At 61.3% G+C, this 40,810-nt stretch carries 36 protein-coding genes; 13 read left to right on the forward strand and 23 right to left on the reverse strand.

Annotation, left to right across the window (positions count from 1 at the left end; all coding sequences use genetic code 11):
- From JNL55_RS31940 to JNL55_RS31965, 6 genes are all read right to left on the reverse strand, one after another.
- Positions 1–507, reverse strand: a 507-nt coding sequence (locus tag JNL55_RS31940; protein WP_293864202.1) for a response regulator transcription factor, incomplete at its 3' end; no start/stop codon positions are given.
- A gap of 3 nt (positions 508–510) precedes the next feature.
- On the reverse strand, positions 511–807 hold the full coding sequence (locus JNL55_RS31945) for a PepSY domain-containing protein (RefSeq protein WP_293864205.1): 297 nt from the start codon (positions 805–807) through the stop codon (positions 511–513).
- Positions 808–909: 102 nt separating this feature from the next.
- A complete protein-coding gene (locus JNL55_RS31950) occupies positions 910–1,467 on the reverse strand; it encodes a glycine zipper 2TM domain-containing protein (protein WP_293864208.1) in 558 nt (185 codons plus the stop codon).
- Positions 1,468–1,601: 134 nt separating this feature from the next.
- The gene (mazG, locus tag JNL55_RS31955; RefSeq protein ID WP_293864211.1) at positions 1,602–2,462 is read right to left on the reverse strand and encodes a nucleoside triphosphate pyrophosphohydrolase; all 861 of its coding nucleotides are present in this window, start codon (positions 2,460–2,462) and stop codon (positions 1,602–1,604) included.
- 6 nt (positions 2,463–2,468) lie between these two features.
- Positions 2,469–3,104, reverse strand: a complete 636-nt coding sequence (locus tag JNL55_RS31960) for an NUDIX hydrolase (RefSeq protein WP_293864214.1) — start codon at positions 3,102–3,104, stop codon at positions 2,469–2,471.
- A 1-nt stretch (position 3,105) separates the two neighbouring features.
- Positions 3,106–4,509 carry a class II fumarate hydratase gene (locus JNL55_RS31965; RefSeq protein ID WP_293864217.1) on the reverse strand — a complete coding sequence of 468 codons (1,404 nt, stop codon included), beginning with the start codon at positions 4,507–4,509 and terminating at the stop codon, positions 3,106–3,108.
- Between the two features lie 60 nt (positions 4,510–4,569).
- On the opposite strand from JNL55_RS31965, the gene purB reads away from it, so the two are divergent.
- From purB to JNL55_RS31990, 5 genes are all read left to right on the forward strand, one after another.
- Entirely contained in the window at positions 4,570–5,937 is a 1,368-nt protein-coding gene (gene purB / locus JNL55_RS31970; RefSeq protein ID WP_293864220.1) for an adenylosuccinate lyase, read from the forward strand.
- A 139-nt stretch (positions 5,938–6,076) separates the two neighbouring features.
- Positions 6,077–6,592, forward strand: a complete 516-nt coding sequence (locus JNL55_RS31975; protein WP_293864223.1) for an NUDIX hydrolase — start codon at positions 6,077–6,079, stop codon at positions 6,590–6,592.
- Between the two features lie 26 nt (positions 6,593–6,618).
- Positions 6,619–7,704: a tRNA 2-thiouridine(34) synthase MnmA gene (gene mnmA, locus JNL55_RS31980; RefSeq protein WP_293864226.1), complete on the forward strand. Its 1,086-nt coding sequence runs from the start codon at positions 6,619–6,621 to the stop codon at positions 7,702–7,704.
- A gap of 181 nt (positions 7,705–7,885) precedes the next feature.
- Positions 7,886–10,579, forward strand: coding sequence for an aconitate hydratase AcnA (gene acnA / locus JNL55_RS31985; RefSeq protein WP_293864229.1), 2,694 nt, complete (start codon positions 7,886–7,888; stop codon positions 10,577–10,579).
- Between the two features lie 8 nt (positions 10,580–10,587).
- The gene (locus JNL55_RS31990) at positions 10,588–11,364 is read left to right on the forward strand and encodes an enoyl-CoA hydratase-related protein (protein WP_293864232.1); all 777 of its coding nucleotides are present in this window, start codon (positions 10,588–10,590) and stop codon (positions 11,362–11,364) included.
- A 99-nt stretch (positions 11,365–11,463) separates the two neighbouring features.
- Here JNL55_RS31990 and JNL55_RS31995 read toward each other — a convergent pair whose 3' ends face one another.
- Positions 11,464–11,784: a hypothetical protein gene (locus JNL55_RS31995; protein WP_293864235.1), complete on the reverse strand. Its 321-nt coding sequence runs from the start codon at positions 11,782–11,784 to the stop codon at positions 11,464–11,466.
- A 53-nt stretch (positions 11,785–11,837) separates the two neighbouring features.
- Between JNL55_RS31995 and JNL55_RS32000 the strand changes: the two genes are divergently transcribed.
- From JNL55_RS32000 to JNL55_RS32010, 3 genes are all read left to right on the forward strand, one after another.
- Positions 11,838–12,710, forward strand: coding sequence for a GFA family protein (locus JNL55_RS32000; protein WP_293864238.1), 873 nt, complete (start codon positions 11,838–11,840; stop codon positions 12,708–12,710).
- A 113-nt stretch (positions 12,711–12,823) separates the two neighbouring features.
- Complete coding sequence (gene msrP / locus JNL55_RS32005) at positions 12,824–13,789, forward strand: protein-methionine-sulfoxide reductase catalytic subunit MsrP (RefSeq protein WP_293864241.1); 966 nt, start codon at positions 12,824–12,826, stop codon at positions 13,787–13,789.
- A gap of 17 nt (positions 13,790–13,806) precedes the next feature.
- Complete coding sequence (locus JNL55_RS32010; protein WP_293864244.1) at positions 13,807–14,436, forward strand: sulfite oxidase heme-binding subunit YedZ; 630 nt, start codon at positions 13,807–13,809, stop codon at positions 14,434–14,436.
- Here the strand turns inward: JNL55_RS32010 and JNL55_RS32015 are convergent.
- The 8 genes from JNL55_RS32015 to JNL55_RS32050 form a co-directional block, all read right to left on the reverse strand.
- On the reverse strand, positions 14,394–16,085 hold the full coding sequence (locus JNL55_RS32015; RefSeq protein WP_293864247.1) for a serine hydrolase domain-containing protein: 1,692 nt from the start codon (positions 16,083–16,085) through the stop codon (positions 14,394–14,396). The genes JNL55_RS32010 and JNL55_RS32015 overlap by 43 nt on opposite strands.
- Positions 16,082–17,626: a serine hydrolase domain-containing protein gene (locus tag JNL55_RS32020; RefSeq protein WP_293864250.1), complete on the reverse strand. Its 1,545-nt coding sequence runs from the start codon at positions 17,624–17,626 to the stop codon at positions 16,082–16,084. The genes JNL55_RS32015 and JNL55_RS32020 overlap by 4 nt, the downstream gene beginning before the upstream one ends.
- Positions 17,627–17,728: 102 nt before the next feature.
- On the reverse strand, positions 17,729–20,170 hold the full coding sequence (locus JNL55_RS32025) for a TonB-dependent siderophore receptor (RefSeq protein WP_293864253.1): 2,442 nt from the start codon (positions 20,168–20,170) through the stop codon (positions 17,729–17,731).
- Positions 20,171–20,238: 68 nt separating this feature from the next.
- Positions 20,239–21,270, reverse strand: coding sequence for a FecR domain-containing protein (locus tag JNL55_RS32030; RefSeq protein WP_293864256.1), 1,032 nt, complete (start codon positions 21,268–21,270; stop codon positions 20,239–20,241).
- Positions 21,267–21,797: an RNA polymerase sigma factor gene (locus JNL55_RS32035; protein ID WP_293864259.1), complete on the reverse strand. Its 531-nt coding sequence runs from the start codon at positions 21,795–21,797 to the stop codon at positions 21,267–21,269. The genes JNL55_RS32030 and JNL55_RS32035 overlap by 4 nt, the downstream gene beginning before the upstream one ends.
- A 37-nt stretch (positions 21,798–21,834) precedes the next feature.
- Positions 21,835–22,704: a tryptophan 2,3-dioxygenase gene (kynA, locus tag JNL55_RS32040; protein WP_293864262.1), complete on the reverse strand. Its 870-nt coding sequence runs from the start codon at positions 22,702–22,704 to the stop codon at positions 21,835–21,837.
- Between the two features lie 13 nt (positions 22,705–22,717).
- Positions 22,718–23,449: a M48 family metallopeptidase gene (locus JNL55_RS32045; RefSeq protein ID WP_293864266.1), complete on the reverse strand. Its 732-nt coding sequence runs from the start codon at positions 23,447–23,449 to the stop codon at positions 22,718–22,720.
- A 28-nt stretch (positions 23,450–23,477) separates the two neighbouring features.
- Positions 23,478–24,248, reverse strand: coding sequence for a tetratricopeptide repeat protein (locus JNL55_RS32050; protein ID WP_293864269.1), 771 nt, complete (start codon positions 24,246–24,248; stop codon positions 23,478–23,480).
- A 27-nt stretch (positions 24,249–24,275) separates the two neighbouring features.
- Between JNL55_RS32050 and JNL55_RS32055 the strand changes: the two genes are divergently transcribed.
- Positions 24,276–25,106 carry a TatD family hydrolase gene (locus JNL55_RS32055; RefSeq protein ID WP_293864272.1) on the forward strand — a complete coding sequence of 277 codons (831 nt, stop codon included), beginning with the start codon at positions 24,276–24,278 and terminating at the stop codon, positions 25,104–25,106.
- Between the two features lie 50 nt (positions 25,107–25,156).
- Positions 25,157–26,584 carry a M20 family metallopeptidase gene (locus tag JNL55_RS32060; protein WP_293864275.1) on the forward strand — a complete coding sequence of 476 codons (1,428 nt, stop codon included), beginning with the start codon at positions 25,157–25,159 and terminating at the stop codon, positions 26,582–26,584.
- A 66-nt stretch (positions 26,585–26,650) separates the two neighbouring features.
- Here the strand turns inward: JNL55_RS32060 and JNL55_RS32065 are convergent, their stop codons facing one another.
- From JNL55_RS32065 to JNL55_RS32085, 5 genes are all read right to left on the reverse strand, one after another.
- A complete protein-coding gene (locus JNL55_RS32065; RefSeq protein WP_293864278.1) occupies positions 26,651–27,232 on the reverse strand; it encodes an NERD domain-containing protein in 582 nt (193 codons plus the stop codon).
- A 5-nt stretch (positions 27,233–27,237) separates the two neighbouring features.
- Positions 27,238–28,539, reverse strand: coding sequence for a threonine synthase (thrC, locus tag JNL55_RS32070; RefSeq protein ID WP_293864281.1), 1,302 nt, complete (start codon positions 28,537–28,539; stop codon positions 27,238–27,240).
- Positions 28,540–28,596: 57 nt separating this feature from the next.
- Positions 28,597–29,529, reverse strand: coding sequence for a homoserine kinase (locus tag JNL55_RS32075; RefSeq protein ID WP_293864284.1), 933 nt, complete (start codon positions 29,527–29,529; stop codon positions 28,597–28,599).
- A complete protein-coding gene (gene thrA / locus JNL55_RS32080) occupies positions 29,526–32,009 on the reverse strand; it encodes a bifunctional aspartate kinase/homoserine dehydrogenase I (RefSeq protein ID WP_293864287.1) in 2,484 nt (827 codons plus the stop codon). The genes JNL55_RS32075 and thrA overlap by 4 nt, the downstream gene beginning before the upstream one ends.
- A 212-nt stretch (positions 32,010–32,221) precedes the next feature.
- A complete protein-coding gene (locus JNL55_RS32085; RefSeq protein ID WP_293864289.1) occupies positions 32,222–33,535 on the reverse strand; it encodes an AAA family ATPase in 1,314 nt (437 codons plus the stop codon).
- Between the two features lie 245 nt (positions 33,536–33,780).
- Here JNL55_RS32085 and JNL55_RS32090 point away from each other — a divergent pair, with 245 nt between their 5' ends.
- On the forward strand, positions 33,781–34,722 hold the full coding sequence (locus tag JNL55_RS32090) for a 2-hydroxyacid dehydrogenase (protein WP_293864292.1): 942 nt from the start codon (positions 33,781–33,783) through the stop codon (positions 34,720–34,722).
- A gap of 68 nt (positions 34,723–34,790) precedes the next feature.
- Here the strand turns inward: JNL55_RS32090 and JNL55_RS32095 are convergent, their stop codons facing one another.
- The 3 genes from JNL55_RS32095 to JNL55_RS32105 all read right to left on the reverse strand — a co-directional run bounded on the left by JNL55_RS32095 (position 34,791) and on the right by JNL55_RS32105 (position 36,962).
- On the reverse strand, positions 34,791–35,057 hold the full coding sequence (locus tag JNL55_RS32095; protein ID WP_293864295.1) for a hypothetical protein: 267 nt from the start codon (positions 35,055–35,057) through the stop codon (positions 34,791–34,793).
- A 160-nt stretch (positions 35,058–35,217) separates the two neighbouring features.
- The gene (locus JNL55_RS32100; protein WP_293864298.1) at positions 35,218–36,024 is read right to left on the reverse strand and encodes a metallophosphoesterase family protein; all 807 of its coding nucleotides are present in this window, start codon (positions 36,022–36,024) and stop codon (positions 35,218–35,220) included.
- Positions 36,021–36,962: a diacylglycerol/lipid kinase family protein gene (locus JNL55_RS32105; RefSeq protein WP_293864301.1), complete on the reverse strand. Its 942-nt coding sequence runs from the start codon at positions 36,960–36,962 to the stop codon at positions 36,021–36,023. Before JNL55_RS32105 ends, JNL55_RS32100 begins: the two co-directional genes overlap by 4 nt.
- Before the next feature lie 65 nt (positions 36,963–37,027).
- Between JNL55_RS32105 and ligD the strand changes: the two genes are divergently transcribed.
- Both ligD and JNL55_RS32115 read left to right on the forward strand, forming a co-directional pair.
- On the forward strand, positions 37,028–39,775 hold the full coding sequence (ligD, locus tag JNL55_RS32110) for a DNA ligase D (RefSeq protein WP_293864304.1): 2,748 nt from the start codon (positions 37,028–37,030) through the stop codon (positions 39,773–39,775).
- Positions 39,776–39,815: 40 nt separating this feature from the next.
- The gene (locus JNL55_RS32115) at positions 39,816–40,688 is read left to right on the forward strand and encodes a Ku protein (protein WP_293864307.1); all 873 of its coding nucleotides are present in this window, start codon (positions 39,816–39,818) and stop codon (positions 40,686–40,688) included.
- The last annotated feature ends 122 nt before the right edge of the window (positions 40,689–40,810 follow it).

The raw sequence follows: 40,810 nt of genomic DNA on the forward strand, positions 1-40,810 counted from the left end.
GATCACTTCGCCGGCGCGATGGATCAGGTGGTCCAGGATGCGGTACTCGAAGCTGGTCAGATCGACCTTGCGGCCGTTGACCATGACTTCCTGAGTCCGCGGATCCAGCGACACTGGCCCACAACGCAGTACCGGCTGTGCCCAACCGCCCGAGCGTCGCATCAGCGCCTGCACGCGCGCCAACAGCTCCTCGAAATGAAACGGCTTGGCGACGTAGTCGTCGGCACCGGCCTGCAAGCCTTCCACCTTGTCCTGCCAGCGATCGCGCGCCGTCAGGATCAGGATGGGGAAGGTCTTGCCCTCGGCCCGCAGGGTCTTGATCAGCTCCAGGCCCGGCAGCTTGGGCAGACCCAAGTCGATGATGGCCAGGTCCAGAGCGTATTCCCGCCCGCAGTAGAGTCCTTCCTCGCCATCGGCTGCGGCATCGACGGTGAAACCGTGCTGCTGCAGTTGTTCGACGATGGATTCACGCAGGGTCTGTTCGTCTTCAACAATTAGGACGCGCATGGATCAGTTCATTGCTCCCGATTCTGCGTCCACGCTCACGTTCCATACCTTGCCGTCGGCGCCGAGCAAACGGATGCGATGCACCCGTTTGTCGCCATTGCGGACGGTTTCCGCCCGGACGGCTTTGGCTCGATAACGCCGTTGCGCCATTTCCACGGCCTCATCGAGCGACATGCCCGAGGGTTCGATGTGGTATTCGCGACGCTGCCGGCGATCGATCAGCTCCTGGGCATTGGCGCTCGGTACCACCGCCGCGAGCAGCGATAACAGAACCAACGCTAGGGGCCAGGAAGTGCGCATGGGGTCTAAGTGTACGCACGGCGGGACGCATGTTCACGCCCCGCCGCACAACCTTTGGAGAAACTCCTAACGAAGATGGCAATCGTTTGACCGGTTCCCACCTCATTCGGCCACGGCGACGGCCACCTTGACTCGAATGCGTTCACCGGGGTCATACGGCAGGCGGGTCGTATATTCACGACCGTTGTACTCGTAGGTCACCCGGTACCCGTCAACACGCTCTTCGTACCGTTTCTCGTATCGGGTTTCGCAACGCTGAACTATTTCTTCACGGACCGAAGCTGAACGGCGGGCGGCGGCGTCGTAGCCCACCGCAGCGCCGATGGTGGCGCCGGCGACGGTGGCCGCATCCCGACCCCGGCCGCTGCCGATCTGGTGACCGATCACGCCGCCGATGATGCCGCCGATCAAGGTCCGGCCACCGACCTCGGGGTCGGAAATGTGCGGCCGATCTTCCACATAGCGCACGTCGTCGTAGCACTCGCGGCTCGGCGTTTCGACGCGCACCTGGCGCACGATCGGCTCCACGTGGGTGACCGGGGCGTATTCGTATTCGGACGAGGCACGGCGTTCATAGCGGGCATAGGACGGCGGCGAGGCCATCGCCACACCAGCCAACAACACACCCGTTACAGCCATTGAAACCCGAACGGCACTCATCTTGATCTCTCCATCGCCCGGCATGGGATTACCGAGCGTGGGAGTCAAATTAGGGCTAAGGCCATGAATACTTCCTGAACTGGGTCGGGGAACTTGTTACGGACTGTGTGAAGTACGCAACAGCTTGATCCAGGTCAGGATTGGCGACGTTCCTGGGCCTTGCCCTCGTCCCACAGGGCATCCATTTCCGCCAGGGTGGCCTGCTGGGGGCTCTTGCCCTGGGCGGCCAAGCCGCGTTCGACATAACGAAAGCGCCGCTCGAAGCTGGCATTGGTTCGCTTCAGCGCCTGCTCCGGATCAATTTTCAGATACCGGCAGACGTTCACCACACAGAACAGCACATCGCCAATCTCGGCAGCGAGCCGTTCGTGCTGACGGGTCTCGTGCTGGCTTCGGTCCGCACCGGCGGTGCCGGCATCGGCTTGCAGGCAAACGTGTTGCCGGACCTCGGCTTTGAACTCGGCGATCTCCTCGTCGAGCTTCTCGATGGCACCATGCACCTCCGACCACTCGAACCCGACCTGCGCGGCACGCTTGCCTAGTTTGTTGGCTCGAGTCAGCGACGGCAAAGCGACGGGCACATCATCGAGCACGCTCGCCTGTTCACCACTCGGCTTCTTCTGCGCACGCTCGCGACGCTTTTGTTCTTCCCACGCGACTGTCTGAGCTTCAGCGTCCGCAATCGAAACATCGCCGAACACATGCGGATGCCGACGTTCCATCTTGTCGCAGATGGCATTGGCCACGTCGTCGAAGTTGAAGGTGCCCTGCTCTTTCGCCATTTGCGAATGAAACACGACTTGAAACAACAGATCGCCGAGCTCATCGCGCAACGAAGCCGAATCTTCGCGCTCGATGGCGTCGGCGACTTCGTAGGCTTCTTCCACCGTATACGGCGCGATAGTCTTGAAGTTCTGTTGCAAATCCCACGGACAGCCGTTCTGCGGATCGCGCAAGCGCGCCATGATGTCGAGTAAACGTTGAATGCCGGACATGCTCGGTTACTCGGTTTGTAACAAACGATAAAGAGACATCAACATGCCGGCGGTCGCGCCCCAGATGTTGTAGTCCAGGTAAGGAATATCGAACACCTGCACGGTCACGGCGCCCAACTCCCGCGTGCGCGAGCGATGATTCACGGGATCCAGAATATGCGCCAACGGCACTTCGAACGCCGACTCGACTTCGCGCCGATCCAATCGCAACTCGAATCCCGGCTGCACGAAGGCCACCACCGGCGTCACCCAGTATCCCGACAACACCAGTTGCGGCTCCAGATAACCGACAAAGCGAATGTGTTCGCGTGACACACCGATCTCTTCCTCGGTCTCACGCAGCGCCGCTTCCGCCGGATTCAGATCGCTGGGCTCGATGCGTCCGCCCGGGAAACTGATCTGACCGGCATGATTTTTCAGTGTCGACGCTCGCTGCGTCAGTAACACCGTCAAGCCGGATTCGCGATCCACGATGGGCACGAGTACCGCAGCCGGAATCGGTGTGGGCGGAAAGTACGCGCGAATCGACTCGATGTCGTTCGCGGAAAACCCTGCGGGCACCGCCTGACTGGGATCGAGGGCTGCGCGCGAGTCCTTCAGCCGCTCTTCGATGAGCCGCTTGAGGGCAATGCGATCTTTCAACTTAGCCCCCGCCGCCTTCGACCTTGCCGCCCGGCTTGGTCAGCGCTCGCGGGTCCAGATACTTGCTCAGCTCTGCATCCGACAGCTGCGTGTGTTCCGCTGCCACTTCTTTCACCGAGCGACCGGTGGCATAGGCTTCCTTCGCAATCTTGGCGCCGGCTTCGTATCCGATCACGGGATTGAGTGCCGTCACCAGGATGGGATTACGATTCAGCGCTTCGCCGATGCGCGCGTCGTTGACCTTGAATCCCGCCAGCGCCGAATCGCCGAGCACCCGGGCGGCATTGGAGAGCAGATCGATACTCTGCAACAGGTTGTACGCGATCACCGGCAGCATCACGTTGAGCTGGAAGTTGCCTGACTGGCCGGCGATGGCGATGGTTGCGTCGTTACCCATCACTTGCGCAGCCACCATGCTCACGGCTTCGGGAATCACCGGATTCACCTTGCCCGGCATGATGCTGCTGCCCGGCTGCAAGGCCGGCAATGAAATCTCGCCGAGCCCAGCCAACGGGCCGCTGTTCATCCACCGCAGATCGTTGGCGATTTTCATCATCGACACGGCGAGCGTACGTAACTGCCCAGACAGCTCCACCGCCGAGTCCTGCGACGACATCGCTTCGAAATAGTTGCTGCTCGGCTTCAACTCCAAGCCGCTCTTCACCGACAGGTAGCGCGAGGCTCGCATAGCGAAGCGAGGATGCGCATTCACTCCAGTGCCTACAGCTGTGCCGCCGAGTGCAATGTCTTGCAAGCGCACGCGCGACTCCATGATTCGAGCGCTGCCGTGTTCGATCTGCGTGCGCCAGCCACTCATCTCCTGACCGAACGTCACCGGCATGGCATCCATCAAATGGGTGCGACCGGTCTTGACGATGTCGCCGATCTCGCCGATGCGACGACTGATGATGGCGCTCAAATACGCCAGCGACGGCAACAGGTGTTGTTCGACGCCGAGCAGAGCGCTCACCTGGATTGCGGTCGGAATCACGTCATTGGAGCTCTGGCTCATGTTGACGTGATCGTTGGGATGGATGGGGATGCCGGCGAACTGCGAGGCCAGCCGCGCAATCACCTCGTTAGCATTCATGTTGCTGCTGGTGCCGGAGCCGGTCTGGAACACGTCCACCGGGAAGTGCCGGTCATGACGCCCGTCGGCCACTTCCAGCGCCGCTTTTTGGATGGCGGCGGCGTGCTTGGCATCCATGCCGCCCAGCTCGACGTTGGCGGTCGCCGCCGCCCACTTGATCAGGCCCAAGGCGCGAATGAAGTCGCGCGGCATGCGCAAACCGCTGATCGGAAAGTTGTCCACAGCCCGCTGCGTCTGTGCACCCCACAGCGCATCGCCCGGGACTTGCAGCTCACCCAAGCTATCCCGCTCGCTGCGAAAGTCGTCGTTCGCCACTCCTACCTCTCTAACACGTCGTTGCGGCCGAGTCGCCGATCGGTGCGGTATGATTCTACGATGAACCACAGTCCCTTGAACGCAATCTCCCCCATCGATGGCCGTTACGCTGACAAGGCCGCCGAGTTACGGCCGTTATTCAGCGAGCGTGGCCTGATCCGTCAACGCGTCCGTGTCGAAGCGCTCTGGCTCAAAGCGCTGGCTGCCGAGCCCGGCATCGAAGAGCTGCGCGGTCTGCCGGCCGAAGCGCTCAGCGTGCTCGATGCATTGGCTGCCGACCTGACCGACGATGAAGCCGCCGAGGTCAAGAAGACCGAACGCGAAACCAACCATGACGTGAAGGCGGTCGAGTACTTCGTCAAGAGTCGCATCGATGCGGTGCCGGCCTGGCGCACGCGTCGGGAGTTCGTGCACTTCGCCTGTACGTCCGAAGATATCAACAATCTCAGCTATGCGTTGATGCTCCAGGAAGCGCGCGATCTGGTGCTGTTGCCGCGGATCGATGCCCTCATCGAACGGCTGCGAGGCCTGGCCCATCTGCATGCAGCGACGCCGATGATGTCGCGCACGCATGGTCAGCCGGCCACGCCGACGACCTTGGGCAAGGAAATGGCCAACTTCACCTATCGCCTGCGCGAACAACGCACGCGACTCGCGGCCGTTTCCATCAGCGGCAAAATCAATGGCGCGGTCGGTAACTTCAACGCGCATGTCGTGGCTTACCCGAACGTCGATTGGCCGCGCCTCGGCCAACAGTTCGTCGAGTCGTTGGGGCTGAGCTGGAATCCATACACCACCCAGATCGAGCCGCACGATTGGATGGCGGAATATTTCGATGCGTTAGCCCGCTTGAACACGGTGCTGGTGGCCATGTGTCGCGACATGTGGGGCTACATTTCGCTGGGCTATTTCCGCCAGCGCGTGGTGGCCGGCGAAACCGGTTCCTCCACCATGCCGCACAAAGTGAATCCCATCGACTTCGAGAATGGCGAAGGCAATCTGACCTTGTCCAATTCGATGCTTCGTTACCTCTCGGACAAGCTGCCGGTGTCGCGTTGGCAACGAGATCTCACCGACTCGACGGTGTTACGAAACGTCGGCGTGGCTGTCAGCCATGCATTGATCGCGTGGCGCTCCATCGAGCGCGGTTTGGAACGAGTCGATGTCGACGCGGCCCGCCTGGCCGAGGATTTGGATGCGAACTGGGAGCTGCTGGCCGAGCCCATCCAGACCGTCATGCGCCGTTACGGGGTCGAGAACGCCTATGAACAGCTCAAGTCGTTGACGCGCGGCCAGCGGGTCAATGCCGCGTCGCTGCGACAGTTTGTCTCCGGCCTGGCCGTGCCCGAATCTGCCAAGCAGGCACTCCTGGAACTCTCGCCGGCGCGTTACGTTGGCTATGCAGAACAGTTGGCAAACAAGGTTTAGTAGACGGCTGCGAGCAACGGGTTGTAAGAAATTGCAGACGAATGGCCAATAGCCAAGCTAACAATTGGCATTGGTATCATTGTCCAATTTCTTGAAAATCATCACAAAACGTTCTTTTTGGCTGGCTATACTTGCCCTCATGAGCTTGCGCCCCGACCTTACCGTTGCTGCCGTCGTCGAACGCGACGGCCAGTTCCTGCTGGTGGAGGAACGGGTTGGCAATCGCATGGTGTTCAACCAGCCCAGCGGCCATGTCGAACGCGGCGAACAGTTTCTGGACGCCGTGGTTCGCGAGGCGTTGGAAGAAACCGCCTGGACCTTCCGGCCGCGGGCCCTGATCGGCATCTATCTGTGGGAGCACCCGGAAAAGCAGCGTAGCTTTCTGCGGGTGGCCTACGCCGGCGACGTGATCGATCACGACCCGGCCCGCCCGCTCGACCGCGGCATCGAACGCACCGTGTGGCTGGATCGGGATCAAATCGTGGCTCGGACCGCGCGCCTGCGCAGCCCGATGGTGCTCCGATGCATCGACGATTATCTGGAAGGCACGCGGCTACCCCTTGATGTCGCCAAGCGCGTCCTCAAAGATGCCGGACTGTCACCGGAAGCGCGGGCTCGCACGCTCGAGCATCCGGCGATCAATCGTCTGATCTAAACCGGTTCGATCCCCATTCGCTCAGCATGGCTGCTCTAGTCATCGTCGGTATGTCCGGCGGCGTCGACTCGTCCGTCACCGCTCATCTGTTGCAACAGCAGGGCTACGACGTCCAGGGCTTGTTCATGAGCAACTGGGACGAAGACGAAGACGGCTACTGCACCGCTGCCGAGGATTATCAGGACGCCCGCCACGTCTGCGAGCAGCTCGGCATCCCGCTGCACAAAGTGAGTTTCGCCGGCGAGTATCGCGAGCGCGTCTTCAGTTATTTCCTCGATGAATATCGCCACGGCCGCACGCCCAATCCCGACGTGCTGTGTAATCGCGAAATCAAATTCGGCGTTTGTTACGACTACGCGCGCCGCCTCGGTGCCGATTGGGTAGCGACTGGCCATTACGCACGCGTCGAACACGATGCGCTCGGGGCACGCGCCAAGTTGTTACGCGGCCTCGATCCCAACAAGGATCAAAGTTATTTCCTGCACGCGATGCCGGGCGACGCGTTGGCACGCACGCTGTTCCCCATCGGCGATCTACAAAAGAGCGAAGTGCGGCGCCTGGCTCGCGAGCTGACCTTGCCGGTGTTCGACAAGAAGGACAGCACCGGCATTTGTTTCATTGGCGAAAGACCTTTCGCGCAATTCCTGGAAACTTACCTGCCGGCGCAGCCCGGGCACATCGAATCCCTCGAAGGCCGGCGACTGGGCCAGCACCGCGGACTGATGTATTACACGCTCGGCCAGCGCCAGGGCTTGGGGATCGGCGGTCGCAATGACGCCGGCGAGGCACCTTGGTATGTGGCCGACAAGGACCTCGCACGCAACGTGCTGGTCGTGGTTCAGGGCCACGATCATCCAGCCATGCACAGAACCGAGGCCTGGGCTTCACAGCTCACCTGGGTGGCGGGCGTAGCGCCGGCTGGCGAGTTCGAATGCACCGCCAAGGTGCGCTATCGCCAGGCGGACCAGGCTTGCAGCGTCACAGTGCTGGCGGACGGCCGCTGTCAGGTGCGCTTCCAACAGCCGCAGCGTGCGGTCACTCCCGGTCAATACGTGGTGTTTTATGCCGGCGATGTGTGCCTGGGCGGCGGCGTGGTCGACAGAACTGCATAGGAATCCCGTTCGGGAGTCCCCATAAACACTCTGCGACCGCTATAATCCCGCCGATTTGTTCCGGGGGTCTGCGAGGGCACCGGAGCAATGAAAGCAAAGGGGCCGCCTACGTCGAGGTGGCGCCCCTGGCGCTGCCAGCGCTCGAGCCAGCCGCGCCACTCCCTATCCTCGCGGAGGACGCATGAAAGACTCGTTTAAGGCGCGCACCACGCTAGCCAGCGGCAATCAACACTTTGAAATCGCCAGCCTGGCGGCCCTGAAAGACCGCAACGTCGCGCGCCTGCCCTATTCGCTGAAAATCCTGTTGGAAAATCTGCTGCGCTTCGAGGACGGCGTCAACGTGACCCGTAACGACGTCGATGCGTTGCTCAACTGGGATCCGAAGGCGGCGCCTTCCTACGAAATCTCTTTCACGCCCAGCCGCGTGATCATGCAGGACTTCACCGGCGTGCCGGTGGTCGTCGACCTCGCCGCCATGCGCGAAGCGATGATCAAGCTCGGCGGCAATCCCGATGAAATCAATCCGCTGTCGCCCGCCGAATTGGTCATCGACCACTCGGTGCAAGTCGACGCGTACGGCACGCCCGGTGCGCAGGCCGAAAACAATCGCATCGACTTCAGCCGCAACACCGAGCGCTACGCGTTCCTGCGCTGGGGCCAGAACGCGTTCCAGAATTTCAAAGTGGTGCCGCCCAACACCGGCATCGTGCACCAGGTGAACGTCGAGCATCTGGCGCGCGTGGTATTCGATGCAGACAAGGACGGCGTGCGCTGGGCCTATCCGGACACGCTGGTGGGCACCGACTCGCACACCACCATGGTCAACGGCCTGGGCGTGCTGGGTTGGGGCGTCGGCGGTATCGAAGCTGAAGCCGCCATGCTCGGTCAGCCGGTCACCATGCTGATCCCGCACGTCATCGGTTTCAAACTGGTCGGCAACCTGCCGGCCGGCACCACCGCCACCGACTTGGTGCTGACCATCACCGAGATGCTGCGTAAGAAGGGTGTGGTCGACAAGTTCGTCGAGTTCTTCGGCGACGGTCTCGCCAACCTGCCGCTGGCCGATCGTTCCACCATTGCCAACATGGCGCCGGAATTCGGCAGCACCTGCGGCATCTTCCCGGTGGACGAAGAAACATTGCGTTATCTCGAACTCACCGGCCGCAATCCCGAACATATCGCGATGGTGAAGGCTTATGCCCAGCACCAGGGCATGTGGCGTAACAACGGCGATCCGCAAGCCGATTACACCGACGTGCTCGAATTGGATCTGGGCACCGTCGAGCCGTCGCTGGCCGGTCCGAAGCGTCCGCAGGATCGCGTGCCGCTGCGTACTGCCAAACAGGTTTATCAGGCCGCTCACAAGAAGATGGCTGAAGAGCGCACTGCCAAGAACCCGAGCGCCTCGGGCGTGGGCAAGGCAGCTGTCGACGGCAAGTCGTTCGAAGTTGCCGACGGCGCGGTGTTGATCGCCGCCATCACCAGCTGCACCAACACGTCGAATCCGGCCGTGCTGATCGCTGCTGGCCTGCTGGCTCGCAATGCTCGCAAGCGCGGCTTGAGTTCGAAGCCCTGGGTGAAGACTTCGCTGGCCCCCGGCTCGCGCGTCGTCACCGACTATTTGAACAAGGCTGGCCTGAGCGACGATCTGGACGCGCTGGGCTTCTACACCGTCGGCTACGGCTGCACGACTTGTATCGGTAACTCCGGTCCGCTGAAACAAGAAATCAGCGACGCCGCCAAGGCTGGCGACGTGATCGCCGCTTCGGTGCTGTCCGGCAATCGTAACTTCGAAGGCCGCGTGCATCCGGAAGTGAAGATGAACTTCCTCGCCTCGCCGCCGCTGGTGGTCGCGTACGCGCTCGCCGGCTCCATGACCGTCGACCTGGTCACCGAGCCGCTGGGTACGGGCAGCGACGGCCAGCCGGTGTATCTGAAGGACATCTGGCCGACGCCGGCCGAGATCCAGGCGTTCATCGCCAAGTCGGTGGACTCGGCGATGTTCAAGAAGGGCTACGCCAGCGTGTTCGCCGGCGACGAGAACTGGAATGCCATCAGCCTGCCGAGCGGCAAGATCTACGCGTGGGACGACAAGTCGACCTATGTGAAGAATCCGCCGTACTTCGTCGGCATGACCATGAAGCCGGGTGCAGTCACCGATGTGCGTGGCGCGCGCGCGCTGGCCGTCCTGGGCGACTCCGTCACCACGGATCACATCTCCCCTGCCGGCGATATTTCCAAGACCAGCCCCGCGGCGAAGTACTTGGTGTCGCTCGGCGTGCAGCCGAAGGACTTCAACTCCTACGGCGCGCGTCGTGGCAATCATGAAGTGATGATGCGCGGTACGTTTGCAAACATTCGTCTGCGTAACCTGTTGGCGCCGGGCACCGAGGGTGGCGTGACTGTGCACGTGCCGAGCGGCGATCCGCTGAGCATTTATGACGCCGCCATGCGCTACAAGCAGGAAGGCACCCCGCTGGTGATTCTGGCCGGTAAGGAATACGGCACCGGCTCGTCGCGTGACTGGGCGGCCAAGGGCACCATGCTGTTGGGCGTGAAGGCCGTGATCGCCGAGAGCTTCGAGCGTATTCACCGCTCGAACCTGATCGGCATGGGCGTGCTGCCGCTGATGTTCAAGGACGGTCAGAACGCGCAGTCGCTGGGCCTCACCGGTAAGGAGAGCTTCGAGATCATCGGCCTGAACGCCGGTGCCGCGAAGGTCGTCACCGTGGTTGCCACTCCGCCGACTGGCGCTCCGATCAAGTTCGAAGCGCGTGTGCGTATCGACACGCCGAAGGAACGCGAGTACTTCCAGCACGGCGGCATCCTGCACTACGTGCTGCGTCAGCTGGCGTCGTCGAGCAAGGCTGCGTAAGGAAGCTCATGAGCGAGCACGTACGGCTGGCTGTTGAGGATGGCGTTCTCCGGATCACGTTCGCGCGACCGGACAAAAAGAATGCAATCACACAGCCGATGTACGGCACGCTCGCTGAGGCACTGACTCGCGCCGAGACCGATCCCTCGGTGCGAGTCGTGCTGTTCGAAGCGGAAGGCGATGCGTTTAGCGCAGGCAACGACCTCAGCGATTTCGCCGCGGTCGCGGCCGGCACGCTGGATCGCCATAACATGAAGACACCGCTGTTCCTGAATGCGCTCGCTCGGGCTCATAAGCCGATCGTGGCTGCGGTTACTGGATTGGCCGTGGGTGTCGGCGTCACCATGCTGTTGCATTGTGATTTGGTGTTCGTCGCCGACGATGCCAAGTTGTCGGTGCCGTTCGTGAATCTGGCGCTGGTGCCGGAAGCGGCGTCGAGTGCTCTGTTACAAGCGCGCATCGGTTACGCACGCGCGTATGCAATGTTTGCTTTGGGCGAACCCATCGACGGCCGCACCGCTGCGTCCTTCGGTATCGCCAATGCGTCGTTACCTGTTGGCGAAGTTCGTGCGAAAGCCCTCGCTGCGGCCAAACAGTTGGCGACCAGACCGACTGGTGCGCTACAGGCGACCAAACAGTTGATGCGCGATGGCACGGCAATCGCCGCGCTGATTGCCAAGGAAAGTCAGATCTTCGGCGATCGCTTGAAGTCGCCAGAAACCGCCGAGGCCCTGCAAGCGTTCGCCGAACGGCGAGCGCCGGATTTCAGCAAGTTCTCGGGCTGAGAGCAGTGGAAAGGGGACAGATTTATTTTCCCCTCCAGCGGATACGGAAATGACTAGCGACCGAGCGAGGAAAATAAATCTGTCCCCTTTTCACCGCCGTCAATAACTCGGCTTGGGCTTCTTCTTGAACGGCTTCTGCGGCGTCGGCTGACGCTGTAACCGAATCGGCAGCTGCGGCGCTTCCGGTTCATCTTCCACCGACCATTGCTCCTTGAACATCTGCAGGGCCTCGCTCTGCACCGACGCGTGCCGATTCGACAGCATCAACGACGACGGCGAACAGACACGCGCCCGGATCAAGCCCAAGTCGGCAGCGGCATCGAACAAACTCGGATACCAACTGCGCCAGGCAGGCAGCAATTCCTCGACCTGCTCTCGCAGGCTGCGGCGGTCAGATTTTTCAGGTACGGTGGCGGTCACAGCGCTCTGTTTTACCACAAAGTTTTTCAGCAGGACCATCGTAGAGGCCCGTCATGACGCACGCGTCGACCCAGCTGCACGGAAGTTGTCTATGCGGCGCGGTCAGTTATCAAGTCGGCGGCCCGTTCAACATGATGGTGCATTGCCATTGCTCCATGTGCCGCAAGCATCATGGCTCGGCTTTCGCCACCTTTGTCGGGGCGCCGTTGCTGAGCTTCAAGTGGCTGAGCGGCGTGGACCAGATCGAGAGTTTCGCGTCCTCGGAAAAAGGCCGACGGAATTTTTGTCGTCATTGCGGTTCGGTCACGCCGACCTTGCTGCCCGAGATGGATCTGGCGCTGGTACCCGCCGGCAATCTGGATGGCGACTCTGGCCTGCGTCCGCAGGCTCACGTGTTCGTGGGTTCCAAGGCACCTTGGTACACGATCACCGATGACTTACCTCAGCACGAAGAGTTTCCGCCAGAGCTCGGTGTCGGCGGCATCACGCGCCCTGTCGTAGAGCCGCGTGAGGGTGTGCTCTTTGGCAGCTGCCTTTGCAACAGCAATACGTTCGAGATCACCGGTCAGCCGATCCGTAGCGCAAATTGTCATTGCTCGCGCTGTCGTCGCGGACGAAGCGCCGCTCATGCGTCGAATATGTTCTACAAGCTCGACGATTTCCGCTTCACGCGCCAGGACGCGCCCATCGTCGACTATCGCGTCCCCGAAGCGCGCTTCTTCGGCGTCGCCTTCTGCACCAAGTGTGGCAGCGCCATGCCTCGTGTGTCCAAGGAGCGTGGCGCGGTGGTCGTGCCGTTCGGGTCGTTGGATACCGATCCAGGATTCAAGCCGGCCATGCACATCTTTGTCGGCAATAAAGCCTGCTGGTTCGAGATCACCGACAGCACGCCCCAACACCAGGCCGGCCCGCCCGGTTTGGGCTAGTCACGGCACGCGCGGGCATCCGATGTAATGGCTGAGGCGAAACTCCGGTCATGTACCAGGAGTCATAGTGATAGTGGACAAAGGCTGGTCACCCGCCAGCCGCGAGGACGCTCATGCTGATCCGACGTTTCCGCCCTGGCGATAGTGCTGCGATTCGGCCTTCGGAGATCACCTCCGAGCACGCCTATTTGAATCGCCGCAAGCTGCTGCAAGCCGCGCTGGCGGCAGGCGTCGCTGGCCTGGGCGCTGGCTGGATGAGCGATGCCGGCGCGGTGACGGATCTGAAGGTGGAACGTAACGCCAAGTACAGCGTCAGCGATCCACCCAATAGTTACCAAGACATCACCAGCTACAACAACTACTACGAGTTCGGCCTGGACAAGAGCGACCCCGCCGAGCTGTCGTCGCGCTTCAAGCCCTCGCCCTGGACGGTGACCGTCAAAGGCGAAGCCGAGAACACCGGCACGTTCGCGCTCGAGGACCTGCTCAAGCCACACACCATCGAAGAGCGCGTGTATCGATTGCGCTGTGTGGAAGCGTGGTCGATGGTGGTTCCGTGGGACGGCGTGCCGCTGGGCGCCGTGCTGAAACAGTTCAAGCCCACATCGAAGGCCAAATACGTGGCCTTCAAGACCGTGTTACGACCGTCGGAAATGCCGGGCCAACGCAGCGGCTCGCTCGACTGGCCGTACATCGAGGGCCTGCGCATCGACGAGGCCATGAATCCGCTGGCCTTGCTCGCCGTCGGCCTGTACGGCAAGACGCTGCCGAATCAGAACGGCGCGCCGTTGCGGCTGATCACGCCGTGGAAGTACGGCTTCAAAGGCATCAAGTCCATCGTCGAGATTCGCTTTACCGAAAAGCAGCCGCCCAGCACCTGGAACATCTCAGCACCGCACGAGTACGGCTTCTACGCCAACGTCAATCCGAACGTCGATCATCCGCGCTGGAGTCAGGCGCGCGAACGCAAGATCGGCGCCGGCGTGTTCGGCTCACGCGTGCCGACGTTGATGTTCAATGGTTACGAACAGGAAGTGGCGTCCTTGTACAAAGGCATGGACCTGAAGAAGTACTACTGAGCCAGCCCCAAGCTTCAATGCCCTCCACGCTCGTCATCCGTCGCTTCATCAAGCCTGCTCTATTCGTCTTGTGCGCGCTGCCGCTGTTGTCATTGGTGTGGGCGGGCATCGGCATCGGCGGCGCCTCGCTCGGCGCCAATCCCGTTGAACGCATTCAAGACACGCTCGGGCAATGGGGACTGCGCTTCCTGGTCATCACGCTCGCCGTCACGCCAATCAGAGATTGGTTCGATATGACTTGGCTGGTACAGCTACGCCGCATGCTCGGGCTGTATGCGTTCTTTTACGTGCTGATGCACTTCCTCACCTGGCTGATTCTCGACCAGGGACTGTATTGGGCCGGCATCCTGCCAGACATTGCCAAGCGGCCGTTCATCACCATCGGCTTCGCAGCCTTGTTGTTGCTAATCCCGCTGGCCGTGACATCCACGAACAAGATGATGCGGCGTCTAGGCCGGCGCTGGAAGACTCTGCACCGGCTGATCTATCTGATCTGTTTGCTGGGCGTGTGGCACTACTATTGGCAGGTCAAGTCCGATACCACCGAGCCGCTGATCTATCTGGCCATCGTGCTAGTGCTGCTTGGCTGGCGCGTGTGGAAGGCTCAGCGCGCACCAGGCGCGATTCTGCGCAACACCACGCCGTAGGCTCGATCGCTGTGCATCCGGACCTCGACGACTTCGCCGCGAGCATTGCGTACGAAAGAGAACGCGCGAGCAGCGAAGGATTTCGGCGCATCGAAATGATCTGATGTGACCTGGGTCAGCCCCACCGGCTGAGCGCACCAGAAGCAATCCACCACCAGCCGTTGGTTCCGAACCGTGAACGTATAGGTAACATCGAGCTCCTCGCTGCGGTAATCGCCGGCCAGCTTTGTCAGCTGCTCCGGAGTACTGCTGACGGGCTCGATCCGACGATAGCGCTGCGCCGGCAAGGGGCCGTTCGGGATCCGATCGATAGCTGTGACACCATCGATGAGCACTGGACGAAAATACTCACGATTGCGTGCATCGACGTCGAAACTGCCGTCGCGACGGAACACTACGGACGTGCCATCGCCGCGCGTGCCGCGCTCCGCAATCAGCCGATTGCCATCGCGACGGAAACTCATCGCGGGATGATCCGGTGCAAAGAAGGTGCCCGATAAAGCATCGAGCGACGACGCCTTCGGTGACTGCAAGACGGCAGGCTCACTCGCCCCAGCGGTCACCGCGGGCAGATAGAGATTGGCAATCGCATTGACCTTGGCGTCGACGTCCATGCCGGTGTTGGCCAGCACGGCCACGGCGAAATCATGCTCGGGGTAGTAAGTGACATGCGCGCAAAAGGCTGCATCGTAGCCGCTGTGACTGAGCGCAGTTCTGCCCGCCTGCGGCAGATCGAACAGACCGAAGGCGTAATGCACCGGCGTGCCATCGGTCAACTTGCCGCTGGCGGAGATGAGCGAGGTCAGCTTAGCGTTGCCCAACTTCGGCGCGCTCAGATTGCCGGCCCACTGCGCCAGATCCTCCACCGTCGTCAGCAATCCCGTCGAACCGACGCTCTCGTAGTTGAGTGGAAAGCGCTGCCAGGTTCCGTCGTCATCGAGTTCGTAGGAATGGGCGCGGCCCGGCACCAATTCGCCGATGTCGTCCATGAAGAACGTTCGCGACATCTTCAACGGTGTGAACATGCGTTCGGTCGTGAATTGCCGCAGCGTCTTTCCCGTCACGGAGCGCACGATCTCAGCAAGCAGCACGTAGCCAGAGTTCCCATACAGAAAATCCGTGCCCGGCGCGAAGTTCAGAGCGCGTTGCCGCTGTAGCAGGTTCACAATCTTCTGTTGCGGCAACAGATCGCGCAGATCCCTGCCACCCAACCCCAGCAACGAGGAATAGTCACGTATCCCACTGGTGTGATGAACCAGCTGGCGCACCGTGACTACGTGCCCGAAATCGGGAGTGTCCGGCAGGTACTTGCGAATGTCTGCGTCCAGATCGATTCGCCCTTCCTGTACCAGCAAGGCAATCGCGTACGCGGTGAACTGCTTCGAGACGCTAGCGACATGAAACTGTGTCTGCGGCGTGATTGGAATGCCGGCTTCCAGATCCGCCAGGCCATAGCCTTTGGCGTAGAGCACGCGACCTTTGCTGTACACACCAACGGCGCCGCCAGGGCTGCCTGCGCGAGTGTATTCCGCGAACAGTCCATCGATGGCAGCTGCTCGCTCGACGTCCGTCGCCGAACGAGCAGCACCGCTGGCGAAAACGCTGCAGCTGGCCAGCACCATCGCCAGAACACAAACGGGTCGCATCATTGAGTCCGCTGTGTGACGGCCGCGTCGGCCGCAACCTTTTTGAGCTCGGCCCAGTAGGGGAAGCTGTAGATCCACAGGCCGGTGTACACCGAGCTGGCAGTGACCGTACCGCTCAACACACCATCGCGCAGCGTCAGTTGCAACGTACTCGAATGCGGATGCAGGCTGGAGTCCGATGTTTCGATTTGACTCAGCGACGTTCCGGTCAATTCACCGTCCTTGAAGGCGACGTCATTCAACAGCGCCGGCTGCTGCAACGAGCTGCGTCCTCGCCAGCGGCTGTTCTCACCAATAAGAGTATGCACCTCGCCGGACGGCGCAATCTGCAGCCGGATGGGCAATGTTCCTTCGTAAGTGCTGACGGTGCCCTGCCACGTGCCGGTCAATGCCGGTGTGGGTTTGAAGGGCGCCTCCTCTTCGGCGGATGCAGACTGAGCCTTGGCATCACGCCACTTGGGCAACAGGGTTTTCAGTATGTCGACCGTCAGGCTGCCGCGGCTGGCGCGCACACCACCGTCGATATTCGCCAACAACACCATGCCGAGATTCTCGGACGGTATCAGGATGAAGATCGTATGTACGCCCGAGGTGGAGCCACTATGCTGGACCAACTGATAGCCACCCTTGCGCACCATCTCCCAGCCGATGCCGTACTGCTCGTCGGCATCCACCGCCACCGGGTCGCTGGTCATGCGGTCGATGGACGCATCCGAAAGAATCGCGCGCTGATCGGGCAGACGATCTTTCAGAAAGAACATGCCGAAGCGAGCCAGGTCATGCGCGCTCGAGAAGATGGAAGCAGAAGCAGGCACAGCCGAGACGTAGTATGGAATCGGCTTGCCGGTGTAGTCGTAACGTACGGACTGATGCTTGGCAAGTTCCGGCCCGACGTCCACCGAGGAGTGCGTCATGCCCAACGGCAGGAAAACTTCTTCGCGCATGAAGTTCGCATACGTCTTTCCCGACACGCGCGCCATGGCATGCCCGAGCACGCCGTAGCCCATATTGGAGTACTCGTAACGCCCCGGCTCACGCACCAGCAACCCATAGCGACGGATCATCACATCCATGGAAGGCATCAGCGCCGCATCGGCGCCGTAGAAGAATCGATCAGCCGGCGTCAACCCAGAGGTGTGATCCGCGACTCTGCGTACGGTTGCGTTACGTGGATCGGCAATTGCCGAGCGTAATTTGTCATCGCCCAGATAATCGTTCACCGGATGGTCGAGATCGATCTTGCCCGCCTGCACCAGCGTCATCAGACCAGTGGCGGTCAGCGATTTCGACAGCGACGCCAGACAGAACATGGTGTGTTCGCTGGCCGCGACCCGATTCTCACGATCGGCCCAGCCGAAGCCCTCCTCCCACAGAATCTTGCCGTCCTTCCACACGGCCACCGCCATGCCCGGCACACCCTTCTCGACCATGTGACGCTGGATCGACGCGCGTGCCTCACTGAACTTATCGGCTGCGAAGCCGCTCACAGGCAGGACCACACCGGTGACCGCCACCAGCACCGCAACTCTGAAAAGACGCTTCACAGAAACACTCCGATGACCGGACACACGGTGTCCATTGCCATACCAGCGAGGCTGGCAGCAGCAGCGCTGCCAGCCTCATGACTGAGAACTATTCGAGAACGATTAGAGCTTGTAGTTGACTCGCAGCATCACATTGCGAGGCAGATCGAGTTCCAGCTGATTGGCACTGGAGCCCGAGAATATTCTCTCGTTGGTCAGGTTGTTACCCATCACGTTCAACTCCACCCTCTCGTTGAACGTGTAGTAGGCGCCGACATCGACGCGCGTGTAGCTCGGCAACAGCAACGAATTGCCGTCGTCGATGAACCGATTGCTCACAAAGTTGGCACCGAGTGAAAAGCCCAGGCCCGCCAACGGCCCGGATTGCACGTCGTAGCGAGTCATCAGCGACACAGTGTCGCCCGGTGCCTGACTGAGGTCGTTGCCATTCAGATCCAAGTCGTTACTGCGCACCTCGGTCTGCAGATACGCGTACGACGCGTAGATCGACCAGCCTGGCAGCACCGAGCCTTGCACGGACAGTTCCGCGCCTTTGGACGTGACTTCGCCCAGCGGAATGTCGAAGCCAGGATTGCCGATGTCCGGCGTGAGCACGTTCGGTTTCTTGACATGGAACAGTGACACGCTGGCGCTCATGCCCGAGTCGGCCAATTCGAACTTGGTGCCCAACTCATATTGCACGCTGCGTTCGGGTGAAAACGGTACGCCGCCCTGCGTGCTGCCGCCCCGAGGCATGAAGGACTTCGACTGGTTGGCAAACACAGTCACGCTGTCGTTCACGTCGTACAGCACGCCGAACATAGTCGGCCAGGCCGAATCGGTCTCGACACTCTCCGGCTCGGGAGCATCACCCGCGGGAATGAAAGTACTGGCGCTGCGAATCTTCGCGTAGCGCAGGCCGCCGATCAGGTGCAAGCGATCTGCCACGGTGACTCGATCCTGCACGAACACACCGGAGGTCTCGGTGGTGAGCTTCGAGCCGTTCAATACCAATGGATTGGGCAATGTCGAGGTGTACACCGGATTGAACACGTCCACCGTGGTCGTGAAGAATCCGCCGCGGCCGGCGCGAGCATCGTAACGTTCGGAAACATACTCGGCGCCCACCGAGAACTTGTGACTCAACGGTCCGGTAGTGAACTCGCCGGCCAGATCCAGGTGATAGGCGAAGTCATCGTTCTGAGTATCGTTGGCCAGGAAGAAGAATCGGCGTACCGAGCGGTTGTCGCCGTTCGCATAGCCTTGCGACAACATGTCGCCGTCGTCCTGGTTGCCGTAGGTGTAAGAAACTGCGGCGCGCGCATGCCATGTATCGTTGAGTTGATGCGTCAGCCGCGCTTCCACACGCGCCGCTTCGCGCTCCAAACCAACGCCAGGCTCCACGTTCGGATTGGCGGGGAAGAACGATCGGTCATAGTTGCCGAGCGGGTTGGCAGTCAGCATGCCCGCCGCAGGCGCACCGTTGTAGGGGCCAGCCGGCGCACGCTCGCGGGCATAGGTGCCTTCGACGCTAAGTCGAGTCTGGTCGCTGAGGTCGAAAGCCACCACCGGAGCGGCGAACAAACGATTGCTGGACCAGTAATTCAAGAACGACTCGCGATCCTGATAGGCGAGATTCAGTCGCGCCCGGATCCGATCGGAGAGCGGACCGCCGACATCGGCGGTGAAGCGCTGACTTTCATAGCTGCCGTATTCCGCGCCGAGCTGCAGATGAAACTGATCCAGCGGCTGCTTGGTCACCACGTTGACCACCGCGCCCGGCTCCATCGAGCCGTACAGCACCGAGGCCGGTCCCATCAGCACTTCAATCCGTTCGACGCCTTGCATGTCGATCGGCTGGCTCATGGTATTGCGGCTGGTGCCGTTCAGCGTTTGCGACGCGTAGAAGCCGCGAATATTGAACTCCTGCGGCAGGTATCCCATCTGCGAGCGACGACCGGTCGCCGACGGCACGAAACGCAGTACGTTGAACAGATCGGTCGCGCCTGTGTTCTTCAGGAACGTCTCGTCGAACACCATCACGCTTTGCGGAACTTCCTTCAGCGTCTCGGACTCCGAGCGCCCGAAGACGGTGACGACCACTTCCTCGATCTCGCCGCGACGCAGACTGCGCATGGCGCTGGATGAATTGTCCTGCGTGCTCTGCTCATCGGTCGCAGTGCTCACCCCGGCGACTGTCCCGACTTGAGCGAGACGCAAACGACTATCGCCCTGACGTTGCGCAACCTCATCCGCAGCCAGCGGCTCGATCACGATCACACCCGCCGTGCTTCTGCGCGCGTGCAAGCCAGTGCCCGAAAGCAGTTGGTCCAACGCCATGTCGACGGTCAACGGGCCTGCGAGCGGTGGACTCACCTTGCTACGGACGGCGCGCTCATCGAACACGATCTGCTGTCGCGACGTACGGCCGAACGCACGCAGTGCGGAGCCCAGATCTTGCGCAGGAATATCGAACGTGTAGGTTGCCTGGGTTTGCGCCATCGCCACCGGCGCCGCTGAGACAATCATCATTGCGGCCACGGCCGCGGTACCGAATCGTTGCATCATTTCACTCCCCTTCTAGTTGTGCTGTTCTTGAGGAGTGAGACGCACGTCGCGACAGATCGTGTACCTCAATGTTTCTTACGCTCGTCATAAACCAGAGTGGTGCCGGCCTCGGATTGCTGAGCACGCAGCGGAAACACGGCAGTCACGCCATCGATGAAAGCTTGCGTATCGCCCGAGTGAAAGACGCCGCTGATACGTACCGCGGCGGCTGCGGCATCGCCGAACGTCACAGGCTCAGCCGAGTAACGATTCACTCGTTCGATGGCCAATGCCAACGGCTCATCGGCGAATGCCAGGTCGCCGCTCTCCCAGGTGAGCGAACGGGCAGCATCGATCGGCGTCAGCTGTGCAGCAGCCGTAGTATCCGCCGCCGGTGCAACGAGCTCAGTTCCAGGCTCCAGCCGCTCTTGAAGCTTGTGGCGCGATCGGCCGCGCACACTGGACGCGGGCAGTACGTCGACGTGTCCTTCGTAGAGAACAACGCGCACCTGACTGTCCGCCAGTTCTACGCTGAACGAAGTGCCGGTGGCGACGACGAGTTTACTGGCGGCTGCCACTGAGAACGGCCGCAGCGGATCGCGAGACACGTCGAACTTGGCGCGGCCCTGTTTCAAGGTGAGACGACGTCGTTCACCGCTGTAGTCGACGGTGACTTTGGTGGCAGCATCCAGAGAGAGCTTCGAGCCATCGGCCAGCGCAAACGTGCGGCGCTCGCCAACGGCCGTCTCGAACGTCTGCGCGGCCAGACTCAGGTACGCAGTCGTCGCGCCAGCCAGCAGGCAGATGAATGCGACACCTGCCGCGATCCGCGGGCGCGAGTCGAACATCGACTTGATCCGCCGCCAGCCGAGCGAGCGTTGGGCTGCTATCAGAGCATCGCGTCTGAGCTTCACCAGCTCCGGCGTGCCGGCAAAACTATCGATGTCCTCGAGCGTCGCATCCAGCGCCTGCAACTCGCGTGCGTTGTCGGGATTGGCCGCCAGCCATTCCAGGAACGCAGGATCCTGATCCAGCGGCTCGCCATCGGCACGACGCAGGCTCCATTGGGCGAGGCGTTCGCTGTCCGGGCGAGCGCTGGCTGGCGGTGGGGATTTCATGGCTCGTCCTTCAGCCGCAAGTGCAGATGACTCAAGGCCTTGATCAAATGTTTGTCGACACCGCTGACCGACATGCCGAACATGCCGGCGATCTCCGGCTTCTTCAGTTTCTCCAAGCGGTAGAGGATGAAAATGGCACGGGTGCGTTCCGGCAGCTGCTGCAGCGCATGTAGCACCTGTGCCAGGGTTTGGCGGCCGCCGATGATCCGGTCCGGGCCGAGCGGATCGGCACTGGCGAGTTCATCGGTGCCGAGCTGGGCCCGGTAATCCGCCCGCACCTTTTCGCGGCGACCCCGATCGCGCAACAGGTTGGCGGCCGTCTGGAACACGTAGGAATCGGCGTTCTGGAACTCGCTGGGCCCGCCATTGGCCAGTTTGGCGAACACCTCTTGGGTGAGATCTTCAGCCTCGGCGCGATTGCGCACCCGGCGCACGAAAAAGGCCATCAGCGCATGGCGATAGCGCTGGTCGAGGTGAGCGAGATCGGCACCTCGTGGGTCGGGGGAATTGGCGTGCGGGTCGGGCATGCGAAGCGTAAGACGCACGAACTCGCAAATCGTACAGCTACATCGAGGTCCGGATGGTCCACAGCTCCGGGAAGAACCGCAAATCCAGCGCCTTGTTCAAATAGGAAACGCCGCCGGTGCCGCCGGTGCCGCGCTTGTAGCCGATGATGCGTTCGACGGTTTTCATGTGCGAGAAGCGCCAGGTCTGGAACTTGTGGTCCAGGTCCACCAGCTTCTCGGCCAGGTCGTAAAGATCCCAGTTGTCGTCGACGCTGTGATACACCGCCAACCACGCGGCTGCGACTTGCTTGCTCGGCTGGTACGGCCGCGACCAGTCGCGATCCAGATACTCATCGGGAATCTCGAAACCTCGACGACTCAGCAGACGCAACGTCTCATCGTAGATGCTCGGACTTTGCAGCATCCGCTGCAAATCTTCATAAGCCGCCGGATCGCGACCATGCACCTCGATGGCGTCGGCGTTCTTGTTGCCGATGATGAATTCCAGCAGCCGGTACTGCACCGACTGAAAGCCCGAGCCCCGCCCGAGCTGATTACGAAACAACGAATACTCTGCCGGCGTCATGGTCGCCAGCACGTCCCACGACTGCACCAGCTGCTGCTGGATGCGAGACACACGCGTCAGCATCTTGAACGACGGGCCGAGATCGTCGCGTCGAATGTGTTCCCGCGCGGCGGTGAGTTCGTGCAGGCACAGTTTCATCCACAGCTCCGAGGCCTGGTGGATGATGATGAACAACATTTCGTCGTGCTCGAACGACACCGGCTGTTGTGCGCTCAGCAGTTGGTTCAAGCACAGATATTCGCCATAGCTCTTGGACTCGCCCAGGTCCCAGTGCACCTGTTCATCGGAAAAATCGACCGCGCTACGTGATGGGTAGGACGGGGGTTGGTCGGAGTTGGCCATGGGGACAAAGTACCTATTCGAACATCCAAGCCGGCACTGACTGCCAGCCGCGCAGCAGCTCGCGATCCAGGCGCCGATAGTCGGGCTCGTGATGCTCCACGAGCGCCCAGAAACGCGGCGAATGATTCATGTGGCGGGTATGACAAAGCTCGTGCACGTACAGATAGCGCACCACCGCCGGCTCCAGAAACATCAAACAAACATTCAGACTGATGGTGCCGCTGGCCGAGCAACTGCCCCAGCGGGTGCGCTGGCGACGCACCTGGATGCGGCTGAAACTGAAGCCCGACTCGTGAGCCACCATGGCCAGCTGCGCGCCCATCTCATCGTAGGCCAGATCGGACAACCACTCGCGCAGCGCCGAGCCAATCGCCGCTTCGTCATGCACCGGGCCGAAAATGCGCAGCACGTCGCCGACCAATTCCGGACGAATCGACGTGGAGCGCGTCTGCTGATACTCGACTTTGAAGTGGCGCCCGATGGCGGACACCTGAATTTCGCTCGGCGGACCGGCGCTGACCGGCGCACCGGCGGCGGTGAGATCTTCGACGCGCCGGGAAATCCATTGACTATGCGTGCCGACGAAACGTTGCACGGTGAGCGGCGGCACGTTGGGAGGCACCACGACCTCGACTCGCCCGCCCGGATAAACGCGCACCGACATGCGCCGCGCACGACGACTCACCCGCACAGTCCAGGGCTGGGATGAGTCCCGCGATTCGAACAGCTTGAGTTGTGCGGACATGATCGGGACAGATCGAACCGAACTAAAACTAACGAGGGCGGGTGGCGGCCGCCTGCAACAACTTTTGCGCCTGCCGGTAGTCTGGCGCAAGCACCAACGCTCTTTCCAGCACATCGCGCGCCGCGACCATCTCGCCGCGCTTCAAATAAGTCTCACCCAACAAGGTCAGCGCTTCGGCGTGGCCCCAATCGGGCTTACCAGGTTGCGAAGCCGGCGCTGCCTCGAACTTCGCGACCACGGTGCGCCAACGCTCGACGGCGGCCGGATCGCCTTCCACTGCCGGTGTACACAATGCGTTGATGAACTGCACTCGGGGATTTTCGGCACCGAGCGTCAACGCCGTGCGCAGCGATTTACTACGCGAGCACGCCGACGCGCCATTCTTGGCGCCCGGCGCAAAGGTGTCGCACACCGCCTCGATGGCATAGATGTCTGCCATGCGGGCATCTTTGGCGACGGCATCGCGTGCATGCTGAACACAACTCTTGGCGGCTTTGGCAGCGCTGGATTTGCTCGTCGGCCGGGCTCGCGGGTCCTGCGGATCACCCAGCAATTGCGCCAGTTTCCAGTGGCCGTAGGCCAACTGATACGACTTGGCTGCGGTCAGCACGCCATTGACCTCGAAGTCACCGAGTTCGGTGAGCACTTCTTCCAGCGCGCGACTGTCGCCGGTGTAGAAAGCAAACTGCAGACGGGCCACCGCGTCGTCGAATTCCGCCGTCGATTCGGCGGCGGCGGGCCCAGCCACGGCCAGCAATAACGGCAGCACTAACCGGCGCGCCCATGCACTACAATTCATGGCTGGAAGATAGCACAGACCCTTACGATGCCGATTGATCCAGCTCGATTTTCCGACGCCGCGCCGCCCTTGCTGGACATCGGCATCAACCTGGCCCACGACAGCTTCGATAGCGACCGGGACGCTGTCATCCAACGTGCCGCCGCTGTAGGCGTCACTCGGATGATCGTCACCGGCAGCTCGCTGGCGAGTACTCATACCGCCCTCGACCTGGTGCAGCGACATCCTGAACAAATGCGCTGTACCGCCGGTGTTCATCCCCACCACGCGGTCGATCTGGATGCCACTCAGCTGCAAGCCTTCGGCGAGCTGGCACTCCGCCCCGAAGTGGTGGCTGTGGGCGAATGCGGCCTGGATTATTTTCGTAACTTTTCACCGCACGAAGCGCAGCTCAAAGCTTTCGAACAACAGCTGACGCTCGCGGCTCGAGTACGCAAGCCTGTGTTCCTGCATCAGCGCGATGCGCACGACGACTTCATGACCGTCATGCGCAAGTATCGCTCGCAGTTGACGGGCGGGGTCGCCCATTGCTTCACGGCCGGTCTGGACGAAGCCCGGGCTTATCTGGACCTGGATTTATATATCGGCATTACCGGTTGGATTTGCGACGAACGCCGCGGCCATCACTTGCGTGAAGTGGTTCGACACATTCCGGCCGAACGGTTGCTGATCGAAACCGACGCGCCCTATTTGTTACCGCGTGATTTGCAGCCCAAACCGCAAAGCCGGCGCAATGAACCCATGTATCTTCCTCACGTGTTGGCGGCAATCGCGCAAGCGCGTGGCGAATCGGCTGCGTCGCTGGCCGAAGTCACCACTGGCAATGCGTTACGCTTGTTCAACTGGCACACTGCCTGAACTCGCCCGCCACTAGCCCACAGCTATAGCCCGCTTTAAAGAGATCGAGAATGAATACTGAGCAATTGTTGCGCTTCGTCGGCAACGTTTGGGACCAATCCATCGTACCGACGCTGTGTGAATACATCCGCATTCCCAACAAGTCGGCGCACTTCGACACGGAGTGGGAAAAACACGGTCATATGGATGCCGCCGCCGAGCTGCTGCGCCAGTGGTGCGAGGCCAATGCCCTGCCCGGCATGAAGCTGGAAATCGTGCGCCTGCCCGGCCGCACGCCGCTGCTGTACATCGACGTGCCCGCCACTGGCGACAAGGCGCAGTCGAGCAATGAATGCGTGCTCATGTACGGTCACATGGACAAACAACCGGAGTTCACCGGCTGGGCCGAAGGCCTGGGTCCTTGGACGCCGGTGATTCGCAATGGCCGACTGTACGGCCGTGGCGGCGCCGACGACGGTTATGCGGTGTTCGGTTCGTTGCTGGCCTTGAAGGCGCTGGCCGAACAAAAGATTCCTCACACGCGCTGTGTGATCCTGATCGAAGGCAGCGAGGAAAGCGGCAGCCCCGACCTGCCGGCTTATATCGATGCACTGGCCGATCGCATCGGCGAACCTTCGCTGGTGGTGTGCTTGGATGCCGAGTGCGGCAACTACGATCAGTTCTGGTGTACGACGTCTCTACGCGGCAATCTCACCGGCACATTGCGCGTCGATGTGCTGCGTGAAGGCGTGCACTCCGGCATGGCCAGCGGCATCGCTGCGTCCAGCCTGCGAGTGGCACGTACGGTGCTCGAACGCATCGAAGATTCGACCACCGGTCGTATCAAGCTCGATGAGTTGCACACCAAGATTCCCGAAGACCGCGTGGTGCAAGCCAAAGCCGCGGCTGACACGTTGGGCAGCGAGGTGTATCGCAAGGTGCCGTTCGTGGAAGGCATGCAGCCCATGGACAAGGATCCCGCCGAGCTGCTGTTGAACAGCACCTGGCGCCCCACGCTCTCCGTGACTGGCGTGGACGGCATACCGAGCCTGCCCAACGCGGGCAATGTTCTGCGGCCTTACACGGCGTTCAAACTGTCGTTCCGCATTCCGCCTCAGGTCGATCCGGAACGCGCGTCACGAGCCATCAAGGAAACATTGGAACGCGATCCGCCGTACGGCGCGAAAGTGTCGTTCGATGTGGATCCGGGGGCTGAGGGTTGGAATGCGCCCTCCACCGCGCCTTGGCTGGCCGCTGCGATGTCAGCCGCGTCCAAGAATTTCTTCGGCAAGGATGCGATGTATATGGGCATCGGCGGCACCATCCCATTCATGGGCATGCTCAGCGCCAAGTTCCCCAAGACTCAGTTCTTGGTCACCGGCGTGCTCGGCCCGCAGTCGAATGCGCACGGACCGAATGAGTTTTTGGATATCGAGACGGGCAAGAAAGTGACGGCTTGTGTGGCGCAGGTGGTCGCGGCACATTACCGTCGCGCATAACGCGGCCGCAGTTCATTTGCGTTGACGCGGCCGGGTCCGGAATGGATTCGGCCGCGGCGCGCGCCACTAAGAGATGGGATTCGCCTCGGCGCTGCGTTTGACGTTCGCCCAAACGTCACCGAACGCCGCCGTGATATTGCCTCGGGCCTTATCGACCAGCGGATAATCTTCCGTCAGGTCGTCGATCCTCAACACATTCCTCGGCTTGCCCTTGGGAAAGTCGCTGCGCACGGTGAACAGCAGCCGGCCTTCCACAGGCACATCACCGGTCAGTAACCGAACCGCCGCCATCCGGTCATATAACGCGTGTTGCGGATTGGGAAACGTATAGCGCTGCTTCTTGCCGATCGCCGTCCATTCCAACATTTGATCGCCACCGAAGATGGCGCCCGGGCGATCCAGCAGATCCGCGACCAGCAAACCGCGCTGGGTCAGCAGCAAGTAATGCACGTGGATCTGCCCGCCGTTGCCGTTGGGGATCAGTACATTCTTCAGCATCTCGTACGCCACACTGGCGATGGCCGCATCGATAGCCTTGCGGTACCGATAGGCTCGGAACAGCAAGTACAACCACACGAGAAGGGCTATCACCGCCGCCGCGATGGCGGCGGGAATTGCCCAGAATGGAATCTGCTCAGGAAGCTGCATGCGTATTAGGTTGTTTGCAATTGCGTCCGTAACGCCGACAGGGAGGCCTCGAGTTCCTGTTCCTGACGCGGCAAGGACAGCAGCGTCGCCAAGGCCTGCGGCACCGGTACTTCCTGTCCGGTTTGCGACTCGACAATATCGTTGAACTTCGCCGGATGCGCCGTCGACACGATCACCCAGTGGCCTCGCGCGCCCCGCGACAACATGCGGCGATAAACCTTGGCGGCAGTGGCGGTGTGCGGGCACCAGATGCGATTGAGCTCGTGCGAGTCACGACGCAAGGTGCCCCGGATCTCGATGTCGTCGACGCTCGATGCGCCGAGCTGGCCTTGCAGCTCTTCGAAATCGGCGTGTAACGAACGCAGACGCTCCATGTTGCTCGGATTGCCGACGTCCATGGCCGAAGCCAGGGTCGCGATGCTGGCACGCGGCTGCCATTCGCCCGAGCGCAAGAAATCAGTCACCGTCTGGTTGGCATTGGTCGCCAGCACGATCTCCCCGATGGGCAAACCGACGTGGCGAGCCCAGACGCAAGCCATGGCATTGCCCAGGTTGCCGGTGGGAATGATGTAGTTCGGGCGGCGGCCCAACTGACGCCACAGCTCCAAGCTCGACTTGGCGTAATACGTCATCTGCGGCAACAACCGGCCGACGTTGATGCTGTTCGCCGAGGACAGCTGATGCGATTCCTTGAGCGAGGCGTCGAGGAACGCTTCCTTCACCATGCGCTGGCACTCATCGAAGGTGCCGTTCACTGCGAAGGTGCGCACGTTGTCGCCCCAGCAGGCCAACTGCTGCGCCTGGCGTTCGGAGACCAGGCCTTTGGGATACAACACCACCACATCGACCCAGGGCTTCTTGTGGAACGCAGCGGCCACTGCACCGCCGGTATCGCCCGAAGTCGCGACCAGGATGGTCAGCTTGCGCTTGTCCGCCCGAGGGATGCGACCCAAGGACGCGGCCAGGAAGCGCGCCCCGAAATCTTTGAAGGCGCAGGTGGGACCATGAAACAACTCCAGCACCGAAGCCGGCGCCGGCGCTTGATCCAAGGTCACCAGCGGCACCGGGAAGTTGAACGCCTCGCGACAGATGTCGCCCAGCTGGCTGGCGAGCGGATCGCCCTCCGCGAACGGCGCCAACAAGCGCTCGGCGATGTCCGGCAGCTCGTTCAAGCCATCGAAATCGCGCGTGTTGAAGTGGGGGAAATCGCCAGGGACATACAACCCGCCGTCAGGTGCAATGCCACGGGCAATGGCTTCGCTCAGCGAAGCTTGATGAGATGAATCTCGAGTACTGATGTAGTGCATGGAAACGGAAAGTGAGGTTGAGTGTCCGCGGGCTGCTGTTCCGTCAGTCCACTACCCCTAGTCAACAATCCTGGCGCCCACTGCGTCGAGCGTGGAAATCCACGCATCGCTAGCCATCTTGTGTGCAGCGAACCCAGCCACCATCGCGTCTCGCACGCGTTCGGCATCCTGTTGTTCGCACCACGCGAATATCGTGGGACCGGCACCAGAGATGGAGCAGCCCAGTGCGCCGTTGCTCAGGGCTCCCTGCTTCACCGCCTGGAAGCCTGGAATCAAAACTTGTCGTTGCGGCTCGATGATCACATCCTCGAGCGACTCGCGAATCAATTGCAGATCGCTGGTGAAACAACCGGTGATGAAACCGGAAATGTTGGCGGTCTGCCAGATCACATTCGAGAGATCCACGGTACGGCTCAGAATGGAACGCGCCTCGCGCGTATTCAGCACCATGTGCGGATGAACCAGCACGCAGCGCACCGTCGGCGGCACCGGAATCTGTTTGACGTTGGGATTATCGATACCCACCGTCAACACCAGCCCGCCGAACAACGACGGCGCGATGTTGTCGACGTGTCGCGAACCGCTGGCCACCTGCTCGCCCTTTAACGCGAACTTGAGCTGTTCCAACAGCGGCAGCGGCTTGGGCAGCAGCGCATTGGCCGCCACCACACCGGCGACGGCAGACGCAGCCGAACCGCCCAGGCCCGAGCCCAGCGGAATGCCTTTTTCGATGCTCAGCTCGATACCGAAGTCCAGCTGCAGCTCGCGGATCATGCTCAACACCGCCATGCCGGCCGTGTTCTTCTCCGGATCCAGCGGCAGATCGACGGTGGTGCCGGTGATTTTCGCGATGCTCACGCCCGGCTGGTCGAGACGGCGCGCGGTGACGCGATCGCCGATGGCCTGAAAGCTGTGGCCCAGCACGTCGAAACCGACTGCCACATTGCCGATGCTGGCCGGCGCGAACGCCGTTGCCGATTGCCTGCTCACAGCCTTGCTCCAAGATACGCGCACACGCGCAACAAATCGCCGAACACGCCGCCCGCGGTCACTTCGGGACCGGCGCCCGGGCCCTGCACCACCAGTGGGTTCTGGTTGTAGCGAGCGGTCAGGAAGCGCACGACGTTGTCGGTGAGATTGATGTTCGCAAAGGTGTGCGAACGCTCCAACTCGACCAAGCCTACCGAGGCTTTGCCGGTGGCGGCGTCCAAAGAACCTACGTAACGCAACACACGGTCGCGGCTGCGCGCTGCCTTCAAGCGCTCGGCCATCGCCGCGTCGAACTCAGGCAAGCGATCCAGGAATTCTTGCGGCGTGGTCTTGGCGAGCGCGGCCGGCACCAGGCCTTCGAGCTGCACATCGCCCAATTCCAGACGCAATCCCATTTCGCGGCCGAGGATGATCAGTTTGCGTGCGAAGTCCAGACCGGACAGATCGTCACGCGGATCCGGCTCGGTGTAGCCCTTCGCTTTCGCAGCGCGCACCACCGACGAGAACGGCTCCGAGCCATCCCACACGTTGAACAGATACGCCAACGTGCCGGACAGAATGCCTTCGATGCGCCAGATTTGATCGCCGGTATCACGCAGATCGCGCAGCGTCTGGATCACGGGCAAGCCCGCACCCACGGTTGCTTCATACAAGTAATGAGCATTGCCCTGGCGACGAGCTTCGTGCAGCCGGCCGTACAACTCCAACTCGGAGCTGTTGGCCTTCTTGTTCGGCGTCACGATATGAATGCCGCTGGCCAGCCACGCCGGATAGCGCGCAGCCACTTCGGAGCTGGACGAGCAATCGATGATGATGGCGTGCGGCAGATGATCGGCGCGCACGTGCTCGGCGAACCGAGTGAGATCGGCGTCCTCGCTCTTGGCGGCAACGGCATCGCGCCAGCTATTCAGCGGCACTTCTGCATTGGCCAGATGCATGCGCTTGGTCGTCATGATGCCGCGTACACGCAGATCTAACTTCAGATCGCGCGACAAACGTTCGACCTGCGACGCCATCTGATCGAGCAACACGGCACCGACTGTGCCCGGGCCGATCAAACCGATCGACACGGTGTGCGGCGACAGATAGAAGCTCGAATGCACCGAGCGCAGCGCGCGCGACGAGTGCTTGCCGTCGATGACGGCGGAAATGTTTCTTTCCGAAGCGCCCTGCGCGATCGCGCGCACACTCACGCCTGCGGAACCGAGTGCACCGAAGACCTTAGCGGCAACGCCGTGCGAACCGGCCATGCCGTCGCCGACGACTGCGAGGATGCTGCAGCCAGCGTCGACTTCGACGCTTTGGATCTGCCCTTCTCGCAACTCACGATCGAACGCCTGACGCACGACTGTTTCCGCGCGCGCCGCTTCGGCTTCAGGGATCGCGAAGCAGATGGAATGTTCCGAGCTGCCCTGCGAGATCAGGATCACGGAGATGCCATGATCGCGCAGCGCGCCGAACAAACGATGCGCGGTGCCTGGCACGCCGATCATGCCGGCGCCTTCCAGGTTCACCAGCGCGATACGGTCGATGCACGTGATGCCTTTGACGGCGATCTGCGAGTTGGGCTTCTCGCAAATCAGCGTGCCGGCCTTCTCGGGAGCAAAGGTGTTACGGATCCAGATCGGGATGCTCTTACGCACCGCCGGCGCCATGGTCTGCGGATGGATCACTTTGGCGCCGAAGTACGCGAGCTCCATGGCTTCGTTGTACGACAACGCATCGATGACCTTCGCGTCCGGCACCAGCCGCGGATCGGCACTGAGCACGCCGTCGACGTCGGTCCAGATGTGGATCTCTTCCGCGTCCAACAGCGCGCCGAAAATGGAGCCGGAGAAGTCGCTGCCATTGCGGCCGAGCGTGGTCTGCAACCCCTGCGGGTCACGCGCCACGAAGCCGGTGATGATCAGTGTCGCTGGCTCGGACGGCGTGATGCGGTCCATATTGGTTTGCGACACGTCCCAGCGCACAGCCGGACCCAGCGGGCCCCATTCGACGGAGACCACATCGCGCGCATCGACCCACTTCACGTTGCCGGCGCGGCGACCGCGGTGACGCAGATAGGCGCTGAACAGGCGCGTCGACCAGATCTCGCCGTAGCCGGAGATCAGGTCGCGCACAGTCTGGGAAGCTGAACGAATCAGCTGCACGGTTTGCAGAATGCCGGCGATGTCGCGGCACTCCTGCTCGAGCTTGGCCATGTACTCGACGCGCGCGCCGTCCGGCAGCAGCGTGTCGGCAATGACTTGGTGGCGGTGACGCAACTGTTCGATGCGCTCGGCCAAGGTCGTTTCTTGTTTCTCGGCGGCAATCACCAGGTTCAACAAGCCGTCGGTCACGCCGCGGCAAGCTGAAAGAACCACACCGAGGCGCGGATGAGGATCCTGCTCCAGAATCCGAGCCACGCGCTCCATGCAAGTCGCATCGGCGACGCTCGAGCCGCCGAATTTATGTACGCGCCAGCGCTCCACTTGTCTCATCTCGTTCTAGATTGAGGATGCCAATCCCGCGCACGCACACCTTCCCGTGGTGCCTCACCGGCACAGGACCAGGGCACTTCGGTAAGGGGCGGCAGCTGGGAGGGCGACACTCTACTGACAGCAACAGAATGGCGCAAGCTGGCGTCTGGCCGGCATTTTTTTACGCGGGCCAAGGCTCGGGCAGAGTCCGGGAATTCGGCTGCTGCGAGCCCCTAACTGGAGGGGTCCAAGCGGCCGAAAGCCAGCAACGTCGCGTCCTGTTCTTCACCCGCGGCGGCCGGAAAGCCGGGCCGGGAAAAGCACAAGGTCTCGCCGGGGTCCGGCTGCACGTTGTTGGCTTGTTCGTTGATGTACATGACTCGCGCGGGACCGACCTGAATCAGGTCGCGATGCCGCAGGGCTCGGCGCAAAATGCGTCGCGAATTCACCACCAAGCCGTTGGTGCTGCCCAGGTCGAGCAACAAGTCCCGGTTGCCGTCGCGCACGATCAGTGCGTGATAGCGGCTGATGAACACTGAGTCGATGCGGACGTCGGCTTCCTCGCCCCGCCCCACCAGCAGCCGATCGGACTTGAGCGAGACTTCGCGCTCGACCTCGCCCTGCATGGTGATGACCAATTTGCCCTGGCTCGGCGACGGCGCCAGCGCGGCGACCTGTTCCAGCACCGCGTTCTCCACGCGGAGCCGCCGGCGTACCCAACCCAAATCCTCGATGGCCTTGTCCAGCGCCGAGCTGGTGACCGAACCGGCACCCTCTTCGCGCGCATGCTCAAACGCCCGCGAGCACAACTTATTAATGTTGGCTGGGACGCCGAGGCTGCAGGCATGGATCTGAGGCAACAGCGTGTACGGCATCAATCCGTCAGGGTTCGGCGCCCCAGCTGCGCGCAATCGATGCGCGACATAGGCGGCCGTCTGATCTTCGGTGAACGTCGCGAGCGAAAAGCGGGACACGTTGCCCGACACCAGCTCGACCATGCGGGGCGATTCCAGCACCAGGTTCAACGAGGGCTGGCCCAGCAACAGAATCTTCACCACGCGCACGCCGTCGTGCTCAACGGCGGCCAGGCACCGCAACTCCTCCAGCACGGACGGGTGCATGCTCTGCGCATTCTCGACCACAACCAGGCACAGCCGGCCGGTGCCCGCTTGGTGCGCTAGAAAGCGCTCCAACAACCGGCGGCGGTCAGTCTTGTCCTCGTCAGCCAGCGTGAAGCCGAACTGCCGCAGGATCTCCAACAGGAATTCGCGCGGCCCGATGTGCTCGCGCTGAACTGAAGCAACCGTGACTCGCTCATCCAGTTCTTTCAGCAACCGCTTGATCAACAGGCTTTTGCCACAGCCGTGTTCGGCGGTGACCACGCCCAGCCGCGACTTGGTCCACAGGGAGTGCCCCATGAATTCCAGCGCACGCAGGTGCTGATCGCTCGGGAAAAAGAAAGCGTCGTCCGCGGTATCGGCGAACGGTTCGGTCGCCAGACCGAAGCCGGTAGAGATGGGTAAAACTGCGACGTCGGGCGGTGTCATTATCAGAGGCTGAGAAGTGTCCGTAACTCGCTGACTTAGTTTAATTTGGAAGAAATGCACACATCCCTGCGCTTGGCACCGGACAATAAGCCCTGCGTCGCCGCAGTACAAGCCATCCGGTGGCCCGAGCCGCGGGCTCGCGCTCCGAGCTCAAAGTTGCGCTCAAAGTGCAGTCCAATGTTCGGTCCAATTTTGCTCTCAACCCGGCTCGATTGAGCCGCGTAACCCTCGAGTAATCCTGTTCCATGCGCATCGTCATCGTTGTCGGCGGCGCCAAGGCCCAAGCCTGGCGCGACACCATTGCCTCGCATCTCCGCGACGCTCAAATCGACATCTGGCAGCCCGGCTTCACACAGCCGGCCGACTTTGCGGTCGGCTGGACGCCGCCGCCGCAGTTCTTCATCGACCAGCCGCGCTTGCGCGCGTTCTTTTCCGTCGGTGCTGGCGTGGAGCACGTGCTCCACAACCCCAATCTGCCGGCGGACCTGCCCATCGTGCGCGTCGAGGACGCCGGCATGGGGGAGCAGATGGTCGACTACTGTCGGTTCGAAGTGCTCCGCTGGATGCAACGGCGCGACGAGTATGTCGCTCAACAAGCGGCGGGAGTCTGGGAGCCGCTGGACTCGGCTTTCAGTCGCACGGAGTGGCCGGTCGGTGTGTTCGGCTTGGGTGTGCTGGGCCGACAGGTGGCCTCCGCTTTCGCCGCCGATGGCTTTCCCGTGAATGCCTTCGCTCGCTCGTCCGCTGCGACTGAGCCGGGTGTGCAGCTGTTCGCCGAAGCCGACGGAACGGATCGATTCGAAGCCTTCATGCGAGCCACCAAGGTGCTGATGATTTTGGCGCCACTCACGCCGGCCACTCAGGACAAGTTCAACCGCGACACGTTGCGGCTGTTGCCCAGAGGCTCGTACGTCATCAACGTTGCGCGCGGTGGCTTGATTGTTGATGAAGGGCTCCTGGAGTTGTTGGACAGCGGACACCTGAACGGTGCCGCGCTCGATGTGTTTCGCACCGAGCCGCTGCCAGCCGAGCATCGCTATTGGTCGCACCCGAGGGTGCGCGTCACTCCGCATACAGCTGCGGTGACGCCGCTCGGGCCAGCGTCGAAACAAATCGCCGACAAGATCACGCAGCTCGCTGCGAACCAAAACGTCACAGGAATCGTCGACCGCGGTCGCGCGTACTGAGTGCCAATCAAGAGTCTCGCGCCAACGAGCGGCGCGAGACCCGGTCACGGGAAGCATTCAGCGACGCGCTATTGCTCACCGTTGCTGACTGGCTCGGGCTGCTGATTCACAGCAGCGATTTGATCCGGCGCGCTCGGCTCAGGCAGTTTGATTTCACGCGGCTGAGTTCGGTGTTCTGGCTTGAATGAGTGATAGCCAATGGCGCCCACTGGCGTGACTAACGCGTGCGTGTTGCCGTAGCTGACGCAACCGCTGAGCCCAATACTCAGGGCCGTGCCCAGAGCAATAGCTAACAAACCATTTACCAATCGCATTTTCATCACAGGCATTTTCATCTTGAAACCCTCGCGGGCGACAGGACCACCAATACAACGCGTGAACCGGCCCCGCGGCTGATGAAAAAATGGCACTTCACTACTGAATTAATGCTGAATTGTGGTCATCGCGACCACTGCGACGTCAGCGACATTCCTGCTCGCGGCAAAGTTCCCGCGATTATCGCGATCGCTCTAGATTTAATTCTTCTACTCTTACACGCGAGAATTCACCACGCTCGGCGGTGAAATCCCAGCGTTCAATGCGACACAGATTCGCAGCGACACGCTCAATGACATTCACTGAGTTCGGATGACGAGCGCGCACTCGACGCGACACCGACGTGCCCGCCTGCACCACCCAGCAGCGACGACTTAATTCTTCGTAATGTTCATGTAGCGGAGCGATGTAAGGCAGATGAATGTGCCCGCCCATGACTATATCCGCGCCCGCCTCCACCCACGCGTCAATCGCCGCTTTGTAACCATGTAACCGATTGTGAATTTCGCTGCCTCGAAGTACGTGCACCGGCTGATGCGTGACCACGATCCGAAGCTGATCCGCCGTCGCTACGGCAAGCCGCTGCGAAACGCGCTGGATCTGCTCGACCGACACTTCTCCATCTTTGTGTCGCGCTGGCCGCGTGGTGTTCACACCGAGCACCAAGAACTCATCGCTCTGCCACTCCGGCTCGAACTCATCGCCGAAGACTCGCGCGAAGCCTGCGTAGGGATAGAACAAACGTGCGATCACGTTGAACAACGGAATATCGTGATTGCCCGGAATGACCACGACCGCCTTGGTCGGCAACTTTGCGACGAAATCCTTTGCAGCGTCGAACTGCGCGCGACGGGCACGCTGCGTGATATCGCCCGAGACCACCACGATGGCGGGCTGCAGTTCGCGCGCCAGCCTCAGTAGCGCTTCGACCACTGGCGGTTGCTCGGTCCCGAAATGCGGATCCGAGATCTGCAACAGCACACTCATTTTTCCGGACCCGCCGCGGGCGCCAGCAACATCAGCGGATGCGGCGCGACTTCGAAGTTCAACGGCGGCTGACACCAGAAGATCTCGCCATCGACCGCGACCTTGATGCCTTTCGGTCCCACGCCACTCAACAAGCGCACTGTCATGCTACGGAAGGGAAAGTTGCGCACGTGCTCATCCTCTCCCAAGTTCCCCAACATGCCTCGTACCGCCAGCCACAACAATTTGCCGGTGCTGACCGGTTCGACGATCAACGCCGCCAGACTGCGATTGCGCTTCACATCCTCGGCTTCTTCCAAGCCGATCTGCTCCAGTTGCAAAGCGTTGTTGCCGACGAAGATGGTCGGCGTGCGCAGCGTCTCCCGACCGTGCTCGTGCTCCACGTCCACGACCCATTTTCGATGTTCGTGCAACAGAGTGACCAGTCCGGAATACATGGCCACGGAACGCCGACGGCCGTACTGGCGTTTGTACTCCTCGCGGTCCTGTAACAGCTGCGGATACAACCCGAGACTGGCATTCACCAAGAAGGCACGATTGTTCACCATGCCCACTTGCACCGGCTTGATACGCGCTGTCAGTAGCGAGCGAGTTGCTTCACTGGTATCGAGTGGAATGCCGTGAGCGCGGCTGGAATAGTTGAACGTCCCTTGTGGGATGATGCCGAACGGCCTTCGCGTTGGCAGTACCGCCTGGACCACGGCATTGATGGTGCCGTCGCCGCCGGCGACCACCACCGCCCCGCCGCTCTCCGCTGCTGCATTCACCGCCTTCTTGGCGACGTCGGCGAGTTGCTCGGGATTCTCGATGAGGATGAATTCGTGCGGCCGGCCGGCTTCCGACAGGATGGTTTCGATCTGCTGCCGGGCCTCGTGCGCGTCTTTGGAACCCGAGCCGGCATTGCTCACGATATGAAATGGCGAATCGGTGACAGCCATGGAACTCCTTGTCGTATCAGGATCGCCGGTTCAATGCGCGATTGGTGCGCTAAGATCCCATCGGCATGAAACGCTCCGCGAACCAGTCGCTGGATAAGTACGGGCAGAAGCGCTCCTTCGCCAAAACGCCCGAGCCGCCGCCGGCCGTGCCCGCAGGCCGGCACGGGCCACTGCTGTTCATCGTGCAGAAACACGCCGCACGCCGCCTGCACTACGATTTTCGGCTGGAGCTGGATGGCGTGCTCAAGTCCTGGGCCGTGCCCAAAGGGCCGTCGTTGCAGACCGGCGAGAAGCGACTCGCTGTCGAAGTCGAAGATCATCCGTTCGACTATGCGTCCTTCGAAGGCGTGATTCCCGAGAAGAACTACGGCGCCGGCAACGTGATCGTCTGGGACTGCGGCGTGTACTCGCCCGACGAAGGTCAGCGGTATGACTTCGACGACCGCAAACGAGCCGAAGAGCGCCTGCGACGCGAATACAAGCAAGGCAAGCTGAGCTTCTTTCTCCGCGGCATCAAGCTCAAGGGTTCGTTCACGCTGGTTCGTACCAGCACCGATAAGCAATGGCTTCTGATCAAGCACAAGGATCGTTTTGTCGGCGGCGATGACTTGCTCGCTCATAACACCTCGGTGCTCACCGGTGACACGCTGGATGACGTGAACGAAAGCACCAAGCGAGAACGCCTGTCGGCCATGGAACTGGCGCCGGCAGGGCCGCAGGAGAAAATGCCCAACGAACTGGAGCCCATGCTGGCCGAGCCCGGCGAGCAGTTCAAAACCGACCCTCGCTGGAGCTTCGAGCCCAAGCTGGACGGCTATCGGATCATCGCCTTCATCGATGGCGATTCGGTCTATCTTCAATCGCGGCGCGGCCAGAACTACACCGCGCTGTTCCCCGAGCTGGTCGCCGAACTGAAACAGCAATGCGTCGGCTCGATGATTCTGGACGGCGAGATCGTCGCGCTCGATGCCGACGGCCAGCCTTCATTCAACGCGCTCCAGAACCGCGCTCAGATCAAGAATCCGAAAGAGCTCGCCGACGCGCAACGCCAGTCGCCCGTCATCTTCATTTGTTTTGATCTGCTGCACTTCGCAGGCATCAATCTGCGCGGCGCGACTTATGAACAGCGGCGGCGGTATCTATCGCAATGTTTGCTGCCAGGTAAGCATCTGCAACTGGTGCACGCGTCCGACGACGGCAAACAGCTGCACGAGGCGGCATTGGCGGCAGGCTTCGAAGGCACGGTGGCCAAACGTAAAGACAGCCTCTATCAGCCCGGCCGTCGCTCGCCGCATTGGTTGAAGTACAAGTCCGCCACCACGACCGAGTTCGTCGTGGGTGGCTTTACCAAAGGCAAAGGCCAGCGTGGCGCGCTCGGCGCGTTGTTGCTCGGGTACTGGAACAAAGATCAGCTGCAGTATGTGGGCCACGTCGGCTCGGGCTTCAACGATGCCACTCTGACCAAGGTGCAGCGACAAGTGAGCGCGCTGGCCACCAAGACCTGCCCGTTCTCCAGCAAGCCGCCCTTGAACGGGCCCGCCACCTGGATCGAACCGACACTGGTGGCGGAAGTCAGCTTCGATGCCTGGACCGAGGACGGGCATCTGCGCGCGCCGGTCTTCGTTCGGATGCGCGACGACATCGAACCTGGCGAAGTCCAGAACGGCCCCGAAAAAAAACCACAGAAACAAACCCGAGCCAAAGCGACGCGAAAGCCAACAGCGAAGAACGACATCGCGTCCGTGCTGGAGCAGCTCGACGGCAAACCGAATCGTCTGGATCTCGCGGTGAGCTACGGCACCAGCACGACCAAGATTCGTCTCACTAATCTGGATCGAGAATATTGGCCGGCCGATCCGGCCTCGAAATCGCCAGCCATCACCAAGCGCGAATACTTGCGTTACCTGGCCGGCATCTCCCCTTTCATGCTGCCTCATCTGCGCGATCGTCCGTTGACCCTGATCCGCATGCCCGAAGGCATCGACGGCGAACGTTTCTTCCAGAAACATTGGGAGCAGGAACGGCCGGAGTTTGTCGACACTGTCAGGACATTCTCCGAACACGCCGGCGGCGCGCACGATTACATCCTGGCTCACAACTTGCCGACGCTGTTGTGGCTCGGTCAGCTGGGGACGTTGGAATTCCATGTCTGGCACTCGCGCGCCAAAGTCGCGAAGGATTCGCTCAGCAAGAGCGATGACTACGGCAGCTCGCTCGAAACCATGCAAGCGTCGGTGCTCAACTATCCCGACTATCTGGTGTTCGACATCGACCCTTATATCTATTCGGGCCTCGAAGCCAAGGGCGCGGAACCCGAGTACAACAAAAAGGGTTTTGCCATGGGCAAGCGCGTCGCCTTCTGGATCAACGATCTGCTCAAGGAGATGTCGTTACGTGCGGTGGTGAAGACATCCGGCAAAACCGGCCTGCATGTGTTCGTGCCCATCGAGCGCACCGTGACCTTCGACGAAGCTCGCGCCATTTGTGAAATGGTGGGTCGGCATGTGTTGAAAGAGCATCCTCGGGACGTGACGATGGAATGGGCCATCCAAAAGCGCACCGGCAAAATTTTCATCGACTACAACATGAATGTGCGTGGTAAGACGTTGAACGTGGCCTATTCGCCCCGGGGGGTACCGGGGGCGCCGGTGTCCATGCCGCTTACTTGGGAACAGCTGGAAGCCGCCGAGCCGGGCCATTTCACAGTACGAAATGTGCTGTCGCGCTTGGAAAAAACCGGGGACCGGTGGCATGATGTTCTCTCGGCGAAACAGAGCCTTGCGAAAGCCTTCGGAAGTAAAGACCGAAAGTAATCATCGTCCCGGCCCCGCTCCGGTGCAAAAGGTACCCCTCATGGCTATGCGCTCCATCGGATCATTGACCATTTCCTTCGGCCTGGTGGCCATTCCGGTCAAGCTGTACACCGCCACCCAAAGCGGCAATGCCATTTCATTCAACCTGTTGCACAAGGGTTGTGGCTCGCGCCTGAAACAACAGTACGTCTGTCAGAAAGACGGCCAGGTGGTCGAACGCGACGACATGGTCAAGGGCTACGAGTTCACCAAGGACCAGTACGTCCAGTTCAGTAATGAAGAAATCAAAGCCATGGAGGAGATCGGCACCCACTCCATCGACATTGCCGAGTTCGTGCCCATCGAGTCCATCGATCCGGTGTATTTCGACAAGACCTATTACCTGGCCCCCGACAAAGGCGGCGCCAAACCCTATGGCTTGTTGAATGAAGCCCTGAAAGACACCAAACGTTGTGCCGTGGCGCGTTGGGCTGCACGTGGCAAGTCTTATCTGGTGGCGCTCCGCCCGGTCGGCGATGTGCTCACCATGCAACAGCTGCATTTCGCTACCGAAGTACGCGCCGCCACTGAAGTGGAGGTCGCCAAGCCCGACGTGAAGGCCCAGGAACTGAAGTTGGCCAAACAATTGATCGAACAACAGACAGCCGACACCTTTGATCCCACCGCCTACGTCGACGATGTGCGCGCTCGGGTCGAAGCGGCCATCCAAAAGAAAGTCGAAGGCCAGGAGATTTCCGTGGCCGAAGGCCCGGTCGAGAGCGGCGGCAAGGTCATCGATTTGATGGAAGCGCTGCGCGCCAGTCTCACCAAAACCGAGACGGCCAAGGCCAATGTCTCCAAGCTCGGACCAAGGAAGGCACCGAAGCGCGTCGAGCAGGCGGACAAGCCTGCGCGCAAAGCCAGCAAGCGCTGAGGAACCGGGAAAAGGGACAGATTTATTTTCGCTCGCGCCGGGTGAAGCTCGACCCGACGCTGCCGACGAAAATAAATCCGTCCCCTTTTCCCTGCCCCGTGCAAACCTTCAGCGTCCAAGAT

The organism is Steroidobacter sp., from assembly GCF_016790065.1.
Classification (GTDB): domain Bacteria; phylum Pseudomonadota; class Gammaproteobacteria; order Steroidobacterales; family Steroidobacteraceae; genus Steroidobacter.

Bases quoted from the DNA above. Each gene is read 5' to 3' on its own strand.
- JNL55_RS31945 (WP_293864205.1), bottom strand. From the start codon at position 807: ATGCGCACTTCCTGGCCCCTAGCGTTGGTTCTGTTATCGCTGCTCGCG.
- JNL55_RS31950 (WP_293864208.1), bottom strand. From the start codon at position 1,467: ATGAGTGCCGTTCGGGTTTCAATGGCTGTAACGGGTGTGTTGTTGGCT.
- mazG (WP_293864211.1), bottom strand. From the start codon at position 2,462: ATGTCCGGCATTCAACGTTTACTCGACATCATGGCGCGCTTGCGCGAT.
- purB (WP_293864220.1), top strand. From the start codon at position 4,570: ATGAACCACAGTCCCTTGAACGCAATCTCCCCCATCGATGGCCGTTAC.
- JNL55_RS31975 (WP_293864223.1), top strand. From the start codon at position 6,077: ATGAGCTTGCGCCCCGACCTTACCGTTGCTGCCGTCGTCGAACGCGAC.
- mnmA (WP_293864226.1), top strand. From the start codon at position 6,619: ATGGCTGCTCTAGTCATCGTCGGTATGTCCGGCGGCGTCGACTCGTCC.
- acnA (WP_293864229.1), top strand. From the start codon at position 7,886: ATGAAAGACTCGTTTAAGGCGCGCACCACGCTAGCCAGCGGCAATCAA.
- JNL55_RS31990 (WP_293864232.1), top strand. From the start codon at position 10,588: ATGAGCGAGCACGTACGGCTGGCTGTTGAGGATGGCGTTCTCCGGATC.
- JNL55_RS32000 (WP_293864238.1), top strand. From the start codon at position 11,838: ATGACGCACGCGTCGACCCAGCTGCACGGAAGTTGTCTATGCGGCGCG.
- msrP (WP_293864241.1), top strand. From the start codon at position 12,824: ATGCTGATCCGACGTTTCCGCCCTGGCGATAGTGCTGCGATTCGGCCT.
- JNL55_RS32010 (WP_293864244.1), top strand. From the start codon at position 13,807: ATGCCCTCCACGCTCGTCATCCGTCGCTTCATCAAGCCTGCTCTATTC.
- JNL55_RS32015 (WP_293864247.1), bottom strand. From the start codon at position 16,085: ATGATGCGACCCGTTTGTGTTCTGGCGATGGTGCTGGCCAGCTGCAGC.
- JNL55_RS32025 (WP_293864253.1), bottom strand. From the start codon at position 20,170: ATGCAACGATTCGGTACCGCGGCCGTGGCCGCAATGATGATTGTCTCA.
- JNL55_RS32030 (WP_293864256.1), bottom strand. From the start codon at position 21,270: ATGAAATCCCCACCGCCAGCCAGCGCTCGCCCGGACAGCGAACGCCTC.
- JNL55_RS32035 (WP_293864259.1), bottom strand. From the start codon at position 21,797: ATGCCCGACCCGCACGCCAATTCCCCCGACCCACGAGGTGCCGATCTC.
- kynA (WP_293864262.1), bottom strand. From the start codon at position 22,704: ATGGCCAACTCCGACCAACCCCCGTCCTACCCATCACGTAGCGCGGTC.
- JNL55_RS32045 (WP_293864266.1), bottom strand. From the start codon at position 23,449: ATGTCCGCACAACTCAAGCTGTTCGAATCGCGGGACTCATCCCAGCCC.
- JNL55_RS32050 (WP_293864269.1), bottom strand. From the start codon at position 24,248: ATGAATTGTAGTGCATGGGCGCGCCGGTTAGTGCTGCCGTTATTGCTG.
- JNL55_RS32055 (WP_293864272.1), top strand. From the start codon at position 24,276: ATGCCGATTGATCCAGCTCGATTTTCCGACGCCGCGCCGCCCTTGCTG.
- JNL55_RS32060 (WP_293864275.1), top strand. From the start codon at position 25,157: ATGAATACTGAGCAATTGTTGCGCTTCGTCGGCAACGTTTGGGACCAA.
- JNL55_RS32065 (WP_293864278.1), bottom strand. From the start codon at position 27,232: ATGCAGCTTCCTGAGCAGATTCCATTCTGGGCAATTCCCGCCGCCATC.
- thrC (WP_293864281.1), bottom strand. From the start codon at position 28,539: ATGCACTACATCAGTACTCGAGATTCATCTCATCAAGCTTCGCTGAGC.
- thrA (WP_293864287.1), bottom strand. From the start codon at position 32,009: ATGAGACAAGTGGAGCGCTGGCGCGTACATAAATTCGGCGGCTCGAGC.
- JNL55_RS32085 (WP_293864289.1), bottom strand. From the start codon at position 33,535: ATGACACCGCCCGACGTCGCAGTTTTACCCATCTCTACCGGCTTCGGT.
- JNL55_RS32090 (WP_293864292.1), top strand. From the start codon at position 33,781: ATGCGCATCGTCATCGTTGTCGGCGGCGCCAAGGCCCAAGCCTGGCGC.
- JNL55_RS32095 (WP_293864295.1), bottom strand. From the start codon at position 35,057: ATGAAAATGCCTGTGATGAAAATGCGATTGGTAAATGGTTTGTTAGCT.
- JNL55_RS32100 (WP_293864298.1), bottom strand. From the start codon at position 36,024: ATGAGTGTGCTGTTGCAGATCTCGGATCCGCATTTCGGGACCGAGCAA.
- JNL55_RS32105 (WP_293864301.1), bottom strand. From the start codon at position 36,962: ATGGCTGTCACCGATTCGCCATTTCATATCGTGAGCAATGCCGGCTCG.
- ligD (WP_293864304.1), top strand. From the start codon at position 37,028: ATGAAACGCTCCGCGAACCAGTCGCTGGATAAGTACGGGCAGAAGCGC.
- JNL55_RS32115 (WP_293864307.1), top strand. From the start codon at position 39,816: ATGGCTATGCGCTCCATCGGATCATTGACCATTTCCTTCGGCCTGGTG.